The following is a 55,689-nucleotide window of genomic DNA, read 5'->3' on the forward strand; positions in this document are numbered from 1 at the left end:
CAGCAGGAAATCGATGCCCTGGCGGTTCCGGTCGCGGCGTAAGGGGTGATTGTTCCCTCTCCCCTCTGGGGAGAGGGTTAGGGTGAGGGGGTTGCGCTTTTGCCGGACGTAGCACCCTGTGCAACCCCCTCACCCGGCCCTTCGGGCCACCCTCTCCCCGGAGGGGAGAGGGGAACTTCGCGACGTGTTTGCTTTACGGCGCCGCCATCGCGCCGCTGATCCGTCGGACGGCCTCGTCCAGAGGCAGGTCGAGGCGGGTGATGTTCTGCAGCTCCAGGAAGCGCGCCTCGTTCTTCGACAGCTCGCCCTCGATCACCGCCCAATGCCGGTCCGACGAGCGCTTGGCGATCTGGCGGGCGAAGGTGCGCTGGATCTCCTGATCGAAGCGGCAGCCGAGGTAGAGGAAGCTCCGACCGGCCCGGCGCTCCTGCACGACGGCGGGAATCGGTGTCTGGATGTCGATCTCCGTCAGGATCTCGACAAAGTCGCTGTCGGAAATCAGATAGTTCCCCGCCGGGGCCGCGCTGCCCGATGGCTTGTAGAGCAGGGTTTCCCAGCCCGACGCCGCGGCGGCTTCGACTTCGGCCCCGTCGGGGGCGTAGTATTTCACCCATTCGCCGACGCCCTGCGGATGGGACAGGCCCTGGATCTGGCCCCAGCTCCGGTCCGGAGCGGCGGTCAGCAGGCTTTCCAGTGTGTTGTCGTACCAGACATCGACGATCATTGGCGGGGCGGGCAGGGTGGCCAGCCACTGGTGCACCGGCGTCGCCGGGACCTCGCGCTTGAAGATCTCGTTCAGGATGCCGTCCAGCGTCTTGCGGTGGCGCCGCGATTCGATGAACTGGGCGACCGCGGTCAGCTGGCTGCGGATGCGGCCCGGAGCGGCGACCTTGGCGTTCAGCCGCTGGGCCAGTTCCAGCGAGGTGCGCGGGATCGGGCAGTCGGCCTCCGGCAGCAGCGCGAAGGCGCCTGGCCCGAGATAGGGCACCACGCCCCGCGCCTTCAGCGCCGCGGCGATCTCCGCGATGATGGTGTCGGTGTCCGTGCTGTCGATGACGGCGGTGTCGGTCATGCTAACCCCGTTCAGCTGGCGTTTGCCCCCTCCCTGACCCTCCCCCGCTGGGCGGGGGAGGGGAAATGCGCTGGGAAGGGGTTGCGTTTCACAAATAGATCGCCGCGCCCGCCCCTGTGTTGACGGTGGCGTCCTTCAGCGTGTCCACGATGAACTGCACCTCGTCGGCGGTGACCTTGTGGTGCAGCGGCAGGGCCAGCACGCGGTCGACCGTCTTCTGGCAGACCGGGCAGTCGGCCCGGCTGGCGCCGCGCTCCTGGTAATATTGCTGGGTGTAGAGCGCCTGCCCGTAGTCCGACGCCTCGACGTCGTGCGTCGCCAAGTCCTCCAGCACCGCCTTGCGCCCCGACGCGGTGAAGCGGGTGCCGAGATGGACGGCGTAGACCATGGGATGGACGTCGTCGGCGCCCGGCCCCTTGTAGGGCGGCTTGATGCCCTCGAAGGAGGCCATGGCCGCCTCGTAGAAGCCGACCACCTCCCGGCGCTTCGCCAGGATCTCCGGCAGGCGCTTCAGCTGGACGAGGCCCAGGGCGGCGGTCAGGTTGCTCATGCCCGCCTGGAAGGGGATGGTGCGGGTGATGACCACCGTGTTGCGGTGCTCCATCTCGCGGCGGCGCAGGTAGCGGAGCTGGTGGGCGAGGTTGCGGTCGTCAGTGACGATCATCCCGCCCTCGCCGGTCACCAGCACGCCGGGTTCGGAAAAGTCGAAGACCGCGCAGTCGCCGAAGCTGCCGACCAGCTTCCCCTTGTAGGAGGAGCCGATCGCCTCGGTCGAATCCTCGATCAGGATCAAGCCCTTGTCCGTGGCGAGCGCGCGCAGCTCGTCCCAGTGGGCGGGGTGACCGTTGACGTTGCCGGCCAGGATGGCCTTGGTCCGCGGCGTGATCTTGGCCTCGGCCTTCGCCGGGTTGATGGTGTGCTGCCAGTAGTCGATGTCGACGAAGACCGGCTCCGCGCCGGCCAGCGCGATGGCGTGCTGCACCTGATGCCAGCCGAAGGGGGAGCAGAGAACCTCGTCGCCCGGCCCGATGCCGTAGGCCTTGAGCACCATCAGCGTGGCGATGGTGCCGCTGGACACCGCCACGGCGTGGGCGCGGCCGAGCCAGGCGGCGAAGGCGTTCTCGAACCCCTCCGTCATCCGACCGTCGCTGAGGCTGCCTGAGGTGAGGATGCGGCCCAGCACCGCCACCTCCGCCTCAGACATGTCCGGGTCGATCAGCGGGATGTAGTCGCCAAGCTCCGCGTCGTCCTCGACGGAATCGTCTTCGGGCATCGTCATTCCGCGATCCTCATTCAGTCGTCCTCGTCCCGTTGCGCGATCACCACGCCGGTCGCCGTCTCCGGCTTGTTGGTGATGAGCCAGCAATGGTTGGTGCCGTCCACGAGGTAGAGGTTGAAGCCGGGCTCCTCCCGGAAGGCGTCCTCCGCCATCACCGCGGCGTGCGCCCCGGTGACGTTGGACAGGTCCGGGTTCGCCTCGCGCACGGCGCGGACCACGGCGTCGAGCCGGGTGCCGTCCGCGAAGAGGCCGCCGGCCAGGGCGGCGATGGCGTCGATCCGTTCCGGGGACAGGGCCATGGCGGTCACTCCGCGCCGCGCTTCTTGGCTTCGACGGTGATGGGCAGGCGGGTGTCCGCCGGCATCTCCGGCAGGTCGAGCGTCCAGCCGTTGGCGACCTTGACCCAGCCGCCCCACAGGCCCGGCTTCTCCATCTCGGTGATGGGCTCCTCCAGGTCCTTCTTGGCGACGTAGATCGTGTATTGCTCACCGGCCTTGCGCACCATCACCTTCATGTCACTCTCCAGTCGTCGTTCGTTTTGGGCACTCGCGGGTGTCAGGCCGCCATCCGCGCGTAGAGCGCGGGAAACTCGTTGAGGACCGATTCCACCTCCTCCGCCGTGCTGTAGCGGCTGAGGGAGAAGCGCAGGCTGGCCGCGGCCTCCGCCGGGCTCAGGCCCATGGCGGTCAGGACATGGCTCGGCTCGTTGCCGCCGGACGCGCAGGCCGCCCCCATGGAGACGGCGATGCCGGCGCGGTCGAGCCGCATCAGCAGATCCTCGGCGTCCAGCGGGCGGCCCTGCGGGTCGGCGAAGCGGATGTTGCTGGTGTTGGACAGGCGGACCGCCCCCTCGCCGTTGACCCGGCTGCCCGGCCAGCCGGCGAGCACGCCGCGCTCCAGCCGGTCGCGTAGAATCGCCAGCCCGCCGGCCTCCGCGACCGTCGCGGCGGCGCGGTCGGCGGCGGCGCCAAAGCCGACGATGGCCGGCACATTCTCGGTCCCGCCGCGGCGGTGGCGTTCCTGATGGCCGTGGATCAGCGGGGCGAAGGGCACGCCCTTGCGGATGTAGAGGGCGCCGATGCCCTTCGGCCCGTGCATCTTATGGGCGGACAGGGTCAGCAGGTCGGCGTTCACCGTGTCCACCCGGATGGGCAGCCGCCCGGCAGCCTGCACCGCGTCGGTGTGGAACAGGGCGCCGCGCGCCTGGGCGATGTCGGCGGCGGCGCCGACCGGCTGGATCGCCCCGGTCTCGTTGTTCGCCCATAGGACGGAGACCAGAGCCGTGTCGGGCGTCACCGCGTCGCGCAGGTCGGAGAGCGCGATGGTGCCGGTGCCGTCCACCGGCAGGATGGTGACCCGCCAGCCCTGCCGTTCCAGATCATTTGCCAGCATCAGGGTCGAGGGATGCTCGATCGCCGTGGTGACGAGGTGGCGGCGCTCCGGACGCTCCGCCGCGACGGCGCGCAGCGTGCCGATCAGGGCCGTGTGGTTGGCCTCCGTCGCGCTGGCGGTGAAGAGGATGTCCGCCGCCTTCGCGCCGACCAGCGCCGCCACCTGGGCGCGCGCCTCGCCCACCGCCCGTTTGGCCGCCATGCCGGCGGCGTGCGGGCTGGAGGGGTTGCCGAACTCCCCGGACAGGTGCGGCAGCATCGCCTCCCGCACCTCGGGCGCCAGCGGGGTCGTCGCGTTGTTGTCGAGATAGATCATGGGTCCATCACAGGCCGTGGCACGGAGGGGGCGGTCAGTCCATCACGCCGGGGACGCCGCGGCGGCGGCCGTCGGCGGGCGCGATCTCCTCCTCCAGGCAGCCGACGACGACGCCGGCCGGGAACTCCACCAGATAGACGGGGATTTGCGTGCCCTCGGCGTGGCCGATGCGCACGATGGTGCCGGGCGTGCCCTTGGGAGCCAAAAGGGCGCCGTCCTCGGCGTTGGGGTGGCTGCCGTCGTTGTGCAGGTCCACCGCGGCGGTGACCGCCAGACCCCAGTCGTAGAGCGGCTCGCGGGGCGGGATGAAGCCGGGCTTCTTCGCTTCGGTAACGGCGTCGCTCATCGCGTGCTCCTTAGGCGGGAGGGTCATTGCGGGTCGTTGCAGCGGGCGTCGACCAGTTCGAGTTCCTTGGCGCGCATGCCGACGATGATGCGCTTCTCGTAAAAATCGATCCCATAGATGTAATACATCTGCAGGTAGGTTCCGATCGACTTCACATAGCCGATGTCCCCGGTGCGGATCAGGAAGTCGCCCATCGGGCGCCCGGGATAGGTGCCGTCGTTGCGCACGTCGCGAAGCGCGCGGACCTTCTGGCCCTCCTCGAAGGCGGGGCGGTCTTCCAGTTCGATCGGTTCGTTCGGATCGCGGGCGCGCTCGCGCATTCGGTTGCTCCTTGGTCCGGTCAGTCGGGGTGCCGGTCAGTCGGGGATCAGGTCGCCGGTGGCGGGCAGTCCGGCGCGGCGCTTCTGCGCCACGGTGCGGACGTCGTCCACCGGGTCCTCGGTCAGCGGGGCGAGGTCGTCGGGCGGCAGGCGGCTGGCGACGACGAAGCGCACGCACCAGTCGGTGTCGCGGATCAGCGCGGCCAGTTTCTCTGGCGGCAGGCGCCGGGCGACGACCATGCGCACGCGGGCGCTGTCGTCCCAGGCCATGCTCATCAGCCAGTCCAGCCCGATGCGGTTGGCGACCTCCAGCCGGATTTCCGGGTCCTCGTCGTGCATCATCGCCGGCAGCATGCCCTCGGGCACGCGGCGGGCGACGCGCAGGCGGACGGAGTAATCGGGGTCGCGCATCAGCGGGGCGAGATCGGCCTCCTCCAGCCGGGAGGCGACGGCGATGCGCACCTCGCGGTCGGAGTCGCCGCGCATCTTCAGCAGCAGGCGGCGGGGCAGGCGGCGGGCGACGGCAGCGCGCACCGTCTCGTCCGGGTCGTCCATCAGCCGCGGCACGATGAAGATCGGCGCGAAGCGGGCGGCGTTGGCGCGGACTTCGAAATAGGGATGGTCGAGATGCTCGCCGGCCAGATCGTCGTTCCATTGGAAGAAGCGCTGGATGCGCTTGGCGTAGCGGTCCTGCACGCAGGCGCGCAACGGTTCGCAGCGCCCCTCGGCCAGACGGTCGCGGCAGGCGCAGCCGTCGCAATCGACGGGGTTGCCCAGCCAGTCCAGCGCCTTGTCGATGTCGTCGCTCATGCGTCGTCGTCCTCCGGCCCGGCTTCATGGCGGCGAGCTTCATGACGATCTGCGGCGGCGAGCAGGCGGGTGGTTCCGAAGCGGTCCTTCGGGTCCAACTCCCGGACCTTGTTCAGGGCCTCGCGCCCTTCGGCCAGACGGCCCAGCCGCAGATGCAGGTAGCCGACCGCGGTCAGGGCGAACAGGAACAGGCGCGGGGCCGGTTCCAAGCCTGCGAAGTCACCGTGATCCTTCCCGACCATGCGCCAATCGGTGTGGTTCAGGCCGATGGCCGCCATGGCGTGGCCGAGCATCCGCTCGCCGTAGAGCAGGGCGGTGTCCAGGTTCGCCTTGTAGAAATGAAACTTGTAATGGCCGAGATCGACCAGCCGGTGCCCCGGCGCCAGCTCGGCGGCGCGGGCGAGATAGCGCTCCGCCGCCTCGGCGTCGGCGTGGCTGGCGGCGGCGAGATGCAGGAACCGCTCCGCCTCGGGCGGCAGGTCGCCGCCGTAGTAACGGCGGTTGAGCCAGCCTTCATCCACCTCGTCCAGCATGGCGGTGCGCTCCATGGACACCCTCTCCCGTGATGGGACGGGAGAGGGGTTTCGGGCGATCAGGCCGGGACGCAGCAGTCGGCCGGGCAGACCGAGGCGCATTGCGGGCTGGAGAACTGGCCCTTGCACTCGGTGCATGCGTCCGCGTTGATGGCGTAGGCGCCCTTCTTGAAGCTGATGGCGTTGTTCGGGCACTCGGCCTCGCAGGCGCCGCAGGCGGTGCAGTCGGAAGCCTTGATCTTGTAAGCCATGACACTCTCCTTGGGTGTGGTGGCGGCTGTTGCGGTGGGCCGCCGGGTAAGTCCGTGGGGTGATCGGGTGTTCGGGCGTCAGGCGCGCCGGGCGGTGAAGGCGCCGGTGCGGATCACCGCGTCCTGCCCCTCGCGAGCGTTGATCGCACCTTGGCCGAGGCGCTCGGCGTAGTCCTTGAAGTAGGTCAATGCCGACTCTTCGATGTATTCGAAGGCGAAGCGGTCAACCGGCTCGATGCCGGCGTCCTTGAGGCTTGTCGATGGGCAGCCGCCGATCTTGGCGACGAAGACCGCGGTGCAGTCGTTGATCGCCGACAGGACGGAGCCGAGCGCGTCCTCGTCGCCCGAGCCGCCTTCGCAATACTGGTCGACGCGGCGGTGGCCGACGAACTTGGCGCCCTTCGGGCCGACCTCGTAGATCTGGAATTCCTTGGCGTGGCCGAAATGCTCGTTGATGCGCTCGCCGCCCTTGGTGGCGACGGCGATCAGGATCGGCTGCACCTCGGTGCCGACCGTCTCGACCACATCGGCCTGCGCGGCGGCCTTGGCGGCGTGGCGCCCGGCGCGCTCGCCCTCGACATGCTCGCGGTAGGTGCGGGCGGCCTCCTGGTCGTACTCCACCTCGCCCATCGCCTCGATGCGGTCGATGGTGAATTCAGACCCTCGATCCTCGCCCAGCAGGCCGACCGCGTCGGCGCGGCACTGGCGGCAGTGGCGCATCAGCTTGGCCCCGCCCTCGCACTGGTCCTGCAGGACCTTCAGCTCCTGCGCGGTCGGGCCACGCTGGCCGGTCAGGCCGAAATGCGTGCCGTGCGCCGGGTCGGAGATCAGCGGCATGATGTTGTGCAGGAAGGCGCCACGCGACTTCACGGCCTTGTTCACGTCCATCAGGTGCTCGTCGTTGATCCCCGGGATCATGACGGAGTTCACCTTCACCAGGATGCCGCGCGAGGTCAGCATCTCCAGCCCGAGCATCTGCCGCTCGTGCAGGATCTTGGCGGCGTCCAGGCCGGTCCAGCGCTTGTGGTCGTGGAAGATCCAGGGGTAGATGTGCTGCCCGACCTCGGGATCGACCATGTTGATGGTGATCGTGACGTGGTCGATGTTGTAGTTCGCGATGGTGTCCACATGGTCGGGCAGGGCCAGGCCGTTGGTGGACAGGCACAGCTTCAGGTCCGGGGCCTTCTTCGCCAGCATCTCGAAGGTCTTGAAGGTGTTCCGCCCGCCCGCCGCCAGACTGTCGCCGGGGCCGGCGATGCCGATGACCGAGAGCTGCGGGATTTCCTTGGCGACGGCCAGAATCTTGCGGAGCGCTTGGTCGGGGGTCAGCTTCTCGGAGACCACGCCCGGCCGGCTCTCGTTCGAGCAGTCGTATTTGCGGTTGCAGTAATTGCACTGGATGTTGCAGGCCGGCGCCACCGCGACGTGCATGCGGGCGAAATAGTGATGCGCTTCCTCGGAGTAGCAGGGATGGTTCTTCACCTTCTCCCACACTTCCGGCGCCATGTCGGCGGGGCCGTCCGACGACCCGCAGGAGGAGGACGCGCAGCCGGAGGCGGCGGCGGGCGGCGCCTCGGCGGCGGCTTTCAACTCACCCACGCCCAGGATGCTGTCGAGCGAAATAACGTTGGCCATCGTCCACTCCCTTCCCAGCCGCGCCGTCGGCGCCCTTGGTCAGGTCGTTAAAAGCAAGTTCGGGGCCAACCTGATGAATTATGGAATTTCAAATGGTTAAGTGGTTTTGTCGGGCCTGTAGGCCATGTCGGCAATCCGACAAAGGCGGACAAAGCCAAACAATGGTCGACAAACACGCCGCCTGTCGGGGACCCGACATGGTGTCGGCGATTGCGTTTGAAGTCCCCTCACCCCTCCGGGGAGAGGGTTAAGAAGGCCAACTGCGTTGCCCTATGATAAGGGGGTATCACGCGCTCCCGACCTGGAAGGCCAGGACATGGTCCTCGTCCGGCCGCCGCGGCTCTCCACCGAAGCCGATCAGACCGCTGCCGGTCAGTTTCGTCGAATCGCGGCGCAGCAGCAGGGAAGGGGAGCCGCCTGTGCGGATGAAGGTGCCGTTGGTCGAATGGTCGGTCAGCAGGAAGCCGCCACGGCTGAAGTCGATCACCGCGTGCTGGCGCGAGGTGCGGCGGGAGGAGATGCGCAGGCCGCAACTCTCGTCACGCCCCACCGTGACGCGCGGCAGCAGGGGAGTCAGCGTCGCGTCGGTGCCGCGCCCGGACAGGCGCAGGGACGGCAGGCCGCGCCCGCTGCCGGGAACCGATGTGGTCAGGGCGACGGTGGCGTTGTCCTCGGCCTCCGGCGGAGCGCTGCCGTCGCGGACCTGGTGGACGCGGACCGGGGCCGCCTTTCCTTTCACCGCGACGCTGTTCAGAAGGCGGGTCCGTTTCCGCAGGGGAGGGGAGAGGCGGTCGACCAGATCGTCGGTCGCCAGAATCTCGCCGGGGCGGGCGATGGATTCCAGCCGGGCGGCGACGTTGCAGGCGTCGCCGTAGAGGTCGCCGGGGCCGGCGATCACCGGGCCGAAATTCAGCCCGGCGCGCAGGCGAAGCCCGAAATCCGCCTGCCGCTCCATCATGGCGAGCGCGGCGCGGGTGGCGCCGTCGCTCATGGGGAAGCAGGCCAGCAGCCCGTCGCCCAGGCTTTTCACCACCGTGCCGCCGTTCTCCCCGACGATCCGGCGCAAGCCCTCAAGCACCCGCTGGGTCAGCGCCGCCGCCTTGCGGTCACCCGCCAGTTCATAGAGCAGCGTGCTGTCGGCGATGTCCACGAAGAGGAGCGCGAAGGGCTTTTCCATCTCGTGCGAAGGCCCGGATCTGGAGGTTGCGGGACGCAGGGTACAGCGTACAGCCGATGTCCCACCGTCATATCACAACCGTTCGTAACGGTTACAGGGGTCTTGGGACCTGCAGGCTGCGCCGGCGTCTTGCCGCAGCCGGAACACCAGCCGGCCCTCAAGGGTTATATTGCCCATATATTTATTCCCTTATAAGATGCGTGACGGAGCGTTGGCCGCGGTTGGAAAGTGTGCTGCCGCCAGCAGGACTTTCGGGGAGTGGATCATGACGGTATCGGGTGTGACGTCGGCGGCTTCGTCGTTTCCGGTCCTATCCCGATCCACCGGAGCGTCCCCATCGCCCGAGGCGACCGCCGCGAGCGGCGGTGCCGCGTCCGATTCCGTGTCGCTGAGCGGGCTGGGCGGTGCGCTTCGCGGCGACGGCTTGGCCGCCTTCGGCGCGCTTTCGGACGCTCAGCGCCAGCAGTTGGCCGATCTCGTCGACAGCGGGAAGATCAGCGGCGAAACGGTCAACGATGCCCTCACGCAGCGGCTGAAACAGGCCCGCGTCAGTGCCATGGGTGCGACGCAACGCATGTACAACAACGATCACGCCGCCCTTTTCCTCGATGAGACGACCAGCAGTGACGACCTGCGCGGTGCGTTGTCACAGACGCTGGCCCGGCGGTCGTCGCTGATGGACAAGCTGGCGGCGGCGATGAGCGAGGACGAGCAGGCGGCGGCGTCGAACGACTTGGCGGCGCGGACGATGAATCCGCTCCTGGCGAAGGACCGGATGGGGATGTCGCGCTACATCATGCCGGGCTTCTTCTCCATGGACTTTTCCGATTCCCGCCTGAACTCCACCAGAAAGCAGGGGGATGCCGCCTACAGCCTGAAGGCGTTGGGCGTCGATCTCGACGCGATCGACAAGGCGCTGCGCAAGACCGGCGAAGAGGATGCCGCCGCCATCCTGTCGGAGCGGGCGGGCTTGCCGGCCTCCCGAAAGGTGGCGGCCGATCAGGACTATTCGGTGGACGACGCCCTGGTGAAGCCCCTGACCGCGCCACCGGGCGCTTCGCCGCCGGATGCCCGCAACTACCCGAACCCCCTCGACTACAGCAAAAAGCTGCGCGAGTTTCTCCAGGCGTCTTTCGCGGAAATGCGCAAGGTCGGTGAGTTGGGAGGGCAGACGGTGTATCAGGTCGACCGTCCCGACCATATCCAGCGCCCCCAGGACCTCCCCACGCCGTCATCAGCGGGCGCCCCCATTGCTCAGGGAGAGCCGGTGGGGCGCCAATACATGCTTGGTTTGGCCACCCGTTACTGATTGGCCCGTTGTTGCCCGGAAGGGAACGCAGGCGCCAAGTGACTCCCCGTCCCTCAGAAGCGCTTGATCTCGATGTTGTACTTGCGCAGGGCGTAGCTCACCTGACGGGTGGTCATGCCGAGCAGGCGGGCGGCCTTGGCCTGCACCCAGCCGGTGCGCTCCATCGCCCAGAGCAGGCGGTCGCGCAGCGAGCCCGACTCCGGCTCGTCCAGCGGCACCTCGGCGGCGGGCGGCGGCGCGGCATTGGCAACCGATGCGGGCGCGGGAGCCGCGGCGGCGGGTGCGCTCGCCTCGGGCAGGGGCAGCGGGATCAGGGGAACCGGAGCCACCGGCTGGGCGGCGCCGCAGACCGGCGACGGCCCGGCGGAACAGCCCGACGCGCAGGCCGGCCACGCGCCGCCGCCGGCACCCATCGGTTCCGGCACCGGGACGGGCATGGCCGGGGTCTTCAGCGCGTTGGCCGGCGCCGGACCGCCGGGGCGTCCGGGAGGCACGCGGTTGACGGACCCCGGCCCCATGGACGGGGCGAGCCCGCCGACCGAGGCGCCCAGCGTGCGGTACTGGAAGAGGACCGAAGAGTTGCAGAGATTGAGGCTGCAGGACAGCGACTCGGTGCGGATGATGCCGTCGCGCGACTGGGTGGCCGCGCGCTCGATACAGTTCTCCAGCTCGCGCACGTTGCCGGGCCAGGTGCAGCGGTTCAGCACCTCCAGAGCCTCGTCCTCCATGACGAGGGTCATGCCGTTGTCCTTGGCGAACTTCGCCACGAAATGGCGGGCCAGCGGGCCGATGTCCTGGCGCCGTTCGCGCAGCGGCGGCAGATGGATGGTCACCACATTGATGCGGAAATACAGGTCAGCGCGGAACTTGCCGTGGCCGACCGCCTCCTCCAGGTTCAGGTTGGTGGCGCAGATCAGCCGGACGTCGGTCTTGATGGTCTTCGACCCGCCGACCCGCTCGAACTCCTGCTCCTGCAGCACGCGCAGCAGCTTGGCCTGGAAATTGGGGGAGATGTCGCCGATCTCGTCGAGGAACAGCGTGCCGCCCGACGCCAGCTCGAACCGGCCCTTGTGGTCCTTCTGCGCGCCGGTGAAAGCGCCCTTCTCATGGCCGAACAGCTCCGATTCCAAAAGCGATTCGGGCAGGGCGGCGCAGTTCACGCGGATGAAGGGCGCGTCCTTGCGCGGCGACATGGTGTGGATGGCCCGCGCGATCAGCTCCTTGCCGGTGCCGCTCTCGCCGCGGATCAGCACGGTGGACTTGAAGGGCGCCACCCGGTGGACCTGGGCCATCACCTCCAGCATGTTGGGGCTGGTGCAGACCACGTCGTTGATCGGGGCGGCGAGGGGGCGCAGTTCCTTCTGCATGCGGAAGGTTTCCCGCATCATGAAGCGGCGCTCCTCCGCCACGGTGCGGTGCAGCCGCACGGTCTGGCCGATCAGGTTGGCGACCATGGTCAGGAAGCGCACGTCGCTGCCGAAATGGCCCTGCGGGCCTTCGTCGGAAATGCGGTCGATGGTCAGCACGCCGACGACCACCCCCGCGGCCTTGATCGGCACGCCGACCAGCGAGGCCACCTGCTCGTCCAGGTCCTCGCGCCCGCCGGTGCGGTTGAGGAACAGCGGTTCCTCCGCCAGATTCGGGACGACGGCGGGCATGCCGGTCTTCAGGATGCGGCCGGTGATGCCTTCCCCGTCGCGGAATTCGATTTGGGCCGCGGCCTCGTTCGACAGGCCGTTCGCGGCGACCAGACGCAGCACATTGTCCTCGCCGACCAGATAGACGCGCCCGCGGTGCATCTGCAGCTGGTAGGCCAGCGCGCGGAGCACCTCGCGCAACGTCTGCTGGAGGTCGAGAGAGGAACCGAGGATCTTGCTGACCTCATAGATGGTCAGCAGTTCCAGGTTCGACGTGGACTGGCGCATTGCACCCGGCATGATCGACACCCCCTGCTCAACCGGGACTCCGGACGCCGCGCACCGGCGCGCTCGTCGCATTGATCCCGGCACGGCGCCTTGAACCGTTCCTCCCGGGGTGGGGTGTGCGCTCGTTGCTGATCGGCGCCTTTGACCACCGGTGCGCCCGCCGCGCGTGCTTCCGTGACAAGCCGTTCGCGCTGCGGACTGTCGAAAGTTTCGGAAACTCTCGGGCGAAAGGCAAGCCCTTTTGCATATCAGTTGCTGCGGCGCACAATGACTTATGGCTGCGGCAGAACGGCGCAACCCTTGAGAAAACTGGAGTTTCAGCCGGAAATGAACTAATAACTGACTGGTCAGTAATATTTTCTCCACCCTGGGGGACGGAATGCCGGAGGATGTTCCCGCCGCTCCGCGCTGGCGCCGCCGGAAGGAGGCGCGTCCCCGGGAGATCGTCGACGCGGCCCTGACCGTCTTCGGCGAGCGCGGCTTCGCGGCGACGCGGCTGGAGGACGTCGCGGCGCGGGCCGGTGTCAGCAAGGGCACGCTCTATCTCTACTTCCCGAACAAGGAGGAGCTGTTCAAGGCGGTGGTCCGCGAGGCCATCCTGCCCAACCTGGACATGGCCGAGCGCCTGCTCGCGGGGGCGCTGGGGCCGAGCTTCGCCGTTCTGGAAACGCTGTTGACCCTCTTCGCGACGCGCATCCTGAAATCCCGCGCCGGGGCCATTCCCAAGCTGGTCATCGCGGAGGCCGGCAATTTCCCCGATCTCGCCCGCTTCTATCACGACGAGGTGATCCGCCGCGCCTTCGCCCTGCTGGCGGCGGTGCTGGAGCGCGGCATGGCGCGCGGGGAGTTCCGCCCGGTGGACGTCGATTCGACCGTCCGGCTGATCGTCGCGCCGATGCTGATGAGCGCGCTGTGGCGCTCCTCCTTCGAAGCGCTGGAGGACCGGCCGCTGGACGTTCGGAGGCTGGTGGCCGCGCACCTCGACGCGCTGCGCCGGACCCTCGCTCCGGAGGGAGGACCGACGTCATGAGCTGGATCGCCGAAACGCTGGCGGCGGCCCTGGCCGTTTTCGGACTGGGCGGCGGGGATGCCGTGCCGCTGGCCCATGGTTACGCCGAGGGCGAGTATCTGCGCATCGCCGCCCCGGTGGCCGGGACGCTCGACACGCTGGCGGTGACGCGCGGCGGGCGGGTGGAGGCGGGCGCCCCCCTCTTCGCGCTCGACCGCACCAGCGCGCGGGCGGAGCGCGACCGGCTGGCCGCCGCGCTGGCCCAGGCGCGGGCGCTGCTGGCCGACCTGCGGACGGGACGGCGCCCCGACGAGCTGGCGGTGGTCGCCGCCCAGCGCGCGCAGGCCGAGGCGGCGCTGCGCTACTCCGAAGCGGAGCTGGCGCGGCAGCAGACGCTGGTGGCGCGCAAGGTCAGCTCCGACGACCGGCTGGACGCCGCCCGCGCCACCCGCGACCGCGACCGCGCGCGGCTGGAGGAGTTGACCGCGCAACTGGCCGTCTCCAACCTGCCGGCCCGTCCCAACCAGCTCCGCGCCGCCGAGAACGCCGTCACCCAAGCCGAGGCGGCGCTGGTCCAGGCGGACAAGCGCTTGGCCGAGCTGGCCCCGCCGGCGCCCGAGGCGGGACTGGTCGAGGACACGCTGTTCAACCCCGGCGAATGGGTGCCGGCGGGCGCCCCGGTGGTGTCGCTTCTGCCGCCGGGGAAGCGGAAGCTGGTGGTCTTCGTCCCGGAACCGCTGATGGCCCGCGTCCGTCCGGGTGACCGGGTGACGGTGCGCTGCGACGGCTGTCCGCCCGGCCTGTCGGCGCGCGTGACCTACGTGGCGCCGCGGGTCGAGTACACCCCGCCGGTGATCTACAGCGTCGGCAGCCGCGAGAAGCTGGTCTTCCGCGTCGAGGCGCGGCTGGAGGACGGGGCAACGCTCAATCCCGGCCTGCCGGTCGATGTGGAATTGCCGCCATGAGCGGGGAGCCCGCCATCGACGTGCGCGGTCTGGTCAAGCGTTTCGGCGCCAAGACGGTGGTGGACGGCTTTTCCATCCGGGTGGAGCGCGGGCAGATCTACGGCTTCCTGGGGCCGAACGGGTCGGGCAAGACGACGACCATCCGCATGCTCTGCGGGCTGCTGACCCCCGACGCCGGGGAGGGGACCTGTCTCGGGCTCGACATCCGCCGCCAGAGCGCCGCCATCAAGCGGCAGGTCGGCTACATGACCCAGAAGTTCAGCTTCTGGGAGGATCTGAGCATCGCCGAAAATCTGGATTTCGTCGCCCGCATGTACGGGCTGCCGGACCGGCGGGCCAAAGTCGCCGCGGCGCTGGAGCGGCTGGGGCTGGGCAACCGGCGGGCGCAGCTGGCGGGGGAGCTGTCCGGCGGCTGGAAGCAGCGTCTGGCGCTGGCCGCCTGCATCCTGCACGAGCCGAAGCTGCTTCTCCTCGACGAGCCGACCGCCGGGGTGGACCCCAAGGCGCGGCGGGAATTCTGGGACGAGATCCACCGGCTGGCCGGCGACGGGCTGACCGTGCTGGTCAGCACCCATTACATGGACGAGGCGGAACGCTGCCACGCCATCGCCTACCTCGCCTACGGCCGGCTGATGACCCAGGGCAGCGTGGAGCAGGTGATCGCCACATCGGGCCTGGTCACCTACGAGGTGGGTTCACGAGGGATGGGCGGGCCGGACCTCGGGCGTGTCGCGGCGGCGCTGCGCGACCGTCCCGGTGTCGAGATGGTCGCCGCCTTCGGCGCCCGGCTGCATGTCAGCGGCGGCGATGGCGCGGAGCTGGAGGAGGCGCTGCGCCTCTGGCCCGGCGAGTCGGGCCTGCTGGTGAAACGGACGGAGCCGACTCTGGAGGACGTGTTCATCCATCTGATGAACCGCAGCACGGACAACTTCGCATGACCGCGCCGTCGGCGGGCAGGATCGGGCCGTCCCCACACCGGTGCGAAAGCCGGTGCGGGGACCAGGTTCTGCCAGACCGCCGACTCGTCGTCGTCGTAGATGACCTTCATGTCCCATTTGCAGGTCTTCTCGGCCTTGTCGAAGCTCAGTTCGAACTCCTCGCCGTCCTCGAGGACGTCGCGGCCGAGGATGTCCTCATCCCACTTCTCGTTGGCGGACTCGCTGACATAGATATGCTTCAGCGCATAGCCCGTCTCGTTCGCGATGGTGAAGTCCTGCTGCCCGGCCAGGGCGGCGCCATGAATCAGGAACAGGGCGGCCACGGCGGCGGCGCCCTTGGCAAGAACAGATGTCACAGTATGTCTCCCGCATACGAGTTAATCCTTTTGGACGGTGCTTGAAGCAATTTCGATATGTCAATGGGCACTAAGTCACCCAATGTGGCACTGAAGTAAAAGGTTGTGTTTCTTTATTGAAATGCACGGCTGGGGAGGGGTGTCATGGCGCGGTTTTCCTTTGCGCGCTTCGTCGCGGTGATGGTGAAGGAGTTCATCCAGATGCGGCGCGATCGGCTGACCTTCGCCATGATGGTGGGGGTGCCGGTGCTCCAGCTCGTGCTGTTCGGCTTCGCCATCAACTCCGACCCGAAAAGCCTGCCGACCGCCGTCCACGCCGCCGACTCCAGCCCCTTCGCGCGCACGCTGGTGTCGGCCATGGCGAACTCCGGCTATTTCGACGTGGCCCGCGGCGCCGACAGCCCGGCGGAGCTGGACCGCCTGCTGGCGGAGGGGCGGGTGCAGTTCGCCGTCACCATCCCCGCCGGCTTCGCCCGCGACCTGCAGCGGGGCGAGCGGCCGGTTCTGCTGGTCGAGGCCGACGCGACCGACCCGGCGGCGACCAGCAACGCGCTGGCCGCCCTGTCCACCCTCGCGCGGCAGGCGCTGGACCCCGATCTGACCGGCCCGCTGGCCCCTCTGCGCTCCACCCCCGACCCGGTCGAACTGCGGGTCCACCGCCGCTACAACCCGGAGGGCATCACCCAGTACAACGTGGTGCCCGGCCTGATGGGCGTGGTCCTGACCATGACCATGGTGATGATGACCGCGCTGGCCGTCACCCGCGAGCGGGAGCGCGGAACGATGGAGAATCTGCTGGCCATGCCGGTCCGCCCGTTCGAGGTGATGCTGGGCAAGATCGTGCCCTTCATCCTGGTCGGCTACATCCAGGTCGTCATCATCGTCCTGGCTGCCCGGCTGCTGTTCGGGGTGCCCATCGTCGGCAGTCTGGCGCTGCTGTCCGCCGTGCTGGTGCTGTTCATCGCCGCCAATCTGGCGGTGGGCTTCACCTTCTCCACCGTGGCGAAGAACCAGCTCCAGGCGATGCAGATGTCCTTCTTCTTCTTCCTGCCGTCGATGCTTCTGTCCGGCTTCATGTTTCCCTTCCGCGGCATGCCCGGCTGGGCGCAGGCGGTGGGGGAGATCCTGCCGCTGACCCATTTCCTGCGCATCGTCCGCGGCATCCTCCTGAAAGGCAACGGTCCGGCGGAGATCGCGGGGGAGGTGGCGGCGCTGTTGCTCTTCCTGGCGGTGGTCACCGTCGTCGCGCTGAAACGCTACCGGCAGACCTTGGACTGAGCAGTAAACGGGCGATGGCTGTGGCCCTTCATCCTTCCCGCCAAGTCGAAATCGGTTGTGACATGGGCGTGAGCCTCACGTTTCGTTAAGGAACATTGGCTCTAATCTTTCCCGATTGGCGGTCCGTGGGGGAAGATGATGGGGCGCTTGGCGATTGGCCCGACGATCGGGATTCTTGCGGCGGCCCTGATCGCCGCCGCTCTCGCCGGACCGGCCGAGGCCGGATCGTCCAAGAAGAAGAAGCCTGCACCGCCGGCTCCCAATTCCATCGCCTGGAGTCAGGTGAGCGGTCCCGCCCTGGGGCCGGCCCAGTCCATCGGCGGCTACGCCGCGGGCTGCATCACGGGGGCGCAGGCCCTGCCGGGGGAAGGCACCGGCTATCAGGTGATCCGGATGTCCCGCCAACGCTATTACGGCCATCCGGAACTGATCGACTATCTGAAGGGCTTCGGTCGGAAGGTCGCGGCGGCGGGGCTGGGGACCGCGCTGATCGGCGACATGGGGCAGGCGCGCGGCGGGCCGATGAGCTTCGGCCACGCCAGCCACCAGATCGGGCTGGACGCCGACGTCTGGCTGCGCCTCGACCACCCGCCGATGGGCCGCAACGCGCGGGAAAGCCTGGCCGAGATCAAGTACGTCGATTACGGGCGCGTCCGCGTCACCGAGGACTGGTCGGAGCGGCAGGCCCAGCTCGTCCGCATCGCCGCGAGCGATCCGCGGGTCACGCGAATCTTCGTCAACCCGGCGATCAAGCTCGCCATGTGCCGCCATTCCTGGCCGGACCGCGCCTTCCTGCGCAAGCTGCGGCCCTGGCACGGCCATGACGGGCACATGCACATCCGGCTGGGCTGCCCGGCGGGAAGCCCGCAGTGCGAGGACCAGCGCGACATTCCGGACGGCGACGGCTGCGGCGACGAGGTCGCATCCTGGCTCGGCTCCGTCTACCCGGTGGTGGAGAGGCACAACGGCAAGCCGCAGCCGCGCTACGTCAGCATGCCGCCCGCCTGCACCGCGGTGCTGCGCGCCGCCGGGACGCGGGTCGCCGCCATGGACGACCCGCATATGGAGAAGGCGTTGCGGTAATGTGACGCCGGATTTTGCGCTTGCACGAACGGAGCGCCCGGATACTGTGAAAGTCGGAATGAATTCGTTCGCATCGCGGAAAGGCCATGTCCGCCGCGCGAACGAACCGGTCGTCCGGCGGTCCAGGCAACGGGGCAGGCGCGAAGGCGATGAGCGATAGCAGCGGCAACGATCACGCGGGCGGTCCCCGCATCACGCTCAAGACCCGCCTTTACGCTTGGTGGGAGGGCTACGACCTCTCCGGCCTGAAGGGCAGGGGCGGGGAGGAGGACGGCCGGCCGCAGGCCGGCGCCGCTCCGGCCCAGCCCGCCGTCCGGGGGCATGGCCCCGGCGTGAACCGCTGGGGCAAGCCGCTGTGGAGCGCCAACCGGATCGAGGTGGCGGAGAAGCTGTGGGGCGAGGGCTTCAACACGCCGGGCGGCCACGACCACATCCCCTATCTGGTGAAGCCGCTCGGCCTGAACCCGGCGATGAGCGTGCTGGACCTGTCCGCCGGCCTGGGCGGCACCAGCCGCACCATGGCGAGCAAGTACGGCTGCTGGGTCACCGGTTTGGAGGCGTCGGAGCTTCTGGCGAAGGAGGGGATGATCCGCTCCTTCAAGGAGGGGCTGGAGAAGAAGGCCCCGATCGAAACCTACGATCCGGAGAATTTCAGTTATCCCAAGCGCGTGGACGCCATCGTCTACAAGGAGGGGATGTTCTCCGTCCGCGGCAAGGACCAGCTGTTCGACGGGATGGAACTGGCGCTGAAGCCGCGCGGCCATCTGCTGATGACCGATTACGTGATCGAGCCGGCGCTGGCCGGGGCCAAGGCCGTGCAGGTCTGGTGCGACAAGGAGCCGATGCAGCCACATTTGTGGTCCAAGGACCAGATGGCCGCCGCCTTCGCCCAGCGGAATCTGGACCTGCGAATCGCCGAGGACATCACCGACACCCACCGCGGCCTGATCGTGAGCGCCATCCAGGGGCTGGTCGAGCATTTGGAACGCCATCATCTGGATCACGAGACCAAGCTCGCCGTGATGGACGAGGTTGAGCTGTGGGTCCGCCGCGTGTCCGCCATCGAGGCGGGGATGCGGGTGTGTCGTTTCTACGCGCTGAAACCGGCGGAGTAGCGTCGAAACGGCCGCATCCTGCGGGAAACGCAACCACGACGGGGGCCGTTGACAGCGGGGGTGCGCCGCACTATGGTGCGCGCCTTCGATCGAGCCGCCGACCGACCAGGATGAAGAACTATGAAGATCGTTAACTCTCTCAAGTCGATGAAGACGCGCCACAAGGCCTGCCGCGTGATCCGCCGCAAGGGCCGCGTCTACGTCATCAACAAGCAGAACCCGCGCTTCAAGGCCCGCCAGGGCTGAGACCGGCGGCCGGGTCCGCCCGGCCGACGAGTGCTGTGTTGTTGAACGCGACGCCGCGCCGTTCCCTTGGGACGGCGCGGCGTCGCGTTTTGCGTGCCTGGCATTTGTTTCGGTTGAAAGCGGCATCAATTCCGGACAGTTTCAGGTCGCCTGTGCGATCCGGAGTTGTTTGATGACCAAAAGTTTGGACCTGGGTTGCGGACCCAACCCGAAAAACCCCTTTTCTGCGAGCGAGCTGTTCGGACTCGATGTTGAGGATCACCCCGCATCGCACATCCGGACGGCGGATCTGGCCGTGGATGCGCTTCCCTTCGAGGACGGCTATTTCGACTACGTCACCGCCTTCGACGTGATCGAGCATGTTCCGCGAATCGTCTACGCGCCGCACCGCCGCTACAGCTTCATCGCGCTGATGGACGAGATCCATCGCGTCCTGAAGCCGGACGGGCTCTTCTACTCCCAAACCCCCGCCTATCCGCACGCCGAGGCATTCCAGGACCCCACCCACGTCAACATCATCACCGAGAACACCTTCGCTCTCTACTTCGACAATCAGCACCGCTGGGCGGCCAACTATGGCTTCCGCGGGGCCTTCCGGGTGATTTCCCAGGAATGGCGCGGCTTTCATCTTCTGTCGATGCTTCAGAAGGTTCCGGCCCCGGCCTGACGGCGGCGGAGCGTTTGGACGATCGGGGACTGGTGCCGGGACCGCTTCGATGTTACCTGTGGAACGGAACGCCGCGGGAACAATCCGGGCGACGGAACCTGGGGGAGGACGGCCGGCCATGCGGATGCCCGCGCCCGACAATGGCGTCATCGCGCGCCGCCGCGAGATCATCGCAGCGCTGCGGGCCATCGTGCCCGGCGAGGGGGTGATCGCCGACGAAAGCGAACTGCGCGCCTATGAATGCGACGGGCTGACCGCTTACCGCCAACTCCCCATGGTCGTGGTGCTGCCCAGCACGACGGAGCAGGTGAGCCGGGTGCTCAGGACCTGCAAGGAAATGGGGGTGAAGGTGGTGCCGCGCGGCGCCGGCACCTCCCTGTCGGGCGGAGCCCTGCCGCTGGCCGACGGCGTGCTGCTGGGGATGGGCAAGTTCAACCGCATCCTCGACATCGACTTCGCCAACCGCTGCGTGGTGACCCAGCCGGGGGTGACCAACCTCGGCATCTCCAACGCGGTGGCGCATGAGGGCTTCTATTACGCGCCCGATCCCTCCAGCCAGATCGCCTGCACCATCGGCGGCAACATCGCCGAGAATTCCGGCGGGGTGCATTGCCTGAAATATGGGCTGACCACCAACAACGTGCTGGGGCTGGAGATGGTGCTGATGGACGGCACCGTCCTGCGGCTGGGCGGCAAGCATCTCGACGCCGGCGGCTACGACCTGATGGGCGTGGTCACCGGTTCCGAGGGGCTGCTCGGGGTGGTGACCGAGGTCACGGTGCGCATTCTGAAGAAGCCGGCCACCGCCCGCGCCGTTCTGATCGGCTTCCCGACCAGCGAGCAGGGCGGCGACTGCGTGGCCGCCATCATCGCCGCGGGGATCATCCCCGGCGGCATGGAGATGATGGACAAGCCGGCCATCCACGCGGCGGAGGATTTCGTCCACGCCGGCTACCCGCTGGACGTCGAAGCCCTGCTGATCGTCGAGTTGGACGGCCCGGCGGCGGAGGTCGACCACCTGATCGACCGGGTGGCTGAGATCGCGCGGTCCAAGGGCTGCTGCTACTCCCGGGTCTCGACCTCGGAGGAGGAGCGGCTGTCCTTCTGGGCCGGGCGCAAGGCGGCCTTCCCGGCGGTGGGGCGCATCAGCCCCGACTACTACTGCATGGACGGCACCATCCCACGCAAGGCGCTGCCCCTGGTGCTGCACCGCATGCAGGAGATGTCGGACCGCTACGCCCTGCGGGTCGCCAACGTCTTCCATGCTGGGGACGGCAACCTGCACCCGCTGATCCTCTACGACGCCAACAAGCCGGGCGAGCTGGAGCGGGCGGAGGCCTTCGGCAACGACATCCTGCGCCTGTGCGTCGAGGTCGGCGGCGTGCTGACCGGCGAGCATGGCGTGGGGGTGGAGAAGCGCGACCTGATGACCGACCAGTTCGACGAGGTCGATCTCGACCAGCAGCAGCGCATCAAATGCGCCTTCGACCCCGACGGGCTGCTGAACCCGGGCAAGGTCTTCCCCAAGCTGCACCGCTGCGCCGAGCTGGGCCGCGTGCACATCCACAAGGGGGAGCTGCGCTTCCCGGACATTCCCCGCTTCTGAGGGAGCCTTTATGACCGTGACCACCGTCAAGCCCGACTCGGCGGTCCAGGCCGCCGACGCGGTGCGCTGGGCCTTATCGGAGGGGACGCCGCTGGACGTCGCCGGTTCGGGGTCCAAGCGCGGCCTCGGGCGCCCGATCCAGACCGCCTGCACGCTCGACCTGTCCGGCCTGTCCGGGGTCGTCGCCTACGAGGCGGAGGAACTGGTGCTGACCGCAAAGGCCGGCACGCCGATGGCCGAGATCCTGCCGATGCTGGCGGAGCGCCGGCAGCAACTCGCCTTCGAACCGCAGGACCTCGGGCCGCTGTTCGGGCGGCCGGAAGGGCGGGGAACGCTGGGCGGGGTGGTCGCCAGCGGGCTGGCCGGGCCACGGCGCATCAGCGCCGGCTCCGCCCGCGACCACACGCTGGGCATCGAGGGGGTGAACGGGCGCGGCGACCTCTACAAGGGCGGCGGCAAGGTGGTGAAGAACGTCACCGGCTACGACGTGCCCAAGCTGATGGCCGGCTCCTATGGCACGCTGACCGTGCTGACGGAGTTGACGGTGAAGGTGCTGCCGGCGCCGGAGGACGTCCGGACGCTGCTGCTGGCCGGTCGCGAGGACGTCGGGGCCATCGCGGCGCTGACCGCGGCGCTGCAGAGCCCCTACGACGTGTCCGGTGCCGCCCATCTACCGGCCGCGGTGGCGGCGCGCTCCCATGTGCGGGCGGTCGCCGCGGTGGGCGGGGCGGTCACGCTGGTGCGGGTGGAAGGTTTCGGCCCGTCCGTCACCGCGCGCGTCGCCGCGCTGACGGAGGAACTTGGCGCCGACGCCGTGCTGGACCGCGACGAATCGTGGGCGGTGTGGAGGGAGGTTCGGGACGTGGCGTATTTCCGCCCCACTTCCTCCCCTGCGTCAGCGGGGGAGGGCCGGGGKGGGGGCGACGACTCCCGCCACGTCTGGAAAATCTCCGTCCAGCCCTCCGAAGGGCCGCGCGTGGCGGAGTCGATCCGCTGGGCGCTGGACGCGGAGCTGTACTTCGATTGGGGCGGCGGGCTGATCTGGGCGGCGGTGGCGCCGACGCCCGATGCCGCCTCCGCGGTCCGCGGCGCGCTGGGCACCGCCGGCCATGCGACGCTGGTGCGCGCGCCCGAGGACGTGCGGATCACGGCGGAGGTGTTCCATCCGCTGCCCGACCCGGTGATGGCGCTGAGCCGCCGGGTGAAGGAGAGCTTCGACCCCTGCGGCATCCTGAACCCCGGCCGCATGTACGCGGGAGTGTAAGGCATCCATGCAGACCAACTTCACGCTCACCCAACTCGCCAACGCCGATTACCGGGACTCGGAAGCGATCCTGCGCAAGTGCGTCCATTGCGGCTTCTGCACGGCGACCTGTCCGACCTACGTCCTGCTGGGCGACGAGTTGGACAGCCCGCGCGGCCGCATCTACCAGATCAAGGACATGCTGGAGAAGGGCGGGCCGCCCACCGAGCATCAGGTCAAGCACATCGACCGCTGCCTCTCCTGCCTGTCCTGCATGACGACCTGCCCATCGGGCGTCAACTACATGCATCTGGTCGATCACGCCCGCGCCCATATCGAGGCGACCCACGCCCGCCCGACCGCCGACCGTGCCATCCGCGACCTGCTGGCCCGCGTGCTGCCCAACCCGCGGCTGTTCCGTCTGGCCCTGATCGCCGCCTGGTTCGGCAAGCCCTTCGCCGGGCTGCTGCCGGGACGGCTGGGCGCGCTGCTGGCGCTGGCCCCGAAATCGGTGCCGGGGCCGAGCCACAGCGACCGTCCGGGCAGCCATGCTGCGGTGGGACCGCGCCGCAAGCGCGCCGCTTTGCTGGTCGGCTGCGCCCAGCAGGTGCTGGCCCCGCAGATCAACGAGGCGACCATCCGCCTGCTGAACCGCCAGGGGGTCGAGGTGGTGGTGGCCAAGGGAGCCGACTGCTGCGGCGCCCTGACCCATCACATGGGCAAGACCGACCTCAGCGACGCCGCGGCGCGGAAGACCATCGACGCCTGGATCGCCGAGATGGACGGGGAGGGGCTGGACGCCATCATCGTCAACACCTCGGGCTGCGGCACCACGGTGAAGGATTACGCCTTCCAGTTCCGCGAGGACGCGGAGTATGCGGCCAAGGCGCTGCGCGTGGCGGCCATCGCCCGCGACGTGACGGAGTTCCAGGCGGAGATCGGCCTGCCCGCTCCGGTGATCGAGACCGGGCAAGCCGTCGCCTACCACTCCGCCTGTTCGATGCAGCACGGCCAGCGCATCAAGGATCAGCCGCGCCATCTGCTGCGCAGCGCCGGCTTTCAGGTGAAGGAGATCCCGGAGGCGCACATCTGCTGCGGCTCCGCCGGCACCTACAACATGCTCCAGCCGGAGATCGCCATGCAGTTGCGCGACCGCAAGGTCCGCAACATCGAGAGCACGAAGGCCGCCGCCATCGCCGCCGGCAATCTCGGTTGCATCACCCAGATCGCCACCGGCACCGGGCTGCCCGTCGTCCACACGGTCGAGTTGCTGGATTGGGCGACCGGCGGCCCGAAGCCCGACGCCCTGCGGGACAGCCCGGCCTTCGCCGGTCCGGACCGCTTGCCGGGTGCTGCGGCGCGCGCTGCGGAGTAGGGAGCGGGTCCCCTCTCCCGTCCCGGGAGAGGGGTGCCCCCGCGGTGCGGGACAATCTCCAACACCGACCCGCTTGGACTTTTCGCGGCGTATGGCTAGGTTGGCGCCAACGGGACGATGAGGCGCTCAGTGGACAGCCGGTTCAAGGACGACAGCGACAGCGGTTACGGGATCGGGCGGCGGCTGTCGGCCTGGGGGGTGCACGCCTTCACCGGCAGCGGCGTCGTGCTGGGGTTGCTGGCGCTGCTCGCCGCGGTCAACGGCGAGGCCAAGGCGTGCCTGGGCTGGCTGGGGCTGGCGCTGGTCGTCGACGGGGTGGACGGCACGCTGGCCCGCCGCGCCTCGGTGAAAGAGGTGCTGCCGGGCATCGACGGGTCGGCGCTCGACCTCGTGATCGACTATCTGACCTACGTCGTCGTCCCGGCGGTCTTTCTGTACCGCTTCGGCCTGCTGCCCGACGGGCTGGGCGTGGCGCTGGCCGCCTTCATCATGATGACGTCGCTCTACTGCTTCTCGAACACCGGAATGAAGAGCGGCGACAACTACTTCGTCGGTTTTCCGGCGATCTGGAACGTGGTCGCGCTCTATCTGTGGATTCTGGCGCTCCACCCGTGGATCAACACCGCCGTGGTGCTGGTCCTCGGTCTGCTGACCTTCACGACGGTCAAGTTCCTGCATCCCTTCCGGGTGCGCCGCTGGATGCGCCTGAATCTTCTGGTCAGCGGAGCATGGCTCGCCTCCAGCGCGGCGCTGGTGGTCCTCTATCCGGACCGCCCCGACGCCGTCTGGTATGTCTGGCTGGCCAGCAGCGCCTATTACGCCGCGATCTGCCTGTGGCGGACGCTGCGCGGGCCGGTTGAGGCGTAAGGGCGCCTCAGAGCTTCCCTCAGGGCTTCTCGGGAGCGGTCTCCCGGTTGACGTCGTCCTTGGCGTCGCGGGCCTTCTGCTGGATGGCCGCGCCGGCGTCCTGCATCATGCGGCCGGCCTCGGCGCCGATGCCCTTGGTGGCCTCGCCCACGCGCTCCGCGGTCTGGTCCACCGCGCGCCCGATCTCCTGGCCGGTCCTCTCCGCCGACTGCTGGTCGTCGCAGGCGGCAAGCAGCGGCAGGGCCAGGAGCGGCAGGGCAAGGACGGCGGTGCGAATCCCATTACGACGAGCCATGAACTGGTCTCCACAGTTGATCCATGGAGGCTTAACGGTTCACGGAGGCGTTTGGTGCCCTCCCTCCATCAAAAGGGGAGCCTTCCTCAAAAGCGGTAGGAGGCGGTGATGGCGACGACCGGCCAGAAGCGGGCGGCGCGGATCGAATCCTCGACCTCGCGGCGCTGGTCCTCCAGAACGGCGGCGATGGCCGGCGTGGTCGCCACGCCGGGGGCGCTCAGGCTGACCCGCGGCTTGCCCTGGAACAGCACGCCGAGATCCACGCCGACGCTGAAGTTCGGGCTGAACACCGTGCCGTTGTAGCCGACGCCGGCATAGGGGGCGACGCGGTCGAAGGTCGCCTTGCCGGTCAGTTCCCCAGCCTGCTGCGGCGTGACCACCACCCCGCCGAAGCTGCGCGGGCCGGACAGGGTGCCGGTCAGGTCGGCCTTGTTGTAGTTGATCCGTGCGCCGCCGCTGATGCGGAAGCCGGTTCCGGCGACGGGATAGACGTCCAGCACCGCCCCGAAGGAGCGCAGCTTGACGTCCAGGTCGTAATCGACGCCGGAAATGCCGCGGTCGGTGCTGAAGGTGAACATGTTGCCGCCCAGGCGCAGCCCGAACATCGGATTCACCCGGTAGCCGGCCTCCAGCCCCAGGCCAAGCGTGCTGGCCTGCGCGCCGACATGGAAGGGGGACGCGACCGGACCATCCATGGTCTGGGCGGTCGCGGCGGAGGCTCCGGCAACGGCGAGGGCGAAGGCGAGAAGGGCGGCGGTGCGCATGCGGCGTTTCCCCTTGAGACGTCTCGATCGAACGGGGAACGCGGACCAACCGCAAAGGTTGCGGCCGGCGTGGGGCGCCGGCCGCGTTTCAGCTGGCTGTGGCTATAACGCCACAGTGATGGGGCGTGTGCTTGCTTAGAACTGATCCTCGCTCAGCGCCATGACCGTGCGGTGGGCGGTCAGGATCGGCAGCAGCAGGCCCGGCCCCTGGGCCAGGATCTGCTCGGCGTAGAAGCGCGCGGTGACCAGCTTCGCCTCCAGGAAGGGCGCGTTGGCGCCGGGCTGGCGCAGCCCCTCCAGCGCCTTGGCGGCGGAGCGGGCGAGCATCCAGCCGCCGGCCACCGTGCCCCACAGCTTCAGGTAATTCACGGCCCCCGCCGCGGCGGCGCGCAGGTCGCCGTCTGCCTGCGTCTTCACCACCCAAGCCACCGCCTGCTCCAGCGCGTCCAGCCCGGCGGACAGGTTGGTGCGGATCGCCTCCATGTCGTCGCCGGGGATGCTCTCCAGCTCCGCCACCGTGGCGCGCATCTCCGCGATGAAGGTCCGGGCCGCCTCGCCGCCGTCGCGGCCGGTCTTGCGGAAGGTCAGGTCGTTGGCGTGGATGCCGTTGGTGCCCTCGTAGATCGGGGTGATGCGGGCGTCGCGGTAATGCTGCGCGGCGCCGGTCTCCTCGATGAAGCCCATGCCGCCGTGGATCTGCACGCCGGTCGAGGCGACGTCGCAGCCGATGTCGGTGCTCCACGCCTTCACGATGGGGGTCAGGATGTCCACGCGGGCGGTGGCGGCGGCGCGCACCGCGGGGTCCTCGTGGTGGCGGGACACGTCGAGCTGGGTGCCGGCGTAGAGCGCCAATGCGCGGGCGGCCTCCGTCTTGGCGCGCATGTCCAGCAGCATCCGGCGCACGTCCGGGTGGCGGATGATGGCGACGCCGGAGCCCTTCGGGTCGGCCAGATCCTTGCTCTGCACGCGGCCCTTGGCGTAGTCGCGGGCCTGCTGGTAGGCGCGCTCGGCGATGGCCACGCCCTGGATGCCGACGCCGAGGCGGGCGTTGTTCATCATGGTGAACATGTATTCGATGCCGCGGTTCTCCTGGCCGACCAGGAAGCCGATGGCGCCGCCGTCGTCGCCGAAGGCCATCACGGCGGTGGGGCTGGCCATGATGCCCAGCTTGTGCTCCAGGCTGGCGCAGCGCAGGTCGTTGCGCGCGCCCGGCGTGCCGTCCGCGTTGGGCAGGAACTTGGGCACGATGAACAGGCTGATGCCCTTGATGCCCGCGGGCGCGTCGGGCAAGCGGGCCAGCACCAGATGGACGATGTTCTCCGTCAGGTCATGCTCGCCGTAGGTGATGAAGATCTTCTGGCCGGTGATGCGGTAGGTCCCGTCCTCGGCCCGCACCGCGCGGGTGCGCACGGCGGCGAGGTCGGAGCCGGCCTGCGGCTCCGTCAGGTTCATGGTGCCGTTCCACGTGCCGGCGATCATCTTCGGCAGATAGAGCGCCTTCTGCTCCGCGCTGCCGTGTTCGGTCAGCAGATCGACCGCGCCCTGGGTCAGCAGGGGGCACAGGCCGAAGGACAGGTTGGACGCTTGCCACATCTCGTTCACCGCGAAGGCGACGGTCCAGGGCAGGCCCTGCCCGCCATACTCCGGCTCGAAGGGCAGGCTGTTCCAACCGCTCTCGGTGAACTGGCTGTAGGCGTCCTTCCAGCCGGTCGGCGTGCGGACCACGCCGTTCTCCAGCACCGAGCCTTCCTTGTCGCCGACCCGGTTCAGCGGGGCGAGAACGCCCGAGGCGAACTTGCCGGCTTCCTCCAGCACGGCGTCCACCAGATCGGGAGCCGCCGAATCGCAGTTCGGAAGCGCGGCGACCGTTTCGAGGCCGACCACCTCGTTCAGGACAAAGCGGAGGTCATCGACCGGAGCGGTGTAGGGAATCATGGATGGAGCGGCCTCCCGTGACCCGATTGTGCGTGCCCGATTGCGCGTGCCCGATGGTCCGTGAACGCGTCTTGGGCGGTTTACGTGCGCGTCACCATACCGTACCGAATGGTGCATGGCGAGCCTCGCCGTCGGGCATGAATATTGGCATCTGGGTTGCGGTGCGAACAGCGCGGCTGCGACGCAGGAGGAGACGTCCGACTTGGCATTCCGGTTGCAAGAGTGGGGCAGCACCGCTCACAGGGGTTTCTCCCATGACCATCGCCGCCGCCCTTGCCCGTCAGGCCGAATCCGCCGTCCAGGCCGCGAAGACCAGCCGCGGGCCGGAAAATGTCGAGGCGGCGGTCCGCAACGCCAGCGCCAAGACCGGGGTCGATTTTTCCTACCTCATGGAAAAAGCTGCCGTGGAGAGCGGGTACCGGACGGACGTGAAGTCCTCCTCCTCCTCGGCGACCGGGCTCTATCAGTTCATCGACAGCACGTGGCTGGCGACGATGCGCGACCATGGGGCGGACCACGGCTACGCCAAATACGCCAACGCAATCCAGACGCGCGGCGACGGGCGCCCCTACGTCACCGACCCCGACCTGAAGCGCGAGATCCTCGACCTGCGCAAGGACCCCAACGCCTCGGCCCTGATGGCCGCGGAATACACTCGCGACAACAAGGAGTATCTGGAGGACACGGTCAAAGGGAAGGTCGGGTCCACCGAACTCTACATGGCGCATTTCCTCGGGGCGGGCGGGGCCTCGAAGTTCCTGAACGCCATGCGGGACAACCCAAACCGCGCCGCCAAGGAGCTGTTCCCGGATGCTGCGTCGGCCAACAAGGCGGTGTTCTTCGACAAGGATACCGGCCGGGCCAAGTCCCTGAAGGACATCTATGACCGCTTCGCGACGAAGTTCGCGGAGACGCCCAACGCCGATTTCGCGCCGGCCCAGACCGCCATCGACCGGGTGCGCCGGCAGGACATGCCGGACGGCTTCACCACCCAGGTGCCCAGCATGCCGCAGAAGGCGCTGAACGGCACGCCGCTGTCGATCTACCACGTGCTGGCGCTGAACGCGCTGGAGACGCCGGACGAGGTCGACAGCATCTCCGGCAGGCCCGCCCGCGGCCGCCGTCCGGACGGCGAGGACAAGGACAACCGCCGCATGCGCGACCAGCCGGTCCGCACGGATCAGAACGAGCACACCGGCCTTGGCCTCGGGCTGGGCCTGTCCAAGGTGGTCGGCCAGGGGACGGCAGCGGGGGCCGGGGCTGCGGCTGGAGCGGAGACGAGCAAGGCGGCCTGATCGGCTGACCGCCGGGCTATACGTCTTTAAGCCGCGCGCGGGCGTCCGCCGCGATGGCCGCGAAGACCCGGCGGTCGCCGGGCAGCAGCGCGTCGGCGGTCAGCCGGCGGTGCGGCTCGAACCGCAGGCCCGCCCGGTGCGCCGCCGCGGCGCTTCCCCAGAAGGCCGGCGGTCGACGGCTCAGGCCCGCCGCATGGGGCGGTTCGCGCCACCGCACCTCCCGCAGCACGTTGGTCAGGTCGAAGTCGATGAGGATCCGCCGCCCGCCGGGGCCGGTCAGGCGAATCCAGGCGTGGAAGGGGAAGGACTCCGTTTGCTGCCGCCGTTGCGCCGGGTCGGGAGGACGAACGTCGGCGGGCGCCGCCGGATAGCCGAGCCAGCGCCCCCGGCCCTGGGGCTCGGACTTGCGGAACGCCACGCGGCCCAGCGCGACCTCCGTTTCCCCGTGGCCCAGAGCCTCCAGCAGCATCGCCCCGGCGAAGGCGTAATACTGGCAGCCGCCCAGCCGGTGGGTGTGCACCAGATCGCGGTGCAGCGGGTGGGCGGTCACCGCCCCATGCACCGCCTGCCGGATGCGCTCCCGCTCCGGCGGCAGGGGGCATCTGGTGGACGTGCCGTCCACCGGTGCCGTCTCGGCCTCGCCAAGCATCAGGCGCATCCACGCCGACATCGCGAGAAGCATCGCCGCCTCCGTTCCGCGGTTTCCGACCGACTCCTACGAACAGGCCGGAACCGCGAAAGGTCGCACGGGGCGGGCAGAGCATCTCTTTAGGGCAGCACTCCTTACGGCAACATCTTGCCGGGGTTCAGCAGGCCCTTGGGGTCGAGCGCCGCTTTCATGGCGCGCAGCAGGTCGAACTCGACCGGGCTCTTGATGACCGGCATCTCGTCCTTCTTGAAGCGGCCCACGCCATGCTCGGCGGAAATGGAACCGTCCAGGTCGAAGATGACCTCGTTCACCACGTGGCAGATCTCGTCCCAGCGGGCGAGGTAGGCGGCGGTGTCGGCGCCCTCCGGCTGGCTGAGGTTGAAGTGGATGTTGCCGTCGCCGACGTGGCCGAAGGGGGTCGGGCGGATGCCGGGGCAGGCCGCGGCCACGGCGGCCTCGGCGCGCTCGATGAACTCGGCGACGCGCGACACCGGGACCGACACGTCGTTCTTGATCGAGCCGCCCTCGAACTTCTGCGCCTCGACGATGGCCTCGCGGATGAACCAGAGCTGGTTGGCCTGGGTCTCCGACTGGGCGATGGTGGCGTCGGTGGCCAGTTCCGCCTCGAAGGCCTCGCCCAGCGCCGCCTCGACCGTCTCGCGGAAGGCGTCGGACTGGGTGCCGGCGGTCAGCTCGGTCAGCACGTACCAGGGCGACGGCTCCGACAGCGGGTCGATGGTGCCGGCGACGTGCTTCAGCGCGAACTCCAGGCAGCGGCGCGACATCAGCTCGAAGGCGGCCACGGCGTCGCCCGACGCCTCGCGCAGGCGGGCCAGCAGTTCGATGGCGGCGGCGGGGCTGGGCACGGCGATGAAGGCCGTCACCGCCTGGCGCGGGCGCGGGTAGAGCTTGAGCACCGCGGCGGTGACGATGCCCAGCGTGCCCTCCGCCCCGATGAACAGGTGCTTCAGGTCGTAGCCGGTGTTGTTCTTGCGCAAGGACCGCAGGCCGTTCCAGATCCGTCCGTCGGCCAGCACGACCTCAAGACCAAGCACGAGGTCGCGCATGTTGCCGTAGCGCAGCACGTTGATGCCGCCGGCGTTGGTGGAGATCAGCCCGCCGATCTGGCAGGTGCCCTCCGCCCCCAGGCTCATCGGCAGCAGGCGGTCCTTGTCCTTGGCGGCCTCCTGCGCGGTCTTCAGGACGACGCCGGCCTCTGCCGTCATGGTGTAGTTCAGCGTGTCGATGCCGCGGATCCTGTTCATCCGCGACAGGCTGATGACGATCTCGCGCCCTTCCTCGTAGGGGATGGAGCCGCCGACGAGGCTGGTGTTGCCGCCCTGCGGGACGACCGGGGTGCCGGCCTCCGCGCAAATCTTCACGACCGCCGCGACCTCCTCGGTGCTGGCCGGGCGGACCACCGCCGGGCTGTTGCCCTTGAAGCGCCCGCGCCATTCCGACAGGTAGGGGGCCATGTCCTCCGGCGCGGTGAGAAGGCCGTTCGGGCCGACGATGGCGCGGATCTGGTCGAGGGCGGCGGCGAGGCTGGCGGCGGCAGGGCTGGCGGAGGTCATGGGCGGGGTCCGGACGGGCTGGAGAGACGCATTGCCCCCACCCCAACCCTCCCCCGCTGTCGCAGGGGAGGGGGCTCTCTGTCCCTCCCCTGCGACCGCCTTGCGCGCCGGGATTCCACCCCCCGCTCCATCACCCCCTGGGGGCGGCGGCCCGCCGCAGCCGGTCGTTGATGGCGACACCCAGCCCCTCGTCCGGGATCGGCATCACCGCGATGGCGCGGGCACCCTCCTGATCGAGCGCGCGGAGATGGGCGAACAGGTTCGCCGCCGCTTCGTTCAGGTCGCCCTGGAGGCTCAGGTTCAGGCGGGCCTTGCCGCCGCGGATGAAACGGTCGGGGCCGAAGGTCAGGAACGCCTCGTCCTCCTCGGCGCTTGTGGCGTTCAGCCGCACCGGGGCGTTCGGGGCGTAGTGGCTTTCCAGCTGGCCGGGCGACTTCGGGGCGTCCGGGTTGCCGGCGGAAACCTGGATGGGACCGATCAGCCGCTCGATCTCCTCGCGCAGCACGGCGCCGGGGCGCAGCAGCACGGGCGTCGCGCCGGTCAGGTCGAGCACGGTGGACTCCACCCCGACCTGGCACTTCCCGCCGGCCACCACCATGCTCACCCGGTCGCCCAGGCTCTCGATGACGTGGTGCGGGGCGGTCGGGCTGACCGCGCCGGAGCGGTTGGCGCTGGGCGCGGCGATGGGCTTGCCGGCGGCCTTCAGAACCGCCTGCGCCACCGGATGGCCGGGCACGCGCACCGCCACGCTGTCCAGTCCGGCGGACACCAGAAGCGACAGCCCGGCCTCCGGGCGGCGGGGCAGGACCAGCGTCAGCGGACCGGGCCAGAACTGGTGGGCCAGTTCCACCGCGCGCTCGTCGAGCACGGCGATGGCCTCGGCGGACTCCAGGTCCGGCACATGGGCGATCAGCGGGTTGAACTGAGGGCGGCCCTTGGCGGCGAAGATCGCGGCCACGGCCCGGTCGTCGGTGGCGTCCCCGCCGAGGCCGTAGACGGTCTCGGTCGGGAAGGCGACCAGTTCGCCGTTGCGCAGGGCCTCGCCGGCGCGGGCGAGGCCGGCGGGCGTGGTGGGGATGATGTCGGGATGCTTGTCGGTCACGGGACGATTTGTAAAGCGTCGGAGGATGAAGTCAATTCGCGCGGTTGCGCCGGCTCTGTCCAAGCCTTATGACGGGTGTGCGCGATAAACAACCAAATGATGGGTGTGGGCATGACGGGCAAGGTCTTCACCGTGGCTCAGCAGAAGGGCGGGGCCGGCAAGACCACGCTGGTGGCGCACCTCGCCATTGCCTGGATGCAGCTCGGGCGCTCGGTCGCCACGGTGGACATCGACCCGCAGGGCAGCCTGACCCGCTGGCACGAGGTGCGGGCCGGAGCCACGGGCGGGCAGCCCGGCTTCACCCATGTCCAGATCACCGGCTGGCGCACCCAGACCGAGGTCGAGAAGCTGGCCCGCGACCACGACATCGTGCTGATCGACAGCCCGCCCCACGCCCAGACGGAGGCCCGCATCGCCGTGCGCGCCGCCAGCCTCGTCATCGCCCCGGTGCAGCCCAGCCCGATGGACCTGTGGGCGGTGCAGCCGACGCTGGACCTCGCCGCGCAGGAGAAGCGCCGGCTGCTGCTGGTGCTGAACCGCGTGCCGCCGCGCGCCCGCATCGCCGACGAGCTGATCGCGCGGGTGCGCGAACTCGTGAACCCGCCGGCTGTGGACCTCGCGGACTCGCAGATCGGCAACCGCACCGCCTACGCCGGGACCCTGCTGTCCGGCCTGTCGGTGACCGAGGCCGCCCGCAAGACGCAGGCGGCGGCGGAGATGCAGGCGCTGGCGGAAGAGATACTGCGCCGGGCCGGATAAATCCCGGGCGCTGGCATGGAGACTTGCATGGACGGCACGATTCAGAGCGTCGATCTCGTCGAGCATCTGGCTGCCAATCCGCATCTTGGCCGCATCCTGCGGGGCGGCGATGACAATCCGGTCGCGGCCGTCTTCGACCGCTGCGTTCTGAACAACCACATGATGTTCCCGGTGACGCCGGATCTGCGCTGCTTCCGGCGGGACTTCGGCATGTTCCATGAGATGGCCTACGGGATGGTGGGGCAGGCCCCCTCGCCGGTCTTTCTCCAAGCGCTCGCCGAGCCCGAGCCGCCCGGCAAGTATCTGGCGATGGGCGGCAGCGACAATTATTTCCACTGGTGCCTGGATTACCTGCCGCGTCTGGTCTTCGGCATGATCGCCCCGGACGGCGCGGAGCGGCGGGTCATCATGGATGGAACCCCCAACGCGTGGCAGGCGGCCTCGCTGCGCCTCTTCATGACCGGGCTGAAGCTTGACAGACTGGACCTCCACATCAGCCGCAGCGATTGGAGCGGCTATCCCGATTGCCTCGTGCCGCTTCCGTTGCGGTCGCAAGCGGTGGCGATCTGGAGCGTGGTTCTGAACCACGCCCGCGACGTCCTGCCGACGCCATCCGGTGTGAAGCGGTTGTTCGTTCTGCGGAGGAACACCACCAAGCGCTTCGCCGTGAATCAGGACGAGGTGGCGGAGGCGTTGGAGCCGCTGGGATTTCTGGCCGTCGATCCGGGAAGCCTCACGTTCGAGGAACAGATCGCCCTGTTCAGCGGGGCGGAACTGATCGTCGGCTGCCACGGCGCGGCCTTGACCAACATCCTGTTCGCTCCGGCGGGCGCAACCCTGATCGAACTTCGTGGCCGCGTTCTGCAACCCTTCTTTGGAAATCTCGCCGCCCAGCGGGGGATGCGCTATCTCGATCTCGCCTGTCCGGAACGGCCCGACAGCCATCATGACATCATCGAGCGGGACTACGTCGTTCCGCTCGATGCGCTGCGCGAATGCCTTGCCGGGGTCGGCGTCCGCTGAAGCGGCGGGAGATGATGTCTCCCCCACCGCATCGCGAAATGATTACAGCGCCTGCAACGCCTTCAGCACCGCCGCCACATGGCCGGTGACCTTGACCTTGCGCCAGACGTTGCGGACGATGCCGTCCTTGTCGATCAGGAAGGTCGCGCGTTCCAGGCCCATGTACTTGCGGCCGTACATGCTCTTCTCGACCCACACGCCGTAAGCCTCGGCGACACCGGTCTCCTTGTCGGAGGCCAGCGTGAAGGGCAGCTCGTATTTCGCCTTGAACTTGTCGTGGCTGGCGACGCTGTCCTTGGACACGCCGATGATGACGGCGTCGAGCCCGCTGAAATCCGGGAGCTGGTCGCGGAAGCCGCAGGCCTCCGACGTGCAGCCGGACGTGTCGTCCTTCGGGTAGAAGTACAGGATCACCGGCTTGCCCCGCAGGGCGGACAGCGTGACGCTGCCGCCGCCGTCGGTCGGCATGGTGAAGTCCGGGGCCGGGGTGCCGGCCTCGATGGCGGGCATCTGGGTGTCGCTCATGGGAGTTTGGCTTCTTCGTTGGTCTCTGGGGGAGGCAGCCTTGACGCCGGCTCCTCGACCAGCGCCACGAAATGGCGATGGGCGCGGGCGGCGATGTCCCGGATTCTGCTGTCGAGCGCGGCGAAGTCAACCGCCGGCTCCTCGTCCGGGAAGGCGGCGCGGGACAGTCCCTCCCGCAGCGTGGGCGAGACCTGCCGGGGATCGAGCACGCCGTCGGTGGTCAGCCGCAGGAACCCCTGCACGCGGCGCCACAGCTTCAGCGTCGCCACCAGCTCCTCCGCCACCTCCGGCGCCAGCAGCCCGGCCGCGGCCGCGTTGAGCAGGGCGCGGCTGGTGGCGATGGACAGGATGTCCGGATGCGCGTGCCCGTGGCGGAGTTGGAGATACTGGGCGGTGAACTCGATGTCGATCAGGCCGCCGCGGGCGTATTTGACATTCCACGGGTTGGGGGTGCCGAACTCCTTGTCGATGCGGCGGCGCATGTCGGCGACGTCCCGCAACACCTTGGCCGGGTCGCGCGGGCCGGTCAGCACGCCGCGGATCGCCGACTCGACCTTGCGGGCCAGTTCCCGATCGCCGCCGATGACGCGGGCGCGGGTCAGGGCCATGTGCTCCCACGTCCAGGCGTCCTTGGCCTGATAGGCGGTGAAGGCGTCGAGCGCGGTGGCGAGCGGTCCGGCGTTGCCCGACGGGCGCAGCCGCATGTCCACCTCGTACAGGCGCCCGTCGGCCATCGGGGCGGTGATGGCGTTGGTCAGGCGCTGCGTCAGTTTGATGTAATACTCGTTGGGGGCCAGCGGCTTGGCCCCGTCCGACTGGCGCGTGCCGGGCGGCACCTCGTAGACCACGATCAGGTCGATGTCGGAGGTGATGGTGAGCTGCCGGCTGCCCAGCTTGCCCATCGCCACCACCACCCAGGCGCCGCCGGGGATGCGGCCGTGGCGGGCGGCGAACTCTTCCTCCACGCGGGCGGCCAACTCCGGCACCACCACATCGGCCAGATCGGCGAGGAAGGGGCCGCAGCGGTCGCCGTCGGTGATGCCACGCAGGATGTGCGCCCCGGCGCGGAAGCGCTGGTCATTGGTCCAGCGCCGCGACAGGGTCAGCACGTCCTCGAAGTTGTGCGCCCCGGCGATGAAGCGCTGATACTCCGGCGTCAGCCCCGCCGCGTCGGGCAGTGGGTCGAAGAAGTCGGGCGACAGCACGGCGTCGAGCAGCGACGGGTTGCGCGACAGCGTCTCGGCCAGCTGCGGCGCCGTGCCCATGATCTCCGCGACCAGGGCGAGCAGCCAGGGGTTGGCGATGAACAGGGAGAACAGCCCGACCCCCGCCGGCAGCCGCTCCAGGAAGCTGTCGAACTTGACCAGCGCGTCGTCCGGGGCGGGGGTCTTGGCCAGCTCGTTCAGCATGGCCGGCACCAGCTCGGTCAGCAGCTCCCGCGCGCGGCCCGAGCGGGTGGAGCGGTAGCGCCCGCGGTGCCAGGTGGAGACCACGGCGATGACCCGGCTGGGGTCGCGGTAGCCCATGCCGGCCAGCGTCTTCACCGTGCCTGGGTCGTCGTCGGTGCCGGTGAAGACGAGGTTGCCGGGACCGGACAGCGACGGCGCCTCCTCGAACAGCTCGGCGTAGCGGTCCTCCACCCGGCCGAGCTGGGCCAGAAGGTCGGCGCGGAAATCCTCCACCCGCTCGTAGCCGAGGAAGGTGGCGAGATGCGCCACCCCCTCGTCGTCCGCCGGGATCTGGTGGGTCTGGCGGTCGTCGGTCATCTGGATGCGGTGCTCGACCCGGCGCAGGAAGCGGTAGGCCTCCTCCAACTCCTCCACCGCCGCCTCCGGCACGCGGCCGACCGCGCACAGCGCCTTGTTCGCCAGCAGGGTGGGGGCGATGCGCACGCGGATGTCGCGCCCGCCGAAGATCAGTTGCTGGGTCTGGGCGAAGAACTCGATCTCGCGGATTCCGCCCCGCCCGACCTTGATGTCGTGGCCGTTCACCGTCACTTCACGATGGCCCTTGTGGGCGTTGATCTGACGCTTGATGGAATGGATGTCCTGGATGGCCGCGAAGTCGAGGTGGCGCCGCCACACGAACGGTTCGAGGAAACGCAGGAAATGCGCCCCGGCCTCCGGATCGCCGGCGATGGGGCGGGCCTTGATCATGGCCGCGCGCTCCCAGTTCTGCCCGACGCTGCCGTAGTAAATTTCGGCCGCCGAGACCGACACCGCCAGCGGCGTGGCCCCCGGATCGGGGCGCAGCCGCAGATCTGTACGGAAGACGTAGCCGTCCTTCGTCCGTTCATCCATAATGCGGACAAGATCGCGCGCGATACGAATGAACGTGCGGGCGAGGTTGTCCGGCTGGGGCGTTTGCACGACGGCGTCGTCGTACAGGACGATCAGGTCGATATCGCTGGAATAGTTGAGTTCGCGCGCACCAAGTTTGCCCATGCCAAGCACGATCAGGCCCGACCCGACCCATGGCCGCTGCGGTTCCGGCAGCGTCAGCGTGCCCGCCTCCGCGGCGCGGCGCAGCAGGTGGTTTGCCGCCATCCGCACCGACGTCTCGGCGATGTCGGACAGCGCGCCGGTGACGGCCTCCAACTCCCACGCGCCGGTGATGTCGGCGATCGCGATCAGCAGCGCCGCCCGCCGCTTGGCGACGCGCAGGGCCGTCATCAGCCGGTCGATGTTGCGCTCCTCCGCGCAGTCCGCCTCCAGCCGGCGCAGCAGCGCCGCGAAGGCGTTGTCGTATCCCTGCGTCACCATCTCGCGGACGAAGGGCAGCTCCCGCGTCAGGATCTGGCCGAGATACGGGCTGTTGCCGCACACCGCGTCGATCAGCGCCCGCCCCTCGGCCGAATCGGCGTACGCCTCGGCCCAGGCGCGCAAGGCGTCATCGTCGCCGTCGTTGTCTGCGGCGTTCACCGCCTCGGCGCGCCAGCGCTCCAGGCCGCGTTCGGCGAGGGCGGTGTCGAAGGGTTTCGGCAGCGTGGTGGTCATGGTCGCGGCTATCCCTGCACAAGAACTGAGCAGGAAGGTGCGCGGTCGCGCGGGTCCGGTCAACTGTGACAACGCGCGGGCATCGTCGCCGGGACACCGACCGTGATCCGGCGCACCGCGAAGCTTCTCGCCTGGACCACCGCGGGCGCGGTCGTCGTCGTCGGCGTTGCGGGCGGGCTGTTCGCGTGGCGGCTGGCCCAGGGGCCGATCGCGCTCGACCCGCTGACACCCTATGTGGAGCGGGCGCTGAGCGACCCGCAGGGCCGCTACCGCGTCGATGTCGGCCAGCTCGTCCTGTCCTGGGTGGACGAGGAGGAGAGCGACGGTCTGACCCGGCTGGACCTGCGCGCCATCGACGTGCATGCGGTCAACGCCGAGGGGGACGAACTTGCGGCGGTGCCGGAGTTGGGCGTCGGCTTCTCGGTGCGCGCGCTGTTCCAGGGCAAGCTGTCGCCGACCCGGCTCGACCTCGTGCGGCCGCGCCTCCAGGTGGTGCGCCGGGCCGACGGCAGCCTGGATTTCGACGTGCGCTCGCTTCCGTCTCCCGGCGAGCCGGAGAAGGAGGAGCCGGCCGGAAGCCCCGATTTCGCGGGGGAGATCGTCTCCACCCTGATGCATCCCCCGGACATCGCCCGTCCGCTGGGCCTGCTGCGGCGGCTGACCATCATCGGCGCCGACCTGACGGTGACGAACCGGATGCTCGGCCTGTCCTGGCACGCCAACCGCGCCGACATCGTGCTGACCCGCGACGGGACGGAGATCGTCGGCGGGGCGCAGCTTCTGCTCGACCTGGATGGGCGGACAGCGGCGGTGGAGGCGTCGGGCGTCCATCGCATGGCCGACGCAGAAACCGCGCTGTCCACCCGCTTCGACGGGCTGCAGCCGGCGGCGCTGGCCAAGATCGGCCCGCTGCTGGCGCCGCTGTCGGCGGTGACCGTGCCGCTGGGCGGGCGCATCGACGCGACCCTGGACTCGCGGTTCGAGCCGGTGCGCTTCAGCTTCGACCTGCAGGGCGGCGCGGGGGAGGTCAGCCTGCCCGCGCTGCGGCCCGACCCTTACCGCGTCGACCGCCTGCGGCTGCGCGGCGGGCTGGACGTGCCGGGCCGGCGGGCGGAGCTGGAGCGGCTGGACCTCGCGTTCGACGGAATGGCGATGACCGGGCGGGGCGACCTGCGGGAGCAGGGCGGGCAGCGCAGCGGCAGCCTGCGGCTCGACCTGACGGCGGGCGGCACGCGGGCCTCGCTCGACCTCGACGGCACGCAGGTTCCCGACAAGGGCGCGTCGGTCGCAGCAACGCTCGACGGGCTGGTGCCCGCCGCGCTGGCCGGGCTCGCCCCGGCGCTGGCGCCGCTCGCCGCGGCGCAGCTTCCCCTGTCCGGCACGGCCAGCCTGGAGCTGGACCCCGACGGGCAGCCACGCAGCGGCCGGGCGGAGCTGAAAGCCGGCGCCGGGCGCGTCGTTCGGCCGGACCTGTTCCCGGAGCCGCTGCCCGTCGCCTCCGCGGCCCTGACGGTGGCGGGGGACCGGGCCTCGGGCAAGCTGGATGTGGAGCAACTGGCGATCGACCTCGGCGGGCCGACTGTGGAGGGAACGGCGCAGGCCACCATCGCCCAACTCGGCACGCCGGACGCCCGCCTGTCGGTGGAGGCCGCCGTGACGGCCAAACGGGTGCCGGCGGACGAGCTGCCCCGGCTGTGGCCGCTGGGGGTGGGGAAGAACCCGCGGGAGTGGGTGACCGAAAACCTGTCGCACGGCGTCGTGCCGGAGGCGACGGCCACCGTCCGAGCCAGCGGCCCGCTGTCCGACCTTGCGGCGATCGACGTGACGCACTTCCAGGCTGGCATCCAGGCCGAGGAGATGACGGTGGACTATTTCCACCCGCTGCCCAAGGTGACCGGTCTGGCGGCGCAGGTGTCCACCGACGGTAAGACCTTCACCATCCACACCAAGGGCGGCCGCATCGACGACGTTCAGCTCGGTGAGGGCACGATCGTCATCGGCGGTCTGGACACCGGCAAGGAGACCATGGACATCCGCGTCCCGGTCCGCGGGCCGGTGCGCACCATCCTGACCGTTCTGGACAGCCCGCCGCTGGGCTATCCCAGCCGCCTCGACCTCGACCCGAAGCGCACCCAGGGGCAGGCCGACGCGCAGCTCCACTTCCAGTTCCCGCTGCTGGTCGATCTGAAGGTGGAACAGCTGAACCTGGACGTCGCGGCGAAGTTGCGCGGCGTCGGGGTGGAGAAGGTGGCCGCCGGGCTGACCGCGACCGAGGGTGACCTGACGCTGGCGCTCGACATGAACGCCATGACGGTGAAGGGCAACACCAAGCTGGACGGCATCCCCGTCACCATCGACTGGAAGGAGCAGTTTACCTCCACCGCCAAGGGACCGCGCACCCGCATCGCCGTAAAGGGCGACGTGGACGCCCAGGATCTGCGCAGCCACGGCATCGACCTCGCCGAGCACGTCGCGGGGCCGCTGGGGGCGGACGTGCTGTTCACAGTCGACCAGCGCCGCCGCTTCGGCCTGACCGCCGGTCTGAACCTGGAAAAGACCCACCTGCGCATCGACGAGCTGGGCTGGGAGAAGAAGCCCGGCGTTCCCGGCACCGGCAAGCTGGCGCTGGAGTTCCAGAAGGACCGGGTGACCCGCATCACCGGCCTGTCCGTCGATGCCGGGGGGCTGCGCGCCCAGGCGGTCGTTGATCTCGCCCCGCAGACCATGGCCGTTACCAAGGTGGCGGTCGGGCAGATGTCGGTCGGCCAGACCGACCTGAAGGCCGACGTGACGGTGCATGACGGCGGCAAGAACGGCTATTCCGGGACCATCACCGGCCAGAGTCTCGATGCCCGCGTCCTGGCCGGCAAGGCCGACCCGCCCGGCGGCAAAAAGCCCGGCCCGAGCGACGAGAAGCCGCTGCCGCTCGATTTTGACCTGAAGCTGAACCGCGTCGTCTTCGGGGACGGCCGCCATCTGTCCGACGTGGCCGGACGGATCAGGCGCGACCGCCTGTCCTGGACGGCGCTCGACGTGACGGCGCGGGCGGGGCGCGACGGGGCGGTGTCCCTGCGCTACCTGCCGGGCGCCCAGGGTTTCTACGACGTGGCCATCTCGGCCAGCGACGCGGGCACGACCTTCCGCGCGCTCGACATCAACGACCGGGTGCAGGGTGGCGCGCTGGCGATTACCGGCCGCACGGTGGAGCCGCGGGCCGACGCCGCCATCGAAGGCCGGATGGAATTGACCGACTACGCTCTTGTCGACCCGCCGGTCCTGGCCCGCATCCTGAACTCCATCTCTCCCTCCGGCTTCGCCGAGCTGATGGGCGGAGGCAAGGGCATCCGGTTCGGGCGGGCGGTCAGCGACTACCGCAAGGATGGGCGCCTGCTGACGATCAAGGACCTGCGCACTTCAGGCTCCGCGCTCGGTCTCACCCTGGGAGGGGAAATCGACATCGAGACCGACACGGCCAACCTGCGCGGCACCATCGTGCCCATCTATGGGCTGAACCGCCTGATCGGCCAGATCCCGCTGCTGGGCGACGCGCTGAGCGGCGGCGAAGGGCAGGGCATCTTCAGCGCCACTTGGCACGTCCGCGGCCCGCTGGCCGACCCGGACGTGACGGTGAACCCGCTCGCCATGCTGGCGCCGGGCTTCCTGCGCAACCTGTTCTTCCTGGGCGAGGGGGGCGATGGCAAGGAAGCGCCCTCGCCGGGGACTTTCGTGAAGTAGCGGGGCGGGATGAAGGGAGCCCCGTCTGCGGCTGGGGCTCTGGGAGAGGGGTCAGGAGAGTGTGAAGGCGAGATAGCTCGCGTCACCGACCTGCCCGGTCATGGCGACGACCGCAGCAGGGGATTTGGCGGAAATGGTTATGCTCATATCGATGCTGCCATTGGCATCGAGGTCGATGTGTGCCGTGGCGCCCTTGTACCCCTCGGCTCCGGACATTTCGGCCCAGGTCAGCTTGGACGTGCCCTCTTTCCAACCCCAACAGGTGACCAACTCCCCTTTCTCGAGGTCGGTCACCGTGGACCAGGTGACTCCGCCGCTCCGCCCGTCCACGAAAAATGTGTCCAAACCCGCGCCGCCGGTGAGAAAATTCGAGCCGAGACCGCCATCCAGCACGTCGTCACCTTTGCCGCCGTCGATCGCATCGTCTCCACCCATCGTGTTGATGAAATCGGCGAGGTCGGTGCCGCGCATGGCTTCGTTGGTGTCGCTCCCGGTGTGCATGTTCTGAAGCCACGACACGGGTCCGGAGTATGGCTGCATCTCGACGTCGCGGCTTACGCCGTCGGAGACGATTGCAAGGCGGCGTGTCGGTTCGATGTCGTCGTTGATGATCGTGCCGGTGGCGTTGGCCGTCGCGATGGGCGCGTATCGCAGGTTCGTCAGCGTGACGCCGAAGGTCTCGTTGCCCTCGAGGGTGGAATCGCCGGAGACGTTGATGGTGATGACCTTGCGGGTTTCACCGGGAGCGAAACTGACCGTATCGGATGGCAGCGTGCCGCCGAAGTCGGCGGCATCCGCCGGGTTCGCCCCGGTCCCGGTCACCGCATAGCTGGCGGTCGAATTGCCCTCGATGTTTCCGGCGCGGGTGACCTCGAAGGTGTAGGCGGTCGAGCCGCTGTTGCCTTCCGCCTTCGTCGCATCCAGCGCGGCGATGGAGAGCGCGGTGTCGTCGTTGCGGATGATCGCGGTTGTCGTGGTGGTGCCCAGAGCAACGCCATTCGGGTTGGACAGGGTGACCGTGAAGGTTTCGTCCGGCTCCACCGTGCTGTCGCCGGAAACCTCCACCGCGAACAGCCGCGACCTCTCCCAGCCCTGGAAGGTGAGGGTGCCGGACGGCAGCGTGCCGCCGAAGTCGGCGGCATCCACCGGATTCGCCCCCGTCCCGGTTACCGTCCAGTCAACCGAAGTGACTTTTCCTGTATCGTCTGATAGTTCCACATAAAAATAAAAAATATTCTTACCGCTATCGCCTTCTACAAATTCTGCATTTAATGATTTGACCGACGCGGACGCATCATCGTTGTCAATTTTCATCTTGATGGTGTTGTTAAATATAGTTTCCGCCAGTGTGTCTCCAATCGGATCATAGAGTATAATGTTGAATTCTTCGTCTGGCTCAATGATATCGTCGTTGTGAAATGGAATGTTGAGGGTTGCGATTCCAAACGGGGTGAACTCAAGTGTGCCGCTTGGAAATGTTCCGCCAAAGTCATCGGCGTCAGCCGGATTGCTGCCAGTGCCCTCGATCCTCCACTTTACGGAGGCAGGGGAGGATGCGTCTCCTTGGCGGGTGAACATGATGGAGGCCTTGTTGTGAACCTCCTGCCCCCCCTCGGTGCCACCTTGAGTATACTGAACCCAAATTGCCATAACGCCCCCCCAAGCCGCAGTTCTGAAAAATAGAACATTAGCGACTCTGGGTTGTCAACAAATTGCGGGTATCCGCTTTTTGGAGATGCTGGCGTCTATCCTTCAATCGAAGGTTCTGCCTGGGGGTCGTTTCGGCTTCCCCAACCCCTCCCGGTATGGATGGGCCGCGGCGGGTGGATGGAGGGGAGATGGATGCTTCCAGGGTTGTTGTGGTCGCAACCGCCACGTGGCGTTCCTCTCCGGGGTGAGAGGGGACGTCACGTGGCGGATGCGGTGCCTCACACCGCCTTGACCAGCGCGTGACGCTTCTTGCCGGCGCTCAGCTTGATGACGCCGTCGGCGTTCAGGTCGGCGGCGGTGGCCTTGGCGGCCTCGTCGGGGATGGCGGCGTCGTTCATCTTGGCGCCGGCGCCCTTGATGAGGCGGCGCGCCTCGCCCTTCGACGCGGCCAGCCCGGCGGAGACCAGCAGGTCCACCAGCGCGACCCCGGCCTCGAGCTCGGCGCGGGGCACGTCGATGCTCGGCAGGCCCTCGGCGGCGGCGCCCTGCTCGAAGGTGCGGCGGGCGATCTCGGCGGCTTCCAGGGCGGCCGCCTCGCCATGGGCGAGCTTGGTCACCTCGTGGGCGAGGATCTTCTTGGCCTCGTTGATGCCGGCACCCTCCAGGGACTCCAGCCGCGCCACCTCGTCGAGCGGCAGCTCGGTGTAGAGGCGCAGGAAGCGGCCGACGTCGGCGTCCTCGGTGTTGCGCCAGTACTGCCAGAAATCATAGGCGCTGAGCTTGTCGGCGGTCAGCCACACCGCGCCGGCGGCGGTCTTGCCCATCTTGGCGCCCGACGAGGTGGTCAGCAGCGGCGTTGTCAGGCCGAACAGCTCCGCCCCGTCGGTGCGGCGGCCCAGCTCGACGCCGTTGATGATGTTGCCCCACTGGTCCGACCCGCCCATCTGGAGCATGCATTTCTCGCGCCGGAACAGCTCCACGAAATCATAGGCCTGGAGGATCATGTAGTTGAATTCCAGGAAGGTCAGCGGCTGCTCGCGGTCCAGCCGCAGCTTGACCGATTCGAAGGTCATCATGCGGTTGATCGTGAAGTGCCGCCCGATGTCGCGCAGCAACGGGATGTATTTCAGCTCGTCCAGCCAGTCGGCGTTGTTGACCATCACCGCGTCGGTCGGCCCGTCACCGAAGGACAGGTAGCGCCCGAAGATGCGCTTGATGCCCGCCATGTTGGCGTTGATGGCCTCGTCGGTCAGGAGCTGGCGCGCCTCGTCCTTGCCGGAGGGGTCGCCGATCTTGGTGGTGCCGCCGCCCATCAGGACGATCGGCTTATGGCCGGTCTTCTGCAGCCAGCGCAGCATCATGATCGGCAGCAGGCTGCCCACATGCAGGCTGTCCGCCGTGCAGTCGAAGCCGATGTAAGCGATGATCGGCCCCTTCGCCGCGCGCTCGTCGAGCCCGGCGAGGTCGGTGCACTGGTGGATGAAGCCGCGTTCCTGCAGCGTGCGGAGGAAATCCGATGTCAGCGTCGTCATGGCCGCGATCCGGCTGTCGTGGTAGGGTCCAGGGTCGCGTCTGTTAGCATGGAACGCGCGGCCCCACAATTCTCGGGGCTGACTCGGCAAAGGATTGAGGCAGGGAATGCAGACGGTCGTCGGGCTGATGAGCGGCACCTCCATGGACGGGATCGACGCGGCGCTGGTCCGCACCGACGGCGAACGCCGGGTGGAGCCGCTGGCCTTCGTGACCATCCCGTACGAGGACGGCTTCCGCGCCGACCTGCGCTCCTGCCTCGGCGGCAAGGGGCCGGTGGAGGCGGTCGAGCGGGCCCTGACCGACGCGCACGCCGACGCCGTGCGCCGCCTGCTGGCGGAGGCCGGGACGGAGGCCGCGGCGGTGGACCTGATCGGCTTCCACGGCCAGACGATCTTCCACGACCCGGCGCAGCGCCGCACCTGGCAGATCGGCGACGGCGCGCGGCTGGCGCGGGCGACCGGCATCGCCGTGGTCAACGACTTCCGCACGGCGGACGTGGCGGCGGGCGGGCAGGGCGCCCCGCTGGTGCCGCTGTTCCACCGCGCGCTGGCCGACGCCCTGCCGCGGCCTCTGGCCGTGCTGAACATCGGTGGCGTCGCCAACGTCACCTGGATCGGGGAGGGCGCTGACGCGGTCATCGCCTGCGACACCGGGCCGGGCAACGCGCTGGTGGACGATTGGGTGCTGTCCGGCCAGGGCGCCCGCTACGATTCCGGCGGGGCGCTGGCGGCGCGGGGCAACGTGGACGAGGCCGCGTTGACGGCGCTGCTTGCCCATCCCTATTTCGAGCAGCCGGCGCCGAAGTCGCTGGACCGCGACGCCTTCGACCCGGCGCCCGTCCGTGGCTTGTCGTTGGAGGATGGAGCGGCGACCCTGACCGCCTTCACCGCCGCGTCGGTCGCCCGCATCGTCCCGCATTTGCCGGAGGCGCCGCTGCGCTGGCTGGTCTGCGGCGGCGGGCGGCACAACGCGACGCTGATGGACATGCTGGCCGACCGGCTGGGCGTGCCCGTCGATCCGGTGGAGGCGGTGGACTGGAACGGCGACGCGCTGGAGGCCGAAGCCTTCGCCTATCTGGCGGTGCGCAGCCGCAAGGGCCTGCCGCTCAGCCTGCCGGCCACGACCGGTGTGCCCCGGCCGATGACTGGTGGGCGCTTCCACCCGGTGTGACGCCGGAGGTTACGGGCGCGTCCGGCTGTTGTCGGTGCAATTGTCGGCGTGCTTGCACCAGTTGCCGAAGGTGCTGGCGATCTGGGCGTTGCTGCAGCCGGACAGCAGGAGCGCCGCGACCCCGGTAACGAAGGCAAAACGGCGGAACTTCATCGCGCTCATTCCGCCACCGCGGCGACCGGGTTGCCCATCGCACGGTCCAGATAGTCGTCCACCTGCACCGCCAGATCGTCGCTGCGGTTGGCGAAGAAATGGTTGGCGCCGGGCACGACGCGGTGGTCGATGCGGATGTCCTTCTGGTGCGACAGCTTGGTCACCAGCTTGTTCACCGCCGCCCCCGGAACCAGTTCGTCCTTGTCGCCGTGGATGATCAGGCCGGAGGACGGGCAGGGCGCCAGGAAGGAGAAGTCGAACAGGTTGGCCGGCGGCGAGACGGACACGAAGCCGTCGATCTCCGGGCGGCGCATCAGAAGCTGCATGCCGATCCACGCCCCGAAGGAGACCCCGGCGATCCAGCAGACCGGGGCGTTGGGGTTGTGGGTCTGCAGCCAGTCCAGCGCCGCCGCCGCGTCGGCCAGCTCGCCCTCGCCCTTGTCGTAGGTGCCCTGGCTGCGGCCGACCCCCCGGAAATTGAAACGCAGGGCGGAGTAGCCGCGCTTCGTGAAGGACTGGAACAGGGTGAAGACCACCTTGTTGTTCATGGTCCCGTTGTGGTGCGGGTGCGGATGCAGCAGCAAGGCCATCGGCGCGTTGGGGATCGTGCCGTGTGTGTAGCGCCCTTCCAGACGTCCGGCCGGTCCGTTGATCATCACTTCAGGCATGGGAACGGCGATCCTGACGCGAATATAAGGTGATCCGGACCACCGGCGGAGCGGTGGGCGGACGCCACGGCAAGCGGACGTGGTTGCCCATGGACAAGCATGGATTTTTCGCACACAATTCTTGACCGTTTTGCTTGGTCATCATATATGCGTCGATGCGTCCTTCAAGGGCAACCCGCGCGACCGGCGAGGCACGGGTCGAGGGCTCTTGCGAAAGATCACCTCTTCCGGCAAGAGGGCGGACTATACCACGGCGGGTGTTCCGGTGTTCAAGCATCTTCGCGAAGAGATCGACGGTATCATGGCCCGCGACCCGGCCGCGCGGTCACGGGCCGAGGTCGCTCTGTGCTATCCGGGTTTCCACGCCATCGTCATGCACCGCGTCGCGCGCTATTGCTGGGATCGCCGCTGGCACCTGATGGCGCGCGCCGTCTCGCAGATCGCCCGCGCGCTGACCGGTATCGAGATCCATCCGGGCGCCACCATCGGGCGCCGCTTCTTCATCGACCACGGCATGGGCGTCGTCATCGGCGAGACCGCCGAGATCGGCGATGACGTGATGCTTTATCACGGGGTGACGCTGGGCGGCACCTCGCTGAACCAGGGCAAGCGCCACCCCACGCTGGAAAGCGGCGTGATCGTCGGTGCCGGGGCGAAGGTGCTGGGCGCCATCACCATCGGGCGCGGCGCCCGCGTCGGCGCCAACGCCGTCGTGGTGGCGGACGTGGCGCCGGGCATCGCGGTGGTCGGCATCCCGGCCAAGGCGGTGGTGACGCGCGACCGTGTCGAGACGCAGAAGTTCATGCCCTACGGCACGCCTTGCGGCGACATCCCCGATCCGGTGGCCCGCGCGCTGAACGGCCTGCTCGATCAGGTGTCGACTCTGCGCCGGCGCGTCGAGGAACTGGAATCGGAGCGCGGCGACGCGCATAATTCATCCGTATACGAAACATCGGACGTTCCCAACGGGAGCGCCCGGCCCGACAATGGGGTGCGCGAGCCAGTGTCCGTCGAAAGCGGTCCGGCGGCGTCCTGTTGAATCAAACACAAACACGAGGCTTGGCGCCGATCCGCTGAACGGTCGGGCCGGGGTGAAGGAAGGGTAAGGAGGGTAAAATGAGACTCAGCACCAAGGGACGCTATGCCGTCATGGCCATGGTCGATCTTGCTGCCACCAGCCAGGGGAGCCCCGTCGCCCTTGCCGACATCGCCGACCGGCAGGAGATTTCGCTCTCCTATCTGGAGCAGCTGTTCGCCAAGCTGCGCAAGGGCGGTCTGGTCAAGAGCGTGCGCGGCCCCGGCGGCGGCTATCTGCTGGCCCATCCGGCGGACGCGACGCGGGTGTCCGACATCATCCTGGCGGTGGACGAGCCGATCCGCACGACCCGCTGCGCCAACGGCACGCCGCAGGGCTGCCGGACCAACCGGTCGCGCTGCCTGACCCACGACCTGTGGGAGGAGCTGGGCAACCAGATCCACATGTATCTCAGCTCGGTCACCGTGGCCGACGTGGTGGAGCGCCGGATCATCGGCACCAGCAGCCTGACCATCCGCGGCCCGCAGCCGGCGGACGAGGGTGCTGCGGTCGCGGCGGAGTAAGGGGCCGAGTAAGGGAGAGCCCTCCGGCGCCTCGTTCCGATGACCCGCGTCTACCTCGACCACAACGCCTCGGCGCCTCTGAAGCCGGCGGTGAAGACGGCGATGATCCAGGCCATGGATCTCGCCGGCAACCCGTCATCGGTGCACGGCTTCGGCCGCGCGGTCCGCCGCGCGGTGGAGGAGGCGCGCGCCCAGGTCGCCGCCCTGGCCGGGGTGCGGCCCGCCCAGGTCTTCTTCACCGGCAGCGGAACGGAAGCCAACAATCTGGCGCTGCGCGGCTTTTCCGGCCGGGCGGTGGTCACCTCCGCCATCGAGCATGACTCGGTGATGGAGGCGGTGCCCGGCGCCGCCCGCGTCCCGGTGGACCGCGACGGCGTCGCCGACCTCGCCGCGCTCGACCGGATGCTCGCCAGCGGCGACGGCTCGGCGCTGGTTTCCCTGATGCTCGCCAACAACGAGACCGGTGTGATCCAGCCGGTGGCCGAGGCGGCGCGGATCGCCCACGCCCACGGCGCGCTGTTCCATTGCGACGCGGTGCAGGCCGCCGGTCGCCTGTCCCTCGACCTCGGGGCGCTTGGCGCCGACCTGCTGACCCTGTCGGCCCACAAGATCGGCGGCCCCGCCGGTGTCGGCGCCCTGATTCTCGCCGACGGGCTGGAGCCGGAGGCGCTGATCCGCGGCGGCGGGCAGGAGAAGCGCCGCCGCGCCGGGACCGAAAACGTCGTCGGCATCGCCGGCTTCGGCGCCGCCGCACGCCTCGCGCGGGAGGAGCTTCCCGACAGCGCCTGCCTGACCGCCCTGCGCGACGCGCTGGAGGCTTCGGCGCTCGCCGCCGTTCCCGGCGCGCGGGTGATGGGGGCCGGCGCGGCACGGGTCGGCAACACCAGCAACCTGCTGCTGCCCGGCGTGGCGGGGGAGACGCAGGTGATGGCGCTGGACCTCGCCGGGGTGGCGGTCAGCGCCGGGTCTGCCTGCTCCAGCGGCAAGGTGAAGCCGTCCCATGTCCTGGCCGCCATGGGCGAGAGCGCCGCGGACGCTGCCTGCGCCATCCGCGTCAGCCTGGGCTGGGACAGCGACGACGCGGCGGTGGAGCGTTTCGCCGCCGCCTACGCCGCGATGGCGGCAAGGCTGGCCCGTGCCCCTGCGGCGTAATCGCCTCTCCATGATCTCCACCTCCCGCCGCGGTCCGTGTAAGGTTGCGCGGCGCCCGGCTTCTGGGTATCACCCGGCCGAAGGGGCGGCGACCCGCCGGGCTCACGGCCGACCTGTGCAGCGTTTCAACGGACGGCAAGCATGACGACATCCGATTCCGGCCCGCCGCGCTTTCCCAAGGGAGAGGCTCCCAAGGGCATCGCCGGGACCATTGACGGCGATCTGGAGCCGTGCTGGCTGTGCGGCCGTTCGGTCGCGGCGCGCGCGATGTTCTGCCATTCCTGCGGGGCGGTGCAGGCGCCGCGCACGCTCGACCATTTCACCCGGCTGGGTCTGGAGCGCCGCTTCGACATCGAGCCGGAGGCGCTGGCCCGCCAACACGCCGGCTTCTCCCGTGCCATGGACCCGGAGCGCTTCGCGGCGCGCGGCGCGCGGCAGCAGGCCAACGCCCGCGCCCAGGCCGACGCGCTGGGCGAAGCCTATGAGACGCTGCGCGACCCGGTGCGCCGCGCCCGCTATCTGCTGGACCTGTTGAACGCCCCCGCCGCCGCGCTGACCGCGGAGGAGGACGAGGAGGTGACGGCGCTGGCAGACCGGCTGGATGGCGCCCCGGATGTCTCCACGGTGGACCGGCTGGCCCAGGACATCGGGCAGCGCGTGGAAAGTTGCATCAAGTATCTTGCCATTGCCTTCCGCAACGGGCAGACCGACAACGCCGCGCGCATCCTCGCGCGGCTGGAGCGGTTGGAGGCGCTGGCGGCCGAATCCCGGACGCGGCGCTCCAGCCTTGCCCCGAAGTCACCCTAACCATCGCCATCGCACACCGACGCCTTTGTTCAGGAGAGCACCCCAATGCCCAAGATGACCTTCATCGAGCCGAACGGCACCCGCCACGAGGTGGACGCCCCGCTCGGCCTGTCTGTGCTCGAGGTCGCGCACAAGCACGGCCTGGACCTGGAAGGCGCCTGCGAGGGCTCGCTGGCCTGCTCGACCTGCCACGTCATCGTGGAGCCGGAGTGGTTCGACGTGCTGAACGAGGCCTCGGAGGATGAGGAGGACATGCTCGACCTCGCCTTCGGCCTGACCAAGACCTCGCGCCTGGGCTGCCAGATCATCATCAGCGAGGAACTGGACGGTTTGGCCGTGCGCCTTCCCGGCGGCACCAACAACGCCATGCGCTGACGCACCGCCGCGGCGCCTTGCGGGGCCGCCGCGGTCCGCACCCGCCACCGGGGAACCGGCGCGCCAGCCCGCTCGCGGGCGCGGCGCCCCTGGTTCTCCGGTGGTGAATTTTTTGGGAACCGGCCCATATAGGGCGCCATGATCTCCTACGCCAACTCCCTCGGCATCGCCAAGCGTCCCCAGGACACCCGCGTGGTCGTCGCCATGTCCGGCGGCGTCGATTCCTCCGTCACCGCCGCCGTTCTGCGGGAGGAGGGCTACGACGTGGTCGGCATCACGCTCCAGCTCTACGACCACGGCATCGCCCTGCAGAAGCCGGGCGCCTGCTGCGCCGGGCAGGACATCTACGACGCCCGCCAAGTGGCCGACCGCATCGGCATCCCGCATTATGTGCTGGATTACGAGGGCAAGTTCTCACAGGACGTGATCGACGACTTCGCCGACACCTATCTGCGCGGCGAGACGCCGATCCCCTGCGTGCGCTGCAACCAGCGGGTCAAGTTCCGCGACCTGCTGAACACCGCCCGCGACCTCGGCGCCGACGCGCTGGCGACCGGCCATTACGTGCGCCGCGTCCAGGCGGCGGCGGGGGCGGAACTGCACCGCGCCATCGATCCCGGCCGCGACCAGAGCTATTTCCTGTTCGCCACGACACGTGAGCAGCTGGAGTTCCTGCGCTTCCCGCTGGGCGGCTTGACCAAGCCGGAGACCCGCGCGCTGGCCGAGCGCCATGGGCTGGAGGTGGCGGCCAAGCCGGACAGCCAGGACATCTGCTTCGTCCCCAACGGCTCCTACGCCGACGTGGTGGCGAAGCTGCGCCCCGGCTCGGTCGAGCCCGGCGACATCGTCCATGTCGACGGGCGCGTCCTGGGCCGCCACCGCGGTGTGGTCCATTACACGGTGGGCCAGCGCAAGGGGCTGGGCATCGGCGGCATCCGGGGCGAGGAGGAGCCGCTGTTCGTCGTGCGCCTGGAGCCCGGCCAGCGCCGCGTCGTCGTCGGCCCGCGCCGCGATCTGGCGCGCCGTGTGGTGACGATCCGCGAGGTCAACTGGCTCGGCCCCGCCCTGGCCCCCGGCGAGGGGCTGGAGGTGGAGGTGAAGCTCCGCTCCGCCCAGCCGCCGGCTGCGGCGGTGTGGCGTGTGGGCGCGGACGGCACCGCGCAGGCCGAACTGCACGAGCCGCAATACGGCGTGGCGCCCGGCCAAGCCTGCGTCGTCTACCAGGGCGATCGGGTGCTGGGCGGCGGCTGGATTGCCGGCACGGGGGCCTGACGAAAACTTCGCAAAAAGTGAAATTTCAGCGTTGACACCCCGATCCCCCTGGAATACATAAGCGGCCCCGGCACGAACCGCGGCGGACAACACCGAAACGGACCGCGCCGGGAGATGATGGTAAGCCACGATGGCAGCGTAGCTCAGTGGTAGAGCAGGGGAATCATAATCCCTTGGTCGGGGGTTCAAATCCCTCCGCTGCTACCATCATAAAAGCCAGTCAATCCAATGGGTTGGCTGGCTTTTTCCATTTCCGACCCTTGCCCCATGAGCGCCGTTAGACTCCCGGTTAGACAGGTCAGGCACCGCGGCTGTTCCGCGCGTGTTGGCGTCAACGGCAGGGGCCTTGAAGCGGCGTGGTTGGAAGGACGTGCGCGAACATGTCGCGCTGGGCGGCGGGTGGCGTTCGGGTAGGTTATCAGGCGTGCATACGCCTGCCACCGCCTTCCGAAAAATCGAGACCCTTCATCCCGTCATGGGCGTCAAGACGAACCTGCAAGCCGCGTTGGCAAAGCATATGGCCGGGGATTTGCGTGGCGCCGAGGCGCTGTACCGGGACATGATCCGCCGCTATCCCCGCGCGCCCGAGACGCGGCATGCCCATGGCAACCTTGGCGCCATCCATTTGGTCGAAGGGCGGTTGGAGCAAGCGGAACAGAGCCTGCGCGCGGCCTTGCGGCTTGCGCCGAACGACCCTGGCGTGCTCGGCAACCTCGGGCTCGCGCTTCGTGGGCGTGGCCGTCTCGACGAGGCGGTGTCGTGTCATCGCAAGGCGCTCAACGGCGCCCCGACCTCCGCCAACGCGCTCAACAATCTGGGCGTGTCATTGACGGAGCGTGGCGATACGGAGGAAGCGATCGCTTGCTTCGAGCGGCTTCTCGGGCTGACGCCGGGCGCCCCCGATGCTCTGTTCAACCTTGGCGTCGCGTTCGAGCGGGCGAACCGGCTCGAGGAGGCCGCCCGCCACTATAGAAAGGTTCTGGACCGGGCGCCGGGGCACATGGGCGCGCTGAACAACCTGGGCAACACCCTGGGCGAACTGGGTGCCGTGGACGAGGCGCTGGATTGTTACGGTCGCGCGCTGTCCCTCGATCCCGAGAACGCCGACGCCCATTGGAACCGCGCGCTGACGCGGTTGCTGCTCGGCGATTTCGCAAACGGATGGCGTGAATTCGAATGGCGTTGGAAAGCGCCGGTCATGCAAGGCCAGCGTCGCCGGTTCGACCAGCCGGCTTGGAATGGCGGGCCGCTGACCGGCCGGACCATCCTTCTGCACGCCGAACAGGGGCTGGGCGACACGCTCCAGTTTCTGCGCTTTGTGCCCTTGCTGCGGGACGCGGGAGCGACGCGCGTCCTGCTGGAGGTCCAGCCGCCTCTTCTCTCCCTGTTGCGGGAGTCCCCGGCCGTCGAGGGCGTGGCGGTGATCCCGCGTTCCCCCGACTTTCCGGGCGGGAGCCACCTGCCGCCCTTTGACCTGCACGCGCCGCTGATGAGCCTGCCGTTGCTGCTGAACCGCAGCCATCCCGTGGCGCCGGACACCCCGATGCTGCGCGCATCGGAGGCCGCCACACGCATCTGGACGGACCGTCTGGCCACCGCTGCGCCGAACGCCCGGATTCGTTGCGGCCTTGTGTGGGCCGGACGGCGCGAGCACGCCAACGACCGCCGCCGCTCCCTTCCCCTTGCCGCCCTCGCGCCGCTCCGGGAGTTGGCCGGAGTTCAATGGGTGTCCCTGCAGGTCGGCCCGGCGGTGGCTGATCTGGCCTCCTGGTCCGACGCTCCCTTCGACGCGTCGCCCTTCCTGACCGATTTCGCGGCGACGGCGGCGGCACTGGCGTCGCTTGACCTCGTCGTCACCGTGGACACCGCCGTGGCGCATCTGGCCGGCAGCCTGGGCCGGCCGACATTGGTGCTGCTGCCTTTTGCGCCGGACTGGCGTTGGATGCTCGGACGCGCGGACAGCCCGTGGTACCCGACGGCCCGCCTGTTCCGGCAAAGCCGCGTGGGCGATTGGTCGGGTCCGGTGTCCGAGGTCGCCGGGGAACTGCAACGACTGGCCGATGGGCGGGGCGCCCCTCAATCCTCGGTCAGCGCGTGCGCCATGGCGTCCTGCAACGGCGCCAGCACATAGTCGATGGCCCGTCGCTGACCCGTCGCGATCAGCACGTCGGCGGGCATGCCCGGATGCAGGGCCGCCGGGCCGAGGCGCTCCAGCGCGCCGGGCAGGGGGCGGATGCGGGCCACGAAGTAGGGGGCATGGGTCGTCGGGTCGGTCAGGCGGTCGGCGGAGACGTCCATAACGGTGGCGTCGATCGAGGGCATGCGGCGGGGCTTGAAGGCGCTGAGGCGGACCTGCGCGGTCTGGCCGGCCTTCACCACGTCGATGTCCAGCGGGTCGATGCGCGCTTCGATGGTCGGCGGGCCGCTGTCCGGAACGATGTCCATCAGCGGCTCGCCCGGCTTCACCACGCCGCCCACGGTGAAGACGGTCAGCCCGACCACGCGGCCCGGAACGGGAGCGCGGATCTCCGTGCGCTCCACCGCGTCGCGGGCGGCCTTCAGACGTGCGGCGGTCTGGTCCAGGGCGTTCTGCGCCTCCTCCATCTCCGCGGCGATGTCGGAGCGGCGGGCCGTCTCCTTGGCGTGGATCTGGGTGTCGGCGACCGTCACCGCCTGTTCGGCCAGCAGGGCGCGGGCGTGGGATTGATCGCGGGTGCCGGCCAGGTCGGCCATGGCGCGCTTCAACGACAGGACCCGCAGCTTGCGTTCCAGCCCCTTGTTGAAGAGGTCGAGCACACCGGCCAACTCCTCCTCGATGTAGACGATCTGCTCCGCCGCCGCGCGTTCCTGGGCGCGGTGGGCGGTCACCTCGCGCTCGGCCTGCAGGCGCTGTTCGCGCAGCACAGCCATGTCGCCGTCATGGCGGGTCCAGCGGGAGGCGAACAGTTGCTGCTGCACGGCCAGGGCGCGCCGGGCGGCGGCGCTTCCATCCACCAGTTCCGCCGGGACGGAGAAGGCGCGCTGTCCGGCGTATTCGGCGCGCAGGCGGGCCATGCGGACCAGGGCGGCGGCCTGTTCGGTGGACAGCTCCTCCAGGGTGGCGCGGCTCTGCGTCCCTTCGAGGCGGAGCAGGGTCTGGCCGGCGGCCACCGTGTCGCCGTCGCGCACCGCCAGTTCGGCGACGATGCCGCCCTCCAGATGCTGGATGGTCTTGCGGTTGCCGTCCACCACCACCGTGCCCGGCGCGTGGGCGGCGCTGTCCAGCGGGGCGAGGAAGCCCCAGCCGAGCCCGGCGCCCAGCGCCAGGGCGATCACCGCGCAGCCCGCCCGCACCGCTCCGCCGATGGAGGGCTCGGCGCGGCGCGGCTCCGCCGGGATGGAGCTTCGGCCCAGCAGCGTGTCGATCGTCGTCATCTCGATGTCTCCAATCAGGGGGTGGCGGTGGCGGCAATCGGCTGCGGGGTGGCGGTGCCCAGCCGCCGGACCATCTCGGCCCGCGTCGCGGTCTGGTCGATCATGCCGTCGCGCAGCACGACGATGCGGTCC

53 protein-coding genes, 1 tRNA gene and 1 pseudogene (2 of these 55 only partly in view) are annotated in these 55,689 nt (G+C 69.2%); 28 read left to right on the forward strand and 27 right to left on the reverse strand.

The features are described from left to right. Positions 1 to 42, forward strand: partial view of an FMN-dependent NADH-azoreductase gene (locus AC1DVI_RS22830; protein WP_476959908.1) — the end only. The gene continues 585 nt to the left of window position 1, outside the view; 42 of the gene's 627 nt are visible here — the last part of the coding sequence; its start codon lies beyond the left edge, outside the window; the stop codon is at positions 40 to 42. 151 nt (positions 43 to 193) lie between these two features. Here the strand turns inward: AC1DVI_RS22830 and AC1DVI_RS22835 are convergent, their stop codons facing one another. The 12 genes and pseudogenes from AC1DVI_RS22835 to AC1DVI_RS22890 all read right to left on the reverse strand — a co-directional run bounded on the left by AC1DVI_RS22835 (position 194) and on the right by AC1DVI_RS22890 (position 9,130). Continuing rightward, positions 194 to 1,072 carry an SIR2 family protein gene (locus AC1DVI_RS22835; protein WP_476959909.1) on the reverse strand — a complete coding sequence of 293 codons (879 nt, stop codon included), beginning with the start codon at positions 1,070 to 1,072 and terminating at the stop codon, positions 194 to 196. A gap of 88 nt (positions 1,073 to 1,160) precedes the next feature. Further along, positions 1,161 to 2,351: a DegT/DnrJ/EryC1/StrS family aminotransferase gene (locus AC1DVI_RS22840; RefSeq protein ID WP_476959910.1), complete on the reverse strand. Its 1,191-nt coding sequence runs from the start codon at positions 2,349 to 2,351 to the stop codon at positions 1,161 to 1,163. Between the two features lie 14 nt (positions 2,352 to 2,365). Next, positions 2,366 to 2,650: a hypothetical protein gene (locus tag AC1DVI_RS22845; RefSeq protein WP_103040295.1), complete on the reverse strand. Its 285-nt coding sequence runs from the start codon at positions 2,648 to 2,650 to the stop codon at positions 2,366 to 2,368. A gap of 5 nt (positions 2,651 to 2,655) precedes the next feature. Then, the gene (gene nifT, locus AC1DVI_RS22850) at positions 2,656 to 2,865 is read right to left on the reverse strand and encodes a putative nitrogen fixation protein NifT (RefSeq protein WP_035672252.1); all 210 of its coding nucleotides are present in this window, start codon (positions 2,863 to 2,865) and stop codon (positions 2,656 to 2,658) included. Between the two features lie 41 nt (positions 2,866 to 2,906). Beyond that, the gene (locus tag AC1DVI_RS22855) at positions 2,907 to 4,058 is read right to left on the reverse strand and encodes a cysteine desulfurase family protein (protein WP_476959911.1); all 1,152 of its coding nucleotides are present in this window, start codon (positions 4,056 to 4,058) and stop codon (positions 2,907 to 2,909) included. 34 nt (positions 4,059 to 4,092) lie between these two features. Continuing rightward, positions 4,093 to 4,404, reverse strand: a complete 312-nt coding sequence (locus AC1DVI_RS22860; protein WP_454017938.1) for a nitrogen fixation protein NifZ — start codon at positions 4,402 to 4,404, stop codon at positions 4,093 to 4,095. 23 nt (positions 4,405 to 4,427) lie between these two features. Next, positions 4,428 to 4,724 carry a nitrogen fixation protein NifZ gene (locus tag AC1DVI_RS22865; RefSeq protein WP_038528952.1) on the reverse strand — a complete coding sequence of 99 codons (297 nt, stop codon included), beginning with the start codon at positions 4,722 to 4,724 and terminating at the stop codon, positions 4,428 to 4,430. Positions 4,725 to 4,760: 36 nt separating this feature from the next. Further along, positions 4,761 to 5,534, reverse strand: a complete 774-nt coding sequence (locus AC1DVI_RS22870) for a 4Fe4S-binding leucine-rich repeat protein (RefSeq protein ID WP_476959912.1) — start codon at positions 5,532 to 5,534, stop codon at positions 4,761 to 4,763. After that, complete coding sequence (locus AC1DVI_RS22875) at positions 5,531 to 6,082, reverse strand: hypothetical protein (RefSeq protein ID WP_476959913.1); 552 nt, start codon at positions 6,080 to 6,082, stop codon at positions 5,531 to 5,533. Before AC1DVI_RS22875 ends, AC1DVI_RS22870 begins: the two co-directional genes overlap by 4 nt. A gap of 44 nt (positions 6,083 to 6,126) precedes the next feature. Then, positions 6,127 to 6,351, reverse strand: a pseudogene (locus AC1DVI_RS22880) (4Fe-4S dicluster domain-containing protein); the annotation flags it as partial. A gap of 45 nt (positions 6,352 to 6,396) precedes the next feature. Beyond that, positions 6,397 to 7,953 carry a nitrogenase cofactor biosynthesis protein NifB gene (gene nifB / locus AC1DVI_RS22885; RefSeq protein ID WP_476959914.1) on the reverse strand — a complete coding sequence of 519 codons (1,557 nt, stop codon included), beginning with the start codon at positions 7,951 to 7,953 and terminating at the stop codon, positions 6,397 to 6,399. A gap of 286 nt (positions 7,954 to 8,239) precedes the next feature. Next, entirely contained in the window at positions 8,240 to 9,130 is an 891-nt protein-coding gene (locus AC1DVI_RS22890) for an adenylate/guanylate cyclase domain-containing protein (RefSeq protein WP_476959915.1), read from the reverse strand. 265 nt (positions 9,131 to 9,395) lie between these two features. On the opposite strand from AC1DVI_RS22890, the gene AC1DVI_RS22895 reads away from it, so the two are divergent. Further along, positions 9,396 to 10,439, forward strand: a complete 1,044-nt coding sequence (locus AC1DVI_RS22895; RefSeq protein ID WP_476959916.1) for a hypothetical protein — start codon at positions 9,396 to 9,398, stop codon at positions 10,437 to 10,439. Between the two features lie 53 nt (positions 10,440 to 10,492). Here AC1DVI_RS22895 and nifA read toward each other — a convergent pair whose 3' ends face one another. Next, entirely contained in the window at positions 10,493 to 12,376 is a 1,884-nt protein-coding gene (nifA, locus tag AC1DVI_RS22900) for a nif-specific transcriptional activator NifA (protein ID WP_476959917.1), read from the reverse strand. A 367-nt stretch (positions 12,377 to 12,743) separates the two neighbouring features. On the opposite strand from nifA, the gene AC1DVI_RS22905 reads away from it, so the two are divergent. The 13 genes from AC1DVI_RS22905 to pcsA all read left to right on the forward strand — a co-directional run bounded on the left by AC1DVI_RS22905 (position 12,744) and on the right by pcsA (position 25,112). Then, entirely contained in the window at positions 12,744 to 13,394 is a 651-nt protein-coding gene (locus AC1DVI_RS22905) for a TetR/AcrR family transcriptional regulator (protein WP_149166725.1), read from the forward strand. Next, positions 13,391 to 14,338 (forward strand): HlyD family secretion protein, encoded by a 948-nt coding sequence (locus AC1DVI_RS22910; RefSeq protein WP_476959918.1) that lies wholly within the window; start codon positions 13,391 to 13,393, stop codon positions 14,336 to 14,338. Before AC1DVI_RS22905 ends, AC1DVI_RS22910 begins: the two co-directional genes overlap by 4 nt. After that, positions 14,335 to 15,276: an ABC transporter ATP-binding protein gene (locus tag AC1DVI_RS22915; protein ID WP_476959919.1), complete on the forward strand. Its 942-nt coding sequence runs from the start codon at positions 14,335 to 14,337 to the stop codon at positions 15,274 to 15,276. The genes AC1DVI_RS22910 and AC1DVI_RS22915 overlap by 4 nt, the downstream gene beginning before the upstream one ends. After that, positions 15,273 to 15,677, forward strand: a complete 405-nt coding sequence (locus AC1DVI_RS22920) for a hypothetical protein (protein WP_476959920.1) — start codon at positions 15,273 to 15,275, stop codon at positions 15,675 to 15,677. Before AC1DVI_RS22915 ends, AC1DVI_RS22920 begins: the two co-directional genes overlap by 4 nt. 99 nt (positions 15,678 to 15,776) lie before the next feature. Next, on the forward strand, positions 15,777 to 16,910 hold the full coding sequence (locus AC1DVI_RS22925) for an ABC transporter permease (RefSeq protein WP_476959921.1): 1,134 nt from the start codon (positions 15,777 to 15,779) through the stop codon (positions 16,908 to 16,910). Positions 16,911 to 17,048: 138 nt separating this feature from the next. Continuing rightward, the gene (mepA, locus tag AC1DVI_RS22930; protein ID WP_476959922.1) at positions 17,049 to 17,993 is read left to right on the forward strand and encodes a penicillin-insensitive murein endopeptidase; all 945 of its coding nucleotides are present in this window, start codon (positions 17,049 to 17,051) and stop codon (positions 17,991 to 17,993) included. 149 nt (positions 17,994 to 18,142) lie between these two features. After that, a complete protein-coding gene (locus AC1DVI_RS22935; RefSeq protein ID WP_476959923.1) occupies positions 18,143 to 19,108 on the forward strand; it encodes an SAM-dependent methyltransferase in 966 nt (321 codons plus the stop codon). A 120-nt stretch (positions 19,109 to 19,228) separates the two neighbouring features. Continuing rightward, entirely contained in the window at positions 19,229 to 19,354 is a 126-nt protein-coding gene (ykgO, locus tag AC1DVI_RS22940) for a type B 50S ribosomal protein L36 (protein WP_012973122.1), read from the forward strand. A gap of 172 nt (positions 19,355 to 19,526) precedes the next feature. Further along, positions 19,527 to 20,021, forward strand: a complete 495-nt coding sequence (locus AC1DVI_RS22945) for a methyltransferase domain-containing protein (protein ID WP_476959924.1) — start codon at positions 19,527 to 19,529, stop codon at positions 20,019 to 20,021. 118 nt (positions 20,022 to 20,139) lie between these two features. Further along, complete coding sequence (locus AC1DVI_RS22950) at positions 20,140 to 21,627, forward strand: FAD-linked oxidase C-terminal domain-containing protein (RefSeq protein ID WP_476959925.1); 1,488 nt, start codon at positions 20,140 to 20,142, stop codon at positions 21,625 to 21,627. A 10-nt stretch (positions 21,628 to 21,637) separates the two neighbouring features. Continuing rightward, a complete protein-coding gene (gene glcE, locus AC1DVI_RS22955; protein ID WP_476959926.1) occupies positions 21,638 to 22,891 on the forward strand; it encodes a glycolate oxidase subunit GlcE in 1,254 nt (417 codons plus the stop codon). Positions 22,892 to 22,898: 7 nt separating this feature from the next. Then, positions 22,899 to 24,245, forward strand: a complete 1,347-nt coding sequence (gene glcF / locus AC1DVI_RS22960) for a glycolate oxidase subunit GlcF (protein WP_476959927.1) — start codon at positions 22,899 to 22,901, stop codon at positions 24,243 to 24,245. A 129-nt stretch (positions 24,246 to 24,374) separates the two neighbouring features. Further along, a complete protein-coding gene (pcsA, locus tag AC1DVI_RS22965) occupies positions 24,375 to 25,112 on the forward strand; it encodes a phosphatidylcholine synthase (RefSeq protein ID WP_476959928.1) in 738 nt (245 codons plus the stop codon). Positions 25,113 to 25,131: 19 nt separating this feature from the next. Here pcsA and AC1DVI_RS22970 read toward each other — a convergent pair whose 3' ends face one another. The 3 genes from AC1DVI_RS22970 to AC1DVI_RS22980 all read right to left on the reverse strand — a co-directional run bounded on the left by AC1DVI_RS22970 (position 25,132) and on the right by AC1DVI_RS22980 (position 28,106). Further along, on the reverse strand, positions 25,132 to 25,407 hold the full coding sequence (locus AC1DVI_RS22970) for a hypothetical protein (RefSeq protein ID WP_476959929.1): 276 nt from the start codon (positions 25,405 to 25,407) through the stop codon (positions 25,132 to 25,134). An 86-nt stretch (positions 25,408 to 25,493) separates the two neighbouring features. Further along, complete coding sequence (locus tag AC1DVI_RS22975; RefSeq protein ID WP_476959930.1) at positions 25,494 to 26,171, reverse strand: hypothetical protein; 678 nt, start codon at positions 26,169 to 26,171, stop codon at positions 25,494 to 25,496. Positions 26,172 to 26,306: 135 nt separating this feature from the next. Next, a complete protein-coding gene (locus AC1DVI_RS22980) occupies positions 26,307 to 28,106 on the reverse strand; it encodes an acyl-CoA dehydrogenase (RefSeq protein WP_476959931.1) in 1,800 nt (599 codons plus the stop codon). Between the two features lie 254 nt (positions 28,107 to 28,360). On the opposite strand from AC1DVI_RS22980, the gene AC1DVI_RS22985 reads away from it, so the two are divergent. Further along, a complete protein-coding gene (locus AC1DVI_RS22985) occupies positions 28,361 to 29,401 on the forward strand; it encodes a lysozyme family protein (RefSeq protein ID WP_476959932.1) in 1,041 nt (346 codons plus the stop codon). A gap of 16 nt (positions 29,402 to 29,417) precedes the next feature. Here the strand turns inward: AC1DVI_RS22985 and AC1DVI_RS22990 are convergent, their stop codons facing one another. The 3 genes from AC1DVI_RS22990 to AC1DVI_RS23000 form a co-directional block, all read right to left on the reverse strand. Continuing rightward, the gene (locus AC1DVI_RS22990; RefSeq protein ID WP_476959933.1) at positions 29,418 to 30,083 is read right to left on the reverse strand and encodes a hypothetical protein; all 666 of its coding nucleotides are present in this window, start codon (positions 30,081 to 30,083) and stop codon (positions 29,418 to 29,420) included. Between the two features lie 101 nt (positions 30,084 to 30,184). Further along, a complete protein-coding gene (locus AC1DVI_RS22995) occupies positions 30,185 to 31,624 on the reverse strand; it encodes an FAD-binding oxidoreductase (RefSeq protein WP_476959934.1) in 1,440 nt (479 codons plus the stop codon). A 130-nt stretch (positions 31,625 to 31,754) separates the two neighbouring features. Next, entirely contained in the window at positions 31,755 to 32,726 is a 972-nt protein-coding gene (locus AC1DVI_RS23000; protein ID WP_476959935.1) for an L-threonylcarbamoyladenylate synthase, read from the reverse strand. 111 nt (positions 32,727 to 32,837) lie between these two features. Between AC1DVI_RS23000 and parA the strand changes: the two genes are divergently transcribed. Further along, complete coding sequence (gene parA / locus AC1DVI_RS23005; protein WP_476959936.1) at positions 32,838 to 33,485, forward strand: ParA family partition ATPase; 648 nt, start codon at positions 32,838 to 32,840, stop codon at positions 33,483 to 33,485. 27 nt (positions 33,486 to 33,512) lie between these two features. After that, positions 33,513 to 34,508, forward strand: coding sequence for a glycosyltransferase family 61 protein (locus tag AC1DVI_RS23010; RefSeq protein ID WP_476959937.1), 996 nt, complete (start codon positions 33,513 to 33,515; stop codon positions 34,506 to 34,508). A gap of 42 nt (positions 34,509 to 34,550) precedes the next feature. On the opposite strand, the gene bcp is transcribed toward AC1DVI_RS23010, so the two are convergent. Together bcp and AC1DVI_RS23020 are read right to left on the reverse strand one after the other, a co-directional pair. Further along, positions 34,551 to 35,033, reverse strand: a complete 483-nt coding sequence (gene bcp, locus AC1DVI_RS23015) for a thioredoxin-dependent thiol peroxidase (RefSeq protein WP_476959938.1) — start codon at positions 35,031 to 35,033, stop codon at positions 34,551 to 34,553. After that, positions 35,030 to 38,029: a bifunctional [glutamine synthetase] adenylyltransferase/[glutamine synthetase]-adenylyl-L-tyrosine phosphorylase gene (locus tag AC1DVI_RS23020; protein ID WP_476959939.1), complete on the reverse strand. Its 3,000-nt coding sequence runs from the start codon at positions 38,027 to 38,029 to the stop codon at positions 35,030 to 35,032. Before AC1DVI_RS23020 ends, bcp begins: the two co-directional genes overlap by 4 nt. Before the next feature lie 102 nt (positions 38,030 to 38,131). Here AC1DVI_RS23020 and AC1DVI_RS23025 point away from each other — a divergent pair, with 102 nt between their 5' ends. Then, positions 38,132 to 41,764, forward strand: a complete 3,633-nt coding sequence (locus AC1DVI_RS23025; RefSeq protein WP_476959940.1) for a YhdP family protein — start codon at positions 38,132 to 38,134, stop codon at positions 41,762 to 41,764. A gap of 51 nt (positions 41,765 to 41,815) precedes the next feature. Here AC1DVI_RS23025 and AC1DVI_RS23030 read toward each other — a convergent pair whose 3' ends face one another. Both AC1DVI_RS23030 and tyrS read right to left on the reverse strand, forming a co-directional pair. Next, positions 41,816 to 43,342: a Calx-beta domain-containing protein gene (locus AC1DVI_RS23030; RefSeq protein ID WP_476959941.1), complete on the reverse strand. Its 1,527-nt coding sequence runs from the start codon at positions 43,340 to 43,342 to the stop codon at positions 41,816 to 41,818. 350 nt (positions 43,343 to 43,692) lie between these two features. After that, a complete protein-coding gene (gene tyrS / locus AC1DVI_RS23035; RefSeq protein WP_476959942.1) occupies positions 43,693 to 44,946 on the reverse strand; it encodes a tyrosine--tRNA ligase in 1,254 nt (417 codons plus the stop codon). 106 nt (positions 44,947 to 45,052) lie between these two features. On the opposite strand from tyrS, the gene AC1DVI_RS23040 reads away from it, so the two are divergent. Beyond that, complete coding sequence (locus AC1DVI_RS23040) at positions 45,053 to 46,117, forward strand: anhydro-N-acetylmuramic acid kinase (RefSeq protein WP_476959943.1); 1,065 nt, start codon at positions 45,053 to 45,055, stop codon at positions 46,115 to 46,117. Between the two features lie 9 nt (positions 46,118 to 46,126). On the opposite strand, the gene AC1DVI_RS23045 is transcribed toward AC1DVI_RS23040, so the two are convergent. Both AC1DVI_RS23045 and AC1DVI_RS23050 read right to left on the reverse strand, forming a co-directional pair. Next, positions 46,127 to 46,279, reverse strand: a complete 153-nt coding sequence (locus AC1DVI_RS23045) for a hypothetical protein (RefSeq protein WP_476959944.1) — start codon at positions 46,277 to 46,279, stop codon at positions 46,127 to 46,129. Continuing rightward, entirely contained in the window at positions 46,276 to 46,938 is a 663-nt protein-coding gene (locus AC1DVI_RS23050) for an alpha/beta hydrolase (protein WP_014239834.1), read from the reverse strand. The genes AC1DVI_RS23045 and AC1DVI_RS23050 overlap by 4 nt, the downstream gene beginning before the upstream one ends. A gap of 265 nt (positions 46,939 to 47,203) precedes the next feature. On the opposite strand from AC1DVI_RS23050, the gene cysE reads away from it, so the two are divergent. The 8 genes from cysE to AC1DVI_RS23090 all read left to right on the forward strand — a co-directional run bounded on the left by cysE (position 47,204) and on the right by AC1DVI_RS23090 (position 54,274). After that, a complete protein-coding gene (gene cysE, locus AC1DVI_RS23055) occupies positions 47,204 to 47,977 on the forward strand; it encodes a serine O-acetyltransferase (protein ID WP_476959945.1) in 774 nt (257 codons plus the stop codon). Positions 47,978 to 48,054: 77 nt separating this feature from the next. Next, complete coding sequence (locus tag AC1DVI_RS23060) at positions 48,055 to 48,537, forward strand: Rrf2 family transcriptional regulator (RefSeq protein WP_014239836.1); 483 nt, start codon at positions 48,055 to 48,057, stop codon at positions 48,535 to 48,537. Between the two features lie 39 nt (positions 48,538 to 48,576). Continuing rightward, on the forward strand, positions 48,577 to 49,689 hold the full coding sequence (locus AC1DVI_RS23065; RefSeq protein ID WP_476959946.1) for a cysteine desulfurase family protein: 1,113 nt from the start codon (positions 48,577 to 48,579) through the stop codon (positions 49,687 to 49,689). A 141-nt stretch (positions 49,690 to 49,830) separates the two neighbouring features. Next, complete coding sequence (locus AC1DVI_RS23070; RefSeq protein WP_476959947.1) at positions 49,831 to 50,496, forward strand: molecular chaperone DnaJ; 666 nt, start codon at positions 49,831 to 49,833, stop codon at positions 50,494 to 50,496. A gap of 45 nt (positions 50,497 to 50,541) precedes the next feature. Further along, positions 50,542 to 50,871 (forward strand): ferredoxin family 2Fe-2S iron-sulfur cluster binding protein, encoded by a 330-nt coding sequence (locus tag AC1DVI_RS23075; protein WP_035672428.1) that lies wholly within the window; start codon positions 50,542 to 50,544, stop codon positions 50,869 to 50,871. Between the two features lie 138 nt (positions 50,872 to 51,009). Beyond that, a complete protein-coding gene (gene mnmA, locus AC1DVI_RS23080; protein ID WP_476959948.1) occupies positions 51,010 to 52,143 on the forward strand; it encodes a tRNA 2-thiouridine(34) synthase MnmA in 1,134 nt (377 codons plus the stop codon). A 132-nt stretch (positions 52,144 to 52,275) separates the two neighbouring features. Beyond that, positions 52,276 to 52,350: transfer RNA gene (locus AC1DVI_RS23085), tRNA-Met, on the forward strand. A 163-nt stretch (positions 52,351 to 52,513) separates the two neighbouring features. Then, on the forward strand, positions 52,514 to 54,274 hold the full coding sequence (locus AC1DVI_RS23090; protein WP_476959949.1) for a tetratricopeptide repeat protein: 1,761 nt from the start codon (positions 52,514 to 52,516) through the stop codon (positions 54,272 to 54,274). Here AC1DVI_RS23090 and AC1DVI_RS23095 read toward each other — a convergent pair. Continuing rightward, a complete protein-coding gene (locus AC1DVI_RS23095) occupies positions 54,220 to 55,557 on the reverse strand; it encodes an HlyD family type I secretion periplasmic adaptor subunit (RefSeq protein WP_476959950.1) in 1,338 nt (445 codons plus the stop codon). The two genes, AC1DVI_RS23090 and AC1DVI_RS23095, sit on opposite strands and share 55 nt — an antisense overlap. Positions 55,558 to 55,571: 14 nt before the next feature. Then, positions 55,572 to 55,689: the 3' end of a type I secretion system permease/ATPase gene (locus AC1DVI_RS23100; protein ID WP_476959951.1), read on the reverse strand. It continues 1,628 nt past the right edge of the window; only the last 118 of its 1,746 coding nucleotides appear in the window; its start codon lies off the right edge, out of view; it ends in the stop codon at positions 55,572 to 55,574.

It is taken from the genome of Azospirillum sp. P4_B5 (assembly GCF_056402275.1).

Coding starts and splice junctions, on each gene's coding strand:
- mnmA (WP_476959948.1), top strand. CDS start 51,010: ATGATCTCCTACGCCAACTCCCTCGGCATCGCCAAGCGTCCCCAGGAC.
- AC1DVI_RS22910 (WP_476959918.1), top strand. CDS start 13,391: ATGAGCTGGATCGCCGAAACGCTGGCGGCGGCCCTGGCCGTTTTCGGA.
- nifA (WP_476959917.1), bottom strand. CDS start 12,376: ATGCCGGGTGCAATGCGCCAGTCCACGTCGAACCTGGAACTGCTGACC.
- AC1DVI_RS22950 (WP_476959925.1), top strand. CDS start 20,140: ATGCGGATGCCCGCGCCCGACAATGGCGTCATCGCGCGCCGCCGCGAG.
- AC1DVI_RS22985 (WP_476959932.1), top strand. CDS start 28,361: ATGACCATCGCCGCCGCCCTTGCCCGTCAGGCCGAATCCGCCGTCCAG.
- AC1DVI_RS22935 (WP_476959923.1), top strand. CDS start 18,143: ATGAGCGATAGCAGCGGCAACGATCACGCGGGCGGTCCCCGCATCACG.
- AC1DVI_RS23050 (WP_014239834.1), bottom strand. CDS start 46,938: ATGCCTGAAGTGATGATCAACGGACCGGCCGGACGTCTGGAAGGGCGC.
- nifT (WP_035672252.1), bottom strand. CDS start 2,865: ATGAAGGTGATGGTGCGCAAGGCCGGTGAGCAATACACGATCTACGTC.
- AC1DVI_RS22990 (WP_476959933.1), bottom strand. CDS start 30,083: ATGCTTCTCGCGATGTCGGCGTGGATGCGCCTGATGCTTGGCGAGGCC.
- AC1DVI_RS23040 (WP_476959943.1), top strand. CDS start 45,053: ATGCAGACGGTCGTCGGGCTGATGAGCGGCACCTCCATGGACGGGATC.
- AC1DVI_RS22840 (WP_476959910.1), bottom strand. CDS start 2,351: ATGACGATGCCCGAAGACGATTCCGTCGAGGACGACGCGGAGCTTGGC.
- nifB (WP_476959914.1), bottom strand. CDS start 7,953: ATGGCCAACGTTATTTCGCTCGACAGCATCCTGGGCGTGGGTGAGTTG.
- AC1DVI_RS23010 (WP_476959937.1), top strand. CDS start 33,513: ATGGACGGCACGATTCAGAGCGTCGATCTCGTCGAGCATCTGGCTGCC.
- AC1DVI_RS23045 (WP_476959944.1), bottom strand. CDS start 46,279: ATGAGCGCGATGAAGTTCCGCCGTTTTGCCTTCGTTACCGGGGTCGCG.
- glcF (WP_476959927.1), top strand. CDS start 22,899: ATGCAGACCAACTTCACGCTCACCCAACTCGCCAACGCCGATTACCGG.
- parA (WP_476959936.1), top strand. CDS start 32,838: ATGACGGGCAAGGTCTTCACCGTGGCTCAGCAGAAGGGCGGGGCCGGC.
- AC1DVI_RS22895 (WP_476959916.1), top strand. CDS start 9,396: ATGACGGTATCGGGTGTGACGTCGGCGGCTTCGTCGTTTCCGGTCCTA.
- AC1DVI_RS22865 (WP_038528952.1), bottom strand. CDS start 4,724: ATGCGCGAGCGCGCCCGCGATCCGAACGAACCGATCGAACTGGAAGAC.
- AC1DVI_RS22845 (WP_103040295.1), bottom strand. CDS start 2,650: ATGGCCCTGTCCCCGGAACGGATCGACGCCATCGCCGCCCTGGCCGGC.
- AC1DVI_RS23030 (WP_476959941.1), bottom strand. CDS start 43,342: ATGTTCACCCGCCAAGGAGACGCATCCTCCCCTGCCTCCGTAAAGTGG.
- AC1DVI_RS23070 (WP_476959947.1), top strand. CDS start 49,831: ATGACGACATCCGATTCCGGCCCGCCGCGCTTTCCCAAGGGAGAGGCT.
- AC1DVI_RS23060 (WP_014239836.1), top strand. CDS start 48,055: ATGAGACTCAGCACCAAGGGACGCTATGCCGTCATGGCCATGGTCGAT.
- ykgO (WP_012973122.1), top strand. CDS start 19,229: ATGAAGATCGTTAACTCTCTCAAGTCGATGAAGACGCGCCACAAGGCC.
- AC1DVI_RS22875 (WP_476959913.1), bottom strand. CDS start 6,082: ATGGAGCGCACCGCCATGCTGGACGAGGTGGATGAAGGCTGGCTCAAC.
- AC1DVI_RS22890 (WP_476959915.1), bottom strand. CDS start 9,130: ATGGAAAAGCCCTTCGCGCTCCTCTTCGTGGACATCGCCGACAGCACG.
- AC1DVI_RS22905 (WP_149166725.1), top strand. CDS start 12,744: ATGCCGGAGGATGTTCCCGCCGCTCCGCGCTGGCGCCGCCGGAAGGAG.
- AC1DVI_RS23020 (WP_476959939.1), bottom strand. CDS start 38,029: ATGACCACCACGCTGCCGAAACCCTTCGACACCGCCCTCGCCGAACGC.
- AC1DVI_RS22920 (WP_476959920.1), top strand. CDS start 15,273: ATGACCGCGCCGTCGGCGGGCAGGATCGGGCCGTCCCCACACCGGTGC.
- AC1DVI_RS22980 (WP_476959931.1), bottom strand. CDS start 28,106: ATGATTCCCTACACCGCTCCGGTCGATGACCTCCGCTTTGTCCTGAAC.
- AC1DVI_RS23065 (WP_476959946.1), top strand. CDS start 48,577: ATGACCCGCGTCTACCTCGACCACAACGCCTCGGCGCCTCTGAAGCCG.
- AC1DVI_RS23075 (WP_035672428.1), top strand. CDS start 50,542: ATGCCCAAGATGACCTTCATCGAGCCGAACGGCACCCGCCACGAGGTG.
- AC1DVI_RS22945 (WP_476959924.1), top strand. CDS start 19,527: ATGACCAAAAGTTTGGACCTGGGTTGCGGACCCAACCCGAAAAACCCC.
- tyrS (WP_476959942.1), bottom strand. CDS start 44,946: ATGACGACGCTGACATCGGATTTCCTCCGCACGCTGCAGGAACGCGGC.
- AC1DVI_RS22975 (WP_476959930.1), bottom strand. CDS start 26,171: ATGCGCACCGCCGCCCTTCTCGCCTTCGCCCTCGCCGTTGCCGGAGCC.
- AC1DVI_RS22860 (WP_454017938.1), bottom strand. CDS start 4,404: ATGAGCGACGCCGTTACCGAAGCGAAGAAGCCCGGCTTCATCCCGCCC.
- AC1DVI_RS22915 (WP_476959919.1), top strand. CDS start 14,335: ATGAGCGGGGAGCCCGCCATCGACGTGCGCGGTCTGGTCAAGCGTTTC.
- mepA (WP_476959922.1), top strand. CDS start 17,049: ATGGGGCGCTTGGCGATTGGCCCGACGATCGGGATTCTTGCGGCGGCC.
- AC1DVI_RS22835 (WP_476959909.1), bottom strand. CDS start 1,072: ATGACCGACACCGCCGTCATCGACAGCACGGACACCGACACCATCATC.
- AC1DVI_RS22855 (WP_476959911.1), bottom strand. CDS start 4,058: ATGATCTATCTCGACAACAACGCGACGACCCCGCTGGCGCCCGAGGTG.
- bcp (WP_476959938.1), bottom strand. CDS start 35,033: ATGAGCGACACCCAGATGCCCGCCATCGAGGCCGGCACCCCGGCCCCG.
- AC1DVI_RS22925 (WP_476959921.1), top strand. CDS start 15,777: ATGGCGCGGTTTTCCTTTGCGCGCTTCGTCGCGGTGATGGTGAAGGAG.
- AC1DVI_RS22870 (WP_476959912.1), bottom strand. CDS start 5,534: ATGAGCGACGACATCGACAAGGCGCTGGACTGGCTGGGCAACCCCGTC.
- AC1DVI_RS22995 (WP_476959934.1), bottom strand. CDS start 31,624: ATGACCTCCGCCAGCCCTGCCGCCGCCAGCCTCGCCGCCGCCCTCGAC.
- AC1DVI_RS22970 (WP_476959929.1), bottom strand. CDS start 25,407: ATGGCTCGTCGTAATGGGATTCGCACCGCCGTCCTTGCCCTGCCGCTC.
- AC1DVI_RS23095 (WP_476959950.1), bottom strand. CDS start 55,557: ATGACGACGATCGACACGCTGCTGGGCCGAAGCTCCATCCCGGCGGAG.